The sequence below is a fragment of the Agarivorans aestuarii genome (genome assembly GCF_019670125.1).
Taxonomy (GTDB): Bacteria; Pseudomonadota; Gammaproteobacteria; order Enterobacterales; family Celerinatantimonadaceae; genus Agarivorans; species Agarivorans aestuarii.
In genome coordinates, this window is sequence record NZ_AP023033.1 from 57,672 (window position 1) to 114,727 (window position 57,056).

Consider the following 57,056-nt stretch of genomic DNA (forward strand, 5'->3'; position numbering starts at 1 on the left):
GGTCTTGTAGCCTACGCCGCCGCCGTATAAGACCACCCCATCTATATCAAGTTTGCTTAGTTGCTTTACAAGCCATAGGTCTTTTTCTTGAAAACTTTGCTCATCAGGGAGGTAGCCAATGGGCATGAATAGGCAGCTATATAATTGCGGATCTAGACTCGTTTGAATGCCTCGAATCACCTGTTGGTCGATGGTTTGAGACAAAGTTGGCAATATGATGGCAATGCGTTTTTTCATTCAGAACAATAGTTTTAGTCTTGATACTATTCAATGTAACAAGTGAAACTGAGATTGCTGTGATTTAGCTAGGAGAATTGTTAATAAATTGTATTTTTGTGGCAAAGAAGCATGCTTTTAATAGCAAAAAAGCATGCTTACTATGTTTAGCTGATAATTGGCATTACTCGGTTACGGCCTAGTCGCTTCGCTTCGTAAAGCTGGTTATCGGCTGCATCTACAATCGCCCGAGACTTACTCACCACGTTGTATTCGGCAACACCAAAGGAGCTCGTGATGTTGTCGATACGTTGGTTGGAGCGACGATCTTTAAGGCTTAGTTTTTCAATAGCTCGGCGCACCGATTCGGCTAAATGTCTGGCTGAACGCAGGTTAGATTTAGGGCAAATAATGGCAAACTCTTCGCCGCCAATACGGTAAGCCTTAGCGCCGTCACGGCAGGCTTCATTAATCCGTTTAGCAACAATTTTTAATACTTGGTCGCCAAGAACGTGGCCATAGTTGTCGTTAAACTCTTTAAAGTGATCGATGTCAGCGATGATAATGCATAAGCCTTCAGGGCTAGAATCGAATAGGTCTTTAAAATCTGCATCAAAGGCGCGTCTATTCAAGGCTCCAGTAAGTGCATCGTAGAGGGCTTCTTTCTCGGTTTCTTTAAGTTGACTCTTTAGGTTCTCGATTTCAGCTTGGGCTTTGCCTAACTGAGAGTTAAAAAAGTCGGTGCTTTGTCGAATATTTGCTGCATCGTCAATCAGATTGCGCACTAGGCCTAGTACTTGCTCGAGCGGAATGCCGTCTTCTTCAATGCGATTTAATTTGGCGAAGTTCTTATCTATGCTTGATTGAAAGGCATTGGTATCTGAGCCGGTATCGGTCATGGTTTGTGACAGCTCGGTGGCCATGGCTTCTAGGCTATGGCGCATGCTTTTCACATCTAATTCTTCTTGGCTAGCAATATGATTTTGATAAAGGATTTGGCTGCTAGTAGTGGGAACGGTGTCGTATTCACTAATGATTTCGTCAATGGCTGCATTTAGCTCAGGGTTTTGATCATCAACGTACAAATACCATAATGCATAGTTGCTAGGTGTAGCAGGAATTTGATGCTTCATCATCAAAGGCACTGCCTTTTTTAAATTTAAGGTCGCTTTTTTTAAAATTTTATCGCTCATATGAGCTCCATCGATACTCGTTGCTTAACGCCATTCGCAGCCTGCTTATTTGGCGTTGTAAACAATACGGCTTTTGTTAATCAATAATGAACCAACAGGAGCCGAGTAAGCTCCTTTATTCGAGGTTATCAAACTTACTATGAAGCCTCGGGACACTGGTAAACATGTGCGCTAACTAACTCTGGCTCTGCTGTGGTTAAAGGAATTAGTTGCACTGCATTACCTTTAAGACTAATAACCCGCTGGCTTAACTCTTGTTTGCCGCTATCGCTGTCTAAACTTTGCGGGTCTACGTTAAATACCCCTAGAATATTGCAATCAACCACATCGGTTGATTTTTCGGTAATCATCACACCTTGGTTTTGTTCAGGAGCAGAGCTTGAACAAGCTCCCAGTAAGGCAATGGCGCTGGCAACAATGAGAGTTTTTTTCATCGCGATTCCTACAATTTCAACGAATTAGTAAATAAAGGATATTTTTCTTATCAATAGCTTAGTAAATTTTGCTCAGCTATGAAAACAATTTGCTGCTTAATTGTTGTTTGTGTTGCCCAAGGGAGAAAATGGCCCAGTCTAAAATCCCAATTTGTAACTTGCTGAGCTAATGAAAAGCAAAAAAAAGCCCAGTTGAGTAACTGGGCTTTATCGATTTTAAACTTGCTTACTTGCCAATTAAGATGCGCAACATACGGCGTAGCGGTTCTGCTGCGCCCCATAGTAATTGGTCACCCACGGTGAAGGCCGAAATGTATTCCGGACCCATGGTGAGCTTACGAATACGACCAACCGGAACACTAAGTGTGCCAGTTACTTTGGTTGGAGTAAGTTCTTGCGCTGATAATTCGCGATCGTTTGGAATTACTTTTACCCAATCATTGTGAGCGGCTAAAATTTCTTCAATCTCGGCCACTGGAATGTCTTTTTTCAGCTTAATGGTAAGCGCTTGGCTGTGACAACGCATAGCGCCAATGCGCACACATATCCCGTCGATAGGGGTTTGTTGATCGCTGGTGCCAAGAATTTTGTTCGCTTCAACTTGCGCCTTCCATTCTTCTTTACTTTGACCACTGGCTAGTGGCACGTCAATCCAAGGGATTAAGCTGCCAGCTAACGGTACGCCAAATTGATCGGTAGGGAAGTCGTCACTACGCATTTTATCGGCCACTTTGCGGTCGATATCAAGTATGGCAGATGCTGGATCGGCTAACTCTGTGGCTACATCGTCACGAATCTCGCCCATCTGGCTAATTAATTCACGCATGTTACGCGCACCAGCGCCAGAAGCTGCTTGGTAGGTCATTGGGCTAACCCATTCGATAAGGTCTTTTTCGAACAATCCGCCAATGGCCATCAATAACAGTGAAACGGTACAGTTACCGCCTACATAGGTTTTTACACCCTTGCTCAAGGCTTGGTCAATCACGTCACGGTTCACTGGGTCTAGTACAATAACTGCATCATCTTCCATACGAAGTGCTGATGCTGCATCAATCCAGTATCCGTCCCAACCACTTTCGCGTAGTTTAGGGTAAACGTCTTTGGTGTAATCACCACCCTGACAGGTGATAATGGTGTCCATGGTTTTTAGGCTGTCGATATCGAAGGCATCTTGCAAGATGGTTTCGCCGGTGCCAACATCTGGACCTGCAATACCAACTTGAGAAGTACTAAAAAAAACCGGAGCTATGTGGGCAAAATCGCTCTCTTCGCGCATACGCTGCATTAACACGGAACCCACCATGCCGCGCCAACCAACCAAACCTACTTTCATGGTCCGTTTTACATCCTTTATTTTATGATCTTTGTGTTTGCTGTTTGGCTAAACAAGTGCGTTTAGCCAATCTTTGAGATTACCATTGGCAAGCCTTTAACACTAGCGCTTATCAAAGAAAATTGAGCGCTTTTCGACCACTATTTGCGAAGATGATTGCAGCGCTATTTAGCGTGGGCTAGTTGGAAAGTTAACCACCTTAGGAGATTGGCGCTGATCTTCGCTAATGTTTATATTGCGACTGCGGCGTTTTCCTTGGGAATAGCGGTCGTAGCAAGCGTCGGTAATACCCATTTCTTGGCAGAATTGCACGAAGCTCGCAAAGTCCTTGCCGCTAAAGGCGTTGTCGCTGCGAGTGAGTTGGCTGTCGATGTAGGCTTGGGTGCCGTTAAAGTTGATATTAGCGCAGGCATCATAGGGTTGGCCGTATTCACTTACTCGGATAGCGCGCACCATTTTTATTTCAAAAATCCAATCGCCAATTCTTAAACAACGTTGATCAAACTGTTCCATTTTGATTCCTTTAAGCTAAATAATTTGGCGAGATAATAAGAAGCCGCTCACCCTAAACCCTGTGAGCTACAGCACAAATTAAGCCAAATAATTAGCACTTAAAAATCAAAGTCTTAGTTATGGTAGTGGGAAAAGTTGTCGTCAATTAGCGACAGTAGCTGGAAAAATTGCGGTTTAAATCAAGTCTGCTAGCAACAGAAGTTTACACTTACACCTAAAATCAGTGACTTAGCTCGACTAATAATCATATGAAATAGCTGTCTCTGTTTGGCGACAGTGGGAATTTTGTGCATCTCTGGCATTATAGGCGGCTGTTTGGATTGTTGTTCCTCGCTAGGGATAGTTGTTTGATTAATTTTCGGGTGCTGGCTTCTATTCGTCGGCTTAGCTTTTGGGCCTTGGCTACCTTGGGTTTGCCTTTATTGCTTAGCTTATTGCTCGCCTCTTACTATTTGCAGCAAGTGTCTATGCAAGGCCAGCAAACCGCGTTTTTGTCGGCGCAAGTGGTGTCGGCAAGTAAGCGTTTAGATGAGTCTTTATTGGATTTAGAACGCAGCGCACGGCAATTTAGAGTATTAGCCGATGAAAATCGATTACAGCTTTATCAGCGCCAATGGCAACGTGTATCTAAAGGTTTGTTTGAACTGCGCACTGGCACTGAAGATAAAGAACTGTTGCAGATTGTTTATGAATTAGAGCAGCAACTGCAATCTTTAAGCGAGTTAATGGAGAGCCCTCAAGCCTTACAAAGAGTGGCCCTAAACATTCAATTTAAGCGCTTTGCTAGCTTAAGTTATCGCTTTGACCAACGCAGTCAAAGCTTAATTAATGAACTGGCTATGGCCTTACAACATACCACGCAACAGGCCCAGCAACGTTTGTTGTTTAGCATGGTTAGCCTGCCTTTTGCCTTAGCCGCGGCAGTATTGCTGGTATTGGTTATTACTCGGCCTTTGCAACAGTTAAGACCGCAAATTGCCCGTTTAAAGTCGGGCGAGTTTGAGCAAGCCATTAAAGTAAGTGGGGCTACCGAAGTGATGGCGATTGCTGATGCGCTGGATGATATGCGCTTGCGCCTATTGAGTTTAGAGCAGCAAAAAACCGCCTTTATTCGACATATCTCGCATGAGCTAAAAACCCCGCTAGCAGCGATTCGTGAAGGGAATGAACTGCTGTATGACAACAGCGCCGGGCCACTTAACGCCCAGCAGCAGGAGATTACCGAAATACTGCGCGATAGCAGCTTACGCTTGCAGCAGTTGATTGAAGCCTTGCTCGATTTTAATTTATTGTTGGATACTCCCGGTGAACAAGTTCATCATCCAGTGGATTTAAAACCACTGATTGAAAAAGTCTTGGCAAGTCATCGTTTAAGCCTGTCTAGCCGCGGTTTAAACCCTAAGATAGAGCTGGGAGAGAGCAAGGTGATGGCCAATCAAGAGCAGCTGCGGGTGATAGTCGACAACCTATTGTCGAACGCGATTAAGTTCTCGCCACAAGCAGGGGAGATCAAATTAGGCTCGTTTGCCACGGTAAACGGCATAAGTTTATACATTGATGACCAAGGCGAAGGCATTGAAGATGAGCTACAGCAGCGGATCTTCCAACCTTTCGTTCAAGGAAAAACCGCCAAAGATCCGCGTTTAAAAGGCAGTGGTTTAGGTTTAACTATTGCCAAAGAGTTAGTTGAGCGACAACACGCCAGTTTGCGTTATCAGCGCTTAGAACAAGGCAGTCGATTTGTCGTAGAAGGTTTACAAGGAAGCGAGTTAGATGAAAGTTAAATTGCACGTGGTGCTGCTTAGTATCGTAACGCTAATACTTAGCGGTTGTGAGTTAACACGCCCCAATCAACAAGTGGTGCCTGTTAGCGACGCTCAACAACTTGAGCTTGGTGAGTTTGACCCAGCGGCCTACTACTTAAACCTTGAGACCCTTAATGAAGACCAGATATTCAACGAGTTAGAGCTACTATTGCTGGACCCGCAACAGGGCGATAATGGCATTAAACTTGGCCTAATATATGCCTATAAAGACTCACCAGTGAAGAATCCGCACCGCGCTCATGCGCTGTTTAATAAGGCTTTAGCCAGCGAACAAGTATTTGCCCAGCGTGGCATGCTGGTGGCCTTAAACGACCAAATTGCGGATAGCTTGCGCTGGTTACATAAATACGAAGATCTCGCTTCTACCCAGCAGCAGCAGGAAGATTTACTGCAGCAGCAAATTGGGGCATTAAAAATGCAGCTAGATGAACTCACGCGAATTGAGCAACAACTAAATGAACGAAATTAATCATCAGGGCGGGAAACTACTGGTTGTCGATGACGACCCCAGCCTACTGCGCCTTATTAGCCTGCGATTACAATCTGCCGGATATGAAGTACGTGCTGTTGCTAGCGCTAAAGAAGCCTTGGCTGAATTGGAAAGTTATCCTGCTCAGCTGGTTATAAGCGATGTACGCATGGACGGTATGGACGGCCTCGCGCTGTTCAATGCGATAAAGCAGTTGTACCCTAGCTTGCCGGTAATGCTACTCACTGCTCATGGTAATATTCCCGACGCCATTGCCGCCACTCAACAGGGTGTATTTGGTTATTTAACCAAACCCTTCGACAGCCAAGAATTGCTGGCTAAAGTTGCTGATGCTTTACAGCTTCAGCCAAATCTTGCTGAAGGTGAAAGCCAACAGCCGCAAGCGAGCTGGCGCAGCGATATTATTAGCCGTAGCCCAATAATGGACGTGCTGATAAAGCAAATTCAGCAAGTTGCTCCCAGTGATGTAAACATCATGATTCAAGGTGAAAGTGGCTCAGGTAAAGAGTTGTTGGCTAAGGCTATTCACCAAGCCAGTCAGCGCCACCAAGGCCCATTTGTTGCGGTGAACTGTGCCGCTATTCCCGAAGGTTTGTTTGAGTCTGAGCTATTTGGTCATGCCAAAGGCGCTTTTAGTGGTGCGGCTAATGCTCACCCTGGCTTATTTCAAGCGGCCAATGGCGGAACCCTGTTTTTAGATGAAATTGCCGATACACCTTTAAGTGTGCAAGTTAAATTGCTGCGGGCACTGCAGGAGCGGGAAGTTCGTCCGGTGGGTTCAACCAAGAACATTCCAGTTGACGTGCGAATTGTTTCGGCTACCCATCAAGATCTATATCAAGCAGTGCAGCAACAAGAGTTCAGGGAAGATCTTTATTATCGCCTTAATGTGGTGGAGCTGGGCTTGCCGCCATTAGCCAAGCGCCGAGAAGATATTCCTTTATTGGTGCATCATTTTAGCCAGCAAATTGCCGATCGCCAAGGCAGTGCCTTAAAAACCTATTCGCCAGAAGCTATGTCGAGTTTGGTGTCGGCCCGTTGGCCTGGCAATGTGAGACAGCTTATGAATGTGGTTGAGCAAACCAATGCTTTATCTACTGGGCCACTGATTCCAGCGCAATTAGTTCAGCAAGCCTTACGTGAAAAGGCGAAGTTGGTGAGTTTTTCTCAGGCTAGAGATGAGTTTGAGCGAGGCTATTTAGCGCGCTTGTTACGCCTAACTCAAGGTAACGTGAGTCAGGCAGCGCGCTTAGCGATGCGTAATCGCACCGAGTTTTATAAACTACTGGAGCGCCATCATTTGCGCCCCGAATCGTTCCGTGCTTAAAGGTGCTTTTCGTTAAAACGATCAACAATCACGGCACAAGCTGCGTCACCAGTGATGTTTAACGAAGTACGGATCATGTCGAAGATACGGTCCAATGCAAATAATAGCGGTAGGCCTTCAATAGGAATGCCTGCTGCTAGCAATACCGCTACCACCAAAAATGACGGCCCAGGTACACCAGCTTGACCAATGGCACCTAAGGTTGCAGTGAAGATAATTGCTGCATAAGCCGCTAAGCCTAAATCTACTTGGAACATCTGCGCAAAGAACACCGCCACTAAACCGTAGTAAATAGCATTACCACTCATGTTAATGGTTGCCCCTAAAGGCAGTACAAAAGAGGCTGTCGCTTTAGATACTTTTAGTTCCTCTTCTACTACTTCCATGGTTACCGGCAGCGTCGCCATCGATGAAGAGGTAGACAGTGCAACCGCTTGAGGCTTTTTCATGGCGCTCATAAACTCGCGCACCGACATCTTAGAAAATAGCTTGATGGTGAGCGGGTAGAATACAAAGCCGTAGATAAGAATCGCCGCCACGTAAACCGCAAATAGCTTGGCCACTAAACCCAACATAGCAAAACCAAAGGTGCCTACCGATTCTGCCATAAGGCCAAATACGCCAAGCGGGGCAATTAGCATTACTATGTTAATCATCCAAATAAAGGCACGAATAATGGTGTCTAAGCCACTCATAATTGGTGCTGTTTTGTCACTAGGTTGTTTAGACAGCGCAATACCAAAGAACAAACAAAACACCATGATCTGCAGAATATTTGCATCCATTAACGAGGCAAAAATGTTTTCTGGGATCATGCCGATAACGGTTTCCATTACACCTGGTACGCCACCTTTATCGGCGTATTCGTTAGAAAACATATCGCTAGCTTGGCTTAAGTCGAGGCCGGTTCCTGGTTGGAATAGAGAACCCATAACTAAGGCGAGAGCCACTGCAACCGCAGAGGTTGCCATGAAAAAGCCAAAGGTAGAAATGCCAATTTTACCTGCTGCAGGGCTATTACCAAGGTTGGCTGCACCAGAAATAATCGACACGCCAATGAGTGGAATAACCAGCATTTTAATTAAATGGATGAAGATCGCGCCAAGTGGGGCAAATATAGCAGCTTGCTCACCCATTACTGCGCCAACTACCGTACCAATAATCATCGCTATGACTACTTGTACGCCAATATTTTTATAGAGGGGTTGTGCTGTGTCCATCAAGTTTCCTGTTGTGAATAGTGTTATCAGTGCAATTGATGGTCGCGAATTGTACTGCATAAAATCCATAATGTAATCATATATACCTATTTTTGGTTAATATTCAGTTTTATGTATTGCTTATGATGTTGGGGAACGGGCAGTTATGTGAGGTGTAATTGCGCTTCTATTGTTAAATAGTTCACTATCGTTTTTTCAACAGGCTATTATGTCGCACTTTTATCATTTAGTTTTCCTAGCATGCATACTTTAGAGCAACTTCGTTCCGGCCAACTACGCCAACACACTCGCATCAATATCAAAGATAACCTAGAGCAACTGCCAGAAGAGTTTGCAGAGTATTGCCCTCAGGTTGAGGTCTTGGATCTTAGTGATAACCAATTGCGGGCTTTGCCAGAGTCACTTAGCCAACTGCAAAACTTACGCATAGTGTTTGCTTCCAATAACCAGTTTGAAGTATTGCCAGAAGTGCTGGGGCGTTGCGCCAACATAGACATGATAGGCTTTAAGTCTAATCAGATCCGAGAAGTCTCTGCCGCGGCTTTGCCAGCAAAATTACGCTGGTTAATTCTTACCGACAATCAAATTGAAAGCCTGCCAGAACAATTGGGTGAGTGTAGTGAGCTACAAAAGTGTGCCTTAGCTGGCAACCGTCTTACAGCCTTGCCACAATCAATGGGACAATGTCGTAACTTAGAATTACTGCGTGTTTCTGCCAACTGTTTAAATAGCTTCCCAACTCAACTATTAGAGCTTCCTAGACTGGCTTGGTTAGCCTTTGCAGGTAATCCTTTTTGCCAAGCTTTTGAGCATGGCTCTGGTTTAACCAAGTTCTCGCTTAATGACTTTGTAGTCGACAAAATTTTGGGGCAAGGCGCTTCTGGGGTTATTTCTTTGGCTCACCCTAAATCTGGCGTGGACTTGCCCAGCAGTGTAGCAATCAAAGTGTTTAAGGGAGAGGTGACCAGCGACGGCTACCCCAGTGATGAGCTAGACGCCTGTTTGCATGTAGATCAGCATCCAGCCTTGGTTAACTTTATTGGTCAAATAGACCAAGCTGATTGCTCGGCCGTGGTGATGAAGTTGATTCCAGAGTACTTTAGCAACCTAGGCCAGCCACCAAGCTTAGCCAGCTGCACTCGAGATACCTTTTTGCCAGAGCAACAGCTTGGTATTAAAGCAATTGCCAAAATAGTCGAGCAAATGCAAAGCTTGCTCTCTCATCTAAGCGAGCACCATATGTGTCATGGTGACTTATATGCACACAATGTGCTGGTGGATGAGCAATACAACATCGTATTGGGCGATTTTGGTGCAGCCTCGCATTACGAGTATTTGCCGCAGGATGTGCAAGCTAAACTAATGCGCGTTGAGCAACGCGCATTTGCATTCTTTATCGAAGATATGCTGAGCATTTGCCAAGCGAGCGAGCAAGGCTCGAACACTTATCAGCAGCTAAGCGAAGTGGCTAGTAAGCTGTTTCAGGGCTAGATAATTGATTTCGGTATAACTCGCGACAATGGCTAATAAAGTCGTGAGTTTCAGCATCGTCTTTGGGGAAGCGCATCTCTAAACTTGATTCAATAAGCTGCGGCTCATTTTCATCAATTGCGATGCAATAGTGCTGGCCAGCATCTTCAGCAAAAACTGTCTGTGTATATAAGAAAGCTTGGTTGTCGTCGTAAACATCAAAGGTATTGCTGTTGCTAAAGCTCACTCTAAATACGGCATATTGATAAGCTGGGTTTTGCTCATCATCGAGCGGCGTTTCACCATCTAAACGTTGATTCAAGGTTATACCAACCTCTTCCACACCGTTGGCAATCAGTAGGCGTTTAAAGTTAACTACTTGCTCATCTGAAGTTTCTTCAGGGAAAGAGCTTTGCAAGGGGTAAAATGTTAAGAATACTTGGTTGAGCTGATCAGACTCTGGTGAGTCATTACAGGCCGTTAAACCCAAGGTTAGTAGTAGTGCGCTAAGTAATCGACAGGTCATGTGCTTTCCTATTTTTTGTTATTCACATCCTGTGGCTTGGCTTCCCTAATTAGCACCTCAAAGCTATGAGCTGCTAAAAATTCCTTATTCAGCTTTTTCTTCGACACCTTCATTTACTTGGCGACAAGCCAAAATAAATTCGTGAGCTTCTTTTTTGGTTTCAGCAATTTTGACCGGCGAATCTACCACCAATTCAAACTTGCTCATGTAGATGCTAGGCAGGCAAAGGTGGCGCTGGGTCATATCCGAAAAGATGTCGATGTTATACAAAAACTCACCGCCCTCAGAATATACATCCAGGGTGGTACTGCCTAAAAAGTCGACTAAAAAGGTGGCATTTTGAGTAGCGTCTTCGCCGTTAATTCTCGGCTGTTCACCATCGCGGCGTTGGTTAATGGTAATGCTTTGCGAAGGCGAACCACCGTCAGCTCTAAAGTGGCGAATTTGGGTAATGGTTTCGCTATCACCCGCAGAGCCAGGGAAAGAAGTAGCAGGGGGATAAAAAGTAATCGCAATTTGACTACGTGGCTGATCGTCTTCAACCGAACAGGCCACCAAAAAGGCAGAAAGCAGCGCAACAGCAGCAATACGCGGGGACAACATTAGAACTCCTAAGTAAGCAACAAGGCTAACCACCTTGTTAGCTATTATCATCCCTGAGTAATTACTGAGCTTTTTACAGAAAGCGTTTAACAGACGCAAGTGAAACTTTTAGTCGCGGGCTAACTTACGGTATTTATTTTAGTTTTTGCGAGATTAATAACACAAAGCTTACTAATTGCTAGGCTGTCAGGCCGCCAACGGTTGCCTAAAAATCTGTACATGATATTTTCGTTGCACGAATTGTTGAAGGATCTCAAGCCATGCCAAAGGCCAGTGAAATAAAAAAGAATGCCGCTATCGAACATAACGGCAAAGTGTATTTTGTAAAAGACATCGCCAAACTTACCCCAAGCGGACGTGCCGGAGCTAGCTTGTACCGCATGCGTTTATACGACGTAGCAACAGGCGCCAAAGCTGACGAAAGCTTTAAAGCCGACGAAATGATTAACCTAGCCGATGTAAGCCGCCACCAAGTGATGTTTTCTTACATCGATGGTGACGAGTACGTGTTTATGGATAACGAGGACTACACCCCTTACAACCTAAACAGCGAAACCATCGCCGATGAAATTCCTTTTATCACCGAAGATACTGCAGGTATGCAAGTGGTTACCGTAGACGGTGCCCCCGTAGCCGTGGAGCTGCCGGCTAGTGTTGAGTTAGTGATTGTAGAAACCGACCCTTCAATAAAAGGCGCGTCGGCCAGTGCTCGCACCAAGCCAGCCATCCTAAGCACCGGTTTGTCGGTACAAGTACCGGAATACATCGCCAGCGGCGAAAAGATTAAGGTTAGCACTACCGAGAAGAAATTTATGAGCCGTGCAGAGAAGTAACTTGCCCTGATGGAAGTTAGATGAAAAAAGCAGCTTTAGGGCTGCTTTTTTGTTTCAAGGAGTGAAATGTGAGCAGTGACTGGAGCTACTCTAGCTCAAGATCCTATCAGCTAAAAACAGCATCTATTGGTTTAGCCTTCTGGCTAGGCTTTAATTTACTAACGGGCTTTATTACCGATGATCGAAGCTTAGACGACAATTATTTCGTTTTGTTTCTGGTTATCGTTTATGTGGCCATTAAATGCAGTTACAAAGCGGTATTAGTAAATTTTTATCTTACTATTTCACGTTTTGGAATGGTCACCGCTTATGCAGACTTGTATAAGCTAGAAAAAGTTACTTCTAATAAAAAAGAGCTCAATTTGGTGACCAAAGATCGGGCGCGTTACAAGCTTAAGCTTTTCAAATTGCCCGAAAGCTCTCATGTTGATATTCGCAATTCAATCATACCGCTAACTGGTGAGAGACAACCTGTGCCTGCGGCAGTTGTGGATTTGAAAACAGATGATAAGCGGCAGCAAGTTATATCAGTTTTCGGAATGGCATTTGGTTTGATCTTAGTTTTGGAAAGTATTAGCTCCTTTAGTGATGTTCATTTGGGTTCAGAATCCTTTCGATTAGATGCTCAGCTAGCTACTTTGTTACATGGCCTTTTAGTGGCCAGTCTGTTGATAGGTAATGGGCTTAGTCAGTTTTATGGCAAAACAATCTATCAGCGTATTAAGAGAGCTAAAGCCAATACAGTTGTATTAATAGCATTCATCTTATTTGGAATTGCAGTAGGTCTGAATGAAAGCGGTGTGTTTAACCAGTTTGAAAACCCGCTGTTGGTTAATGTTATCGCTATTTCTCTTACTCTAACCTTTGTTGGGCTGTTGGTATTCGCCTATTTTTTAAAGAAAAGAGCTGAGAAGCAAGTTGGCTGAGGTGAGTAAAGCTAACTGCTGTAAAAGAAATCCCGTGCGCATACATTTTTTCTAGGAGCGAAATTTGAGCTTTGAGACATTACCATTACATGATGCTTTGCTAGGCCGGATAGAAATAGACTGGGACACTGCTTTGGTTAGGTTAGACTTGCAAGCATTTAGCGAAGTGTCGGAATCCGCATTACCTTACTGTTTGCTGTTTCGAGTCGTTACTGACTTCCGGTACTCTAGAATCAGCGAGTGGGGACCTTCTAATTCGATACTTGATGCAAAAATGCTTGGAGGCGAATACCACATACAAATGCAAAGCGGTGACAGCATTTTTATAAAGGCGAGTAGTTATGAGTTTCGGCAAAGTAGTATAAACAAGAACAACAATTTTCTGGCTCTTGGCAGTTAGGACTGTTAGTTAAATGAAGAAACTAAATAGAATAATTAAGTTTTTAGCAATTTGTCTTTGTGGTGGTTTCGTTTTGTATCAGCTATATAGTGCTGGTGTTTACGGAGAGCTTTCTGCTAGAGGAATAAATCCGACGATTAAATCAACTCCATTTAAGTTTTGGTTGGTCGTTTCTGTATATTCTCTGATTGTAGCTACAGCTCTCTTGTTACTTAGTTTGAGCATCGATAGGCATATTAGCAGTAGATTTCAAAAGTATGGTGGAAGCTATAATCTGAAAACCGTCCTGCATGTTTTTAGGGACTTTTTTAGTAAACATAAATAACAAGCCGTGAAGCGTAAATCGCTAGTATAGCGAGCTTGAAGTCGCTAGTGCTCAAACGGTTAAGGAACGTTAGCTCAGATTTCTATATAGGCTAATCCGAAATACTTTCGTGAAAGTTGAAAGCCTAAACTCATTTTGTTTAGAAATGAGTTTAAAGCTTATCAACTATACTGTTCTCTGCGATTTTCTAAATCATCATCCTACCTTGGCGCATCAGCTCTTCAATTTCGCCTAAGCTGGCTGGGTCGTCGATGGTGGACGGGATGGCGTATTCTTCGCCGTCGGCCAGTTGGCGCAGGGTGCGGCGGAGGATTTTGCCGGAGCGAGTTTTGGGCAGCCGCTGCACGATTATGGCTTGTTTAAAGCAGGCTAGTGGGCCTATTTCGTTGCGTACTTTTAGTACCAGCTCTTTGGATACCTCTTGCTCACTTTGTTGCACGCCGTCTTTAAGCACCACTAAGCCAAAGGGCACTTGGCCTTTTAGGTCGTCGTGGCTGCCAATAACCGCGCACTCGGCTACAGCGGGGTGAGCGCCAACCACTTCTTCCATTTCGCCGGTGGATAAGCGGTGGCCGGCCACGTTAATTACATCGTCGATACGTCCCATTACAAACAGGTAGTCATCTTCATCGATATAGCCGCCGTCGCCAGACACATAATAGCCGGGGAATTGTTTTAAGTAGGCGGATTCAAACCTCGCTTGGTCTCCCCAAACGGTAGGCAAGCAACCAGGTGGAAGCGGCAGTTTTATGGCGATAAAGCCTTGCGCCATTGGACCACGCTCGTCGCCCATTTCATCCAAAATAGTAACTTGGTAGCCGGGTAGGGCTTTGGTGGCGCTGCCGGCTTTTACTGGCATACGCTCTAAGCCAAGAGGGTTACCTGCAATGGCCCAGCCGGTTTCGGTTTGCCACCAGTGATCGGTCACTGGTTTGTCGGTTTTGTTGATGGTCCATTCCAATGTTGGTGGGTCCAAGCGTTCGCCGGCCATGAAGATGTCTTGCAGCTGGCTTAGGTCGTAATCTTTAACCAACGCACCATCGGGATCTTCTTTTTTAATCGCGCGAAAGGCAGTGGGGGCGGCAAACAATACTTTTACTTTGTGCTCGCTAGCAACCCGCCAAAATGCGCCAGCATCGGGAGTGCGCACTGGTTTGCCTTCGTACAAGATGGTGGTGCAACCGTAAATCAGCGGAGCGTAAACGATGTAAGAGTGACCCACTACCCAGCCTACATCGGAGGCCGCCCAAAATACATCACCGGGTTTTACGTTGTACACCGCTTGCATCGAGTAGTTCATGGCAACGGCGTGGCCGCCGTTGTCGCGTACCACACCTTTGGGTTTGCCGGTGGTGCCAGAGGTATACAAAATGTATAGCGGATCGGTGGCGTCTACTGGCACGCAATCAGCCGGCTCAGCTTGCTGTTGCAGTGCTTGCCAATCTAGATATTGCTGATTAAATTCAACCGCTTGCTGAGGGCGTTGCCATACTATTACTGGGGTAGTCATCTGTTGGCTTTGCTCTAAAGCTAGGCTTACCATGGGCATGTAGTTGATGACTTTGGCGCCTTCCAGCCCGCAGCTGGCGGTAAGAATTACTTTAGGTTGGGCATCGTCTATGCGAACCGCCAACTCTTGCGCAGCAAAGCCACCAAATACTACCGAGTGAATCGCTCCAAGGCGTGCACAAGCTAGCATGGCAATAGCAGCTTGAGGGATCATTGGCATATACAGCACCACTCGGTCGCCTTTAGTGACGCCTTGGGCCGCTAACATACCAGCGGTACTGGCTACTTCATCACGCAATTGTGCGTAAGTGAATTGTTGTTTTTGTTCGGCTACTGGCGAGTCATAAATAAGCGCGGTTTGCTCCGCTCGGCCATTTTCGCAATGGTAATCCAGCGCTAAATATGCGGTGTTCATGCTGCCGCCTTTAAACCAGCGATAATTGCCGTGTTCATCTTGGCTAAGTGCTTGTTCTGGCGGGCTATACCAAGCCAGTTGTTGGGCTTGCTCTAACCAAAACTGTTCGGGTTGCTGTTTGGCGTGGTCTGCTTGTTGCTGATAACTCATAATATGCTCCTCGTCCCTAAGCTGTTTACCACTTGGCAAGGGGAATTTTTTATTAGGTTTTTCTTCGGTTACCTTAGGTAACTTAAAAGCTGTTGCTGGGCACTCGTACCCAACCTTCCATTAGTATTCTGGCGCTGCGACTCATGCTTACTTTGGTCACTTGCCATTGCTGCTTATGTTGTTGTGCTTGTGCGCCAACTTTAAGGCTGCCCGAGGGGTGGCCAAAACGCACTACCTCGCGCTCGCCGCCGCCAGCAGCTTGATTTACCAAAGTGCCGGGAATAGCTGCCGCTGTGCCAATGGCTACTGCTGCGGTACCCATCATGGCGTGGTGTAACTTACCCATAGATAAAGCGCGTACACATAAATGATTGTCTTCTGCTTTAATCTGTTTGCCGCTGGAACTCTGATAGTTTTGCGACTTGGCAACAAAGGCGACTTTGGGTGTATGTTGGCGTTGAGCGGCTTGTTCCAGTGAGTCTATTAAGCCCATTTTGAGTGCACCATGGGCGCGAATACTTTCAAACATGGCTAAGGCTTTTTCATCATTATTAATGTCTTCTTGTAGTTCTACACCGCTGTAACCAAGCTGCTTGGCATCAACAAAAATTGTAGGGATGCCGGCGTTAATCATGGTGGCTTGCAGGCTACCAATTCCCGGAACCTCTAATTGTTCGCACAAGTTACCAGTAGGAAATAAGGCTCCTTCGCCATCGGCAGGGTCAATGAAGTCAATTTGTACTTCGGCAGCCGGGAAGGTCACGCCATCTAATTCAAAATCGCCACACTCCTGCACCTCGCCATTAAGCATAGGTACATGAGCAACAATGGTTTTTTGAATGTTGGCTTGCCAAATGCGGATGCTGGCAAGGCCATTCTGTGGCAGAGTAGCAGCATCTACCAAGCCTGCGTTTATTGCAAAAGCGCCCACTGCGGCGGTTAAGTTGCCGCAGTTGCCACTCCAATCTACAAAGGCCTTGTCGATAGCAACTTGCCCAAACAGGTAATCGACATGGTGATTAGGCTGCTGGCTTTTCGCTAGAATTACCGTTTTGCTGGTGCTTGACGTAGCACCGCCCATGCCATCAATTTGTTTGGTGTAGGGATCTGGGCTGCCAATAACCCGCAACAGCAGGTTATCTCGCGCAGTGCCGGGTTGCTGGGCAGCTTTGGGTAAGTCATCAAGCTTAAAAAACACCCCTTTACTGGTGCCGCCGCGCATATAGGTGGCAGCGATGCGTTGCTGTTTTACATGCTTCATCTCTGCCTCCTAGTGAGTGGCTGCGCTTTTGTTCTCAAGAAAGTCTTGAGCAAAGCGTTGCAATACTCCGCCCGCTTGGTAAACCGAGACTTCTTCAGCAGTATCTAAGCGGCATACCACGGGTAAATCTATGCGTTCGCCGCTGGTGCGGGTAATCACTAAGGTGAGTAACTCACCCGGCGCAGGTGTGCCGATAACATCAAAGGTTTCGCTGCCATCAATACGGTAACTATGACGGTTTTTACCCTTGGTAAATTCCAAAGGTAGTACTCCCATGCCCACCAAGTTTGTGCGGTGAATGCGCTCGAAGCCTTCTGCCACAATGACTTCTACACCAGCTAAGCGCACACCTTTTGCCGCCCAATCTCGTGATGAACCTTGGCCATAATCAGCACCCGCCACAATGATTAATGGCTGCTTACGCTGCATGTAAGTTTCTATGGCTTCCCACATGCGCATTACTTTGTCTTCGGGCTCTACTCTTGCCAGCGAGCCTTGTTTTACCTTGCCACTTTCTTTAACCATTTCGTTGAACAGTTTCGGGTTAGCAAAGGTGGCGCGTTGTGCAGTTAAATGGTCACCGCGGTGGGTGGCGTAGGAGTTAAAGTCTTCTTCGGGCAAACCCATTTTATCTAGATAAGCGCCAGCGGCGCTGTCTAACATAATTGCGTTCGACGGTGATAAATGGTCGGTGGTGATGTTATCCCCCAATACCGCCAATGGGCGCATGCCTCGTAAGCTTCGCTCTCCGGCTAAAGCGCCTTCCCAATAAGGTGGGCGGCGAATATAGGTGCTTTGCTGTCGCCATTCATATAGAGGAGAGCTGGCATTGCCGTAGTCCACTTTTAGATCGAACATCGGCTGGTAAACCTTGCGGAATTGCTCGGGTTTTACGCTTTGTTTTACTACCTCATCGATTTCTTCATCACTGGGCCAGATGTCTTTTAAGGTGATCGGATTACCTTGAGCATCGTGGCCTAAAGCGTCTTTTTCTATATCAAAGCGAATGGTGCCGGCAATTGCGTAGGCAACCACTAAGGGCGGTGAGGCCAAAAAGGCTTGTTTAGCATAGGGGTGAATGCGGCCATCAAAGTTACGATTACCCGATAGAACGGCAGTGGCGTAAAGGTCTCGCTCTATCACTTCTTGCTTAATGGTCGGGTCTAAGGCACCACTCATGCCGTTACAGGTAGTGCAAGCAAAGCCTACTATACCAAACCCCAATTGTTCTAAGTCGCCTAACAAATTAGCTTCTTCTAAATATAATTGCACTGCCTTAGAGCCGGGAGCCAAGGAGGTTTTAACCCAAGGTTTACGGCTTAAACCCAATTGCTTGGCTTTGCGAGCCAACAAGCCTGCAGCAATCACGTTGCGTGGGTTAGAGGTATTAGTACAACTGGTAATAGCGGCAATAATACAGGCGCCGTCGGGCATTAGGCCGTCAAGCTGTGGTACTGGTGAAGCGATGCCTTGGCTAGCTAAATCTTTGGTTGATACGCGGCGATGTGGATTAGAAGGGCCAGCAATGTTGCGGCCAACGCTAGATAAGTCGAAACGCAGTACGCGTTCGTATTCGGCGCTTTGTAGGTCGTCGGCCCAAAGACCAGTGGTTTTAGCGTAGTTCTCTACCAAGCTGACTTGTTCGGCTTCACGCCCAGTGAGCTTGAGGTAGTCGATGGTATTGTCATCGATATAAAACATCGCCGCAGTGGCGCCAAATTCGGGAGTCATATTGGAGATGGTAGCTCGGTCGCCCAAGGTGAGTTGGGCTGCGCCTTCACCATAGAATTCTAAGTAGCTAGATACCACACCTTGTTCGCGCAAAAATTCGGTAATAGCCAACACAATGTCGGTGGCGGTGATACCGGCTTGGCGTTTGCCCACTAGCTCTACGCCAATAATATCCGGTAGGCGCATATAAGAGGCGCGCCCTAACATTACGTTTTCTGCTTCTAAGCCGCCTACGCCAATGGCTATAACGCCCAAAGCATCAACGTGAGGGGTATGGCTATCGGTGCCCACTAGGGTATCGGGAAAGGCCACGCCATCACGTGCCTGAATCACTGGCGACATTTTCTCAAGGTTGATTTGATGCATGATGCCGTTGCCTGGAGGAATCACGTCCACGTTCTCAAAGGCGGTTTTACACCAATTGATGAAGTGAAAGCGGTCGTCGTTACGGCGATCTTCAATGGCGCGGTTTTTTTCAAAGGCATCGGCTTCAAAACCGGCGTGTTCCACTGCTAAAGAGTGATCAACAATTAGCTGGGTAGGCACAACTGGGTTTACTTTGGCGGGGTCGCCGCCTTGCTCGGCAATGGCATCACGTAGGCCGGCTAAATCCACTAAGGCGGTTTGGCCTAATATGTCGTGGCACACCACGCGAGCAGGATACCAAGGAAAATCTAGGTCGCGCTTGCGCTGAATAATTTGGCTAAGTGCCGCGTTAAGTTGCTCGGGTGGACAGCGGCGCACTAGGTTTTCGGCAAGCACTCGCGAAGTATAAGGTAAACCCGCATAAGCACCGGGCTGAATGGCTTCTATAGCGGCGCGGGTATCAAAATAATCCAACTGGCTATTGGCCAGCGGTTTACGGTATTGGCTATTCATAAGCGTTTCCACAGCAAAAAGGAAAAAGCAGTGGAGCCTGCGCTCCACTCACTGGCATGGTTAGTTGCGCTGCTCAATCGGCAGGTAACTGCGTGGCTCGCTGCCGGTGTAATCGGCGCTTGGTCGAATAATCCGGTTATTGGCGCGCTGTTCCATAATGTGCGCTGCCCAACCACTTACCCGCGAACAAACAAAAATGGGGGTAAACAGTGGGGTTGGAATATTCATGAAGTGGTAAGCACTGGCATGGAAGAAATCGGCATTACAAAACAGCTCTTTCTCACGCCACATTACTGCTTCTACACGTTCAGACACCGCGTATAAGTGTTTATCACCAGTGGCTTCACTAAGCTTTTTCGACCAGGCTTTGATCAATGCATTACGTGGGTCACTAGTGCGATAAATAGCATGACCAAAACCCATGATTTTGTCTTTGCGGGCTAACATCGCCATGATTTCGTTTTCGGCTTGTTCGGCGCTGGTCCAATTTTCAATCATCGCCATGGCAGCTTCGTTTGCGCCGCCATGCAGTGGCCCGCGCAGCGCGCCAATAGCACCGGATACCGCAGAGTGAATGTCGGAAAGGGTTGAAGCAATCACTCGGCCAGTAAAGGTTGAGGCATTAAATTCATGTTCGGCATATAAAATTAGCGAACATTGCATCACTTGCTCGTGTAATGGGTCTGCGGGTTTGTCATGTAATAGCTCTAGGAAATGGCCAGCAATAGAGTTGGCTGAGCTTTGGGTAGAAATACGCACACCATCATGGCTGAAGCGATACCAATAACAAATGATGCCCGGCAGGGTGGCAAGCAAGCGATCACTATGCTGTTGCTGCTGGCTAAAGTTGGCTTCGGTTTCTAGGTTGCCTAACATGGAAACGCCAGTGCGCATCACATCCATTGGGTGAGCATTTGCGGGGATTAGCTCTAATACCGCTTTTAGCGCTTCGGGTAATTCGCGTAAGTTATGTAGGGTATCGTGGTAGGCAGCCAGTTGTTCGCGATTAGGCAACTCACCGTGAAAAAGCAGATAGGCGACTTCTTCGAAGGTGGCTTGTTCTGCCAACTCACTAATATCGTAGCCGCAATACGTTAGGCCCGAACCACTTTGGCCAACGGTGCATAGTTTGGTTTCGCCTGCGCTTTGGCCGCGTAAGCCAGCGCCTCCTAGGACTTTTTGTACCATGGTATTCTCCTTCATTCCTTTGGCTTAAGCAGCGAGGCGTCTTTGCGCTAGTTTTCTGCTGCTTAAGTATGGCTCTACCGCTAAATCTTGGTTCGGCTGGCAGAGTCCGTTCACGTAGTTTGATTAATCTTGTTTAAATAATTGGTCGAGCTTTTGTTCGTAGTCGTGATAACCCAAGTAATCGTATAGCTCGGCGCGGGTTTGCATGCTGTCTACCACATCTCGCTGGTGGCCATTTTCGCGTAGGCTGCGATACACATTTACCGCTGCTTGGTTCATCGCTCTAAAGGCCGATAACGGGTAAAGCACCATGTCTACGCCAACACCAGCCAGCTCTTCGCCGCTAAATAAGGGGGTTTGGCCAAATTCAGTAATATTGGCCAAAATCGGCACTTTTACTGCTTCGGCAAACTGTTGGTATTGCTCTAAGGTGAGCATTGCTTCGGGGAAAATCATATCGGCGCCGGCTTCAACATATTGGCAAGCGCGCTCGATGGCGCCGCCCATTCCTTCGATTTGCAGGGCATCGGTACGCGCCATGACTACAAAGTCCGGATCGACTCGGGCATCTACCGCGGCTTTAATTCGGTCGACCATTTCTTGGCTCGACACAATGGCTTTATTGGGGCGATGTCCACAACGCTTCTGTGCGACTTGGTCTTCCATGTGCACTGCGGCGGCGTCGGAGCGGATCATTTCTTTTACGGTGCGAGCAATATTAAATGCGCCGCCAAAGCCTACATCTATGTCTACCAGTAGAGGTAAATCACAGGCAGCGGTAATTCGGCGAACGTCTTCTAATACATCGTTCATGGTGGTAATGCCTAAGTCGGGTAAACCGTAGGAAGCATTAGCAATACCACCACCAGAAAGGTAGATGGCTTTATGGCCTTCGCGCTGCGCCATCATTGCGCAGTAAGGGTTAATGGTGCCAACAATTTGCAGTGGATTTTGTTGGGCTACCGCTTGGCGAAAACGTGCGCCGGGCGAGAGTGGTGACGGTGTAGAGGCACTCATTTAATTCACTCCTTGGATTTGAGTAGCCGAAGCCTTGGCTTCAGAGCTTTGGTCGGTAAGTTGTTTGCTATGTTGTTGTTCTATGGCCTTGCGAGCACGCGCAATGTGACGACGCATTAGCATCTCGGCTAACTCGCCATCGCGATCGGCCAATGCTTGCCAAATAGCCCAATGTTCTTTTAGTGCTCGCTCGGGGCGCGAAACCTGTTTGGCCGCTTGGTAGCGATACATGCGCAGTAAGTGGTAGAGCTCGTCGCAAAGCAGGTTAACGAGGCGCTGATTAGCACTGCCTTTAATAATTAGGTAGTGAAAGTCGAAATCACCTTGTTGTTCAAAATAGGCTTTGCCTTGATGCTGCTGCAGATAGCTTTGGTGATGTTCCAGCAAGGCTTTAAGTTCTTCGAGTTGAATTGTCGACAATTGTTCTGCCGCTAAGCGACAAGCCATGCCTTCTAGTGCTTCACGCACCGAGTAGATATCTAGCAGCTGTTGGTGATTTAGCTGCACGACTCGCGCCCCAACATGAGGAACTCGCTCAACCAAACCCATGCCTTGTAGCTTTAACATAGCTTCACGCAGTGGGCCACGGCTAACCCCATAATGCCTTGCTAACTCTGGCTCGGAGATTTTCTCACCTTGGGCGATTTGTCCGCTCACTATGGCTTCGATTAAGGTGTCACTGAGATTCTGTGAGAGTAAGTTTTGTTTGTCGCTGAGCGATTTAGCGGGGCTAAGTTGAGACATATACTGGTTACACTCAGGTTGCTTGAATGTTGCACAGTGTAGATCGGATGTTGCGCATCGATCAAATAATTGTCGACAATTTATAGTTATACTTTAGTTTAATAGGCTTTGAAGGCCGTTATTAGCTAGGTTTTGTCAACAAAGTTTCGGTTTTGCTGAATATTGTCGACAATGTAGCCGCTTGGCATTTTAAGTTTGAGTAGCTTCTTTCTCGCTAGATGGGCTTAAAGGCTGAGTGCCTGCCGTTGCGAGTGCTGTTAAGTAAAGGGCTAGCTAATTCTCAATTGGGAAATAAGGCTAGCGGGCACATCTACTTGCCATTCTTTGAACTGGTTGAGGCTTTGTTCAATAGTACTTAGTTGCACAAACTTACAATTGTGTTTAGGTACTTCGGCATGTGCTTGCTGCTTAAGGTATTCAAGCATTCCAGAATCAGCTGCTAGATAAATGCAGTGACTAAGTTGGTTTTGTAAACACCAGCCAATTTGCTGCTGCATAATAGGGAGGCTTTCAGGAGTAAGAAATTGCCAATGGCGAATATCGTAAATGGCAGCCCAAGGTTTAGTGCCATATTGGCTCATTTCCCGTTGAACGTCGCTGCGGTATTCCTGGGTGGTGGTGACGTTCCAGCTATCATAAAGCTGGGCTAATAAAAAACCTTGCTCGGAGTGCAGTTGGTAATAGCCGTGGCTAGCTGGATGCATTTATACCTCTACTCATTATATTCACCAAAATCGTAGCTACGCACAATGCGTATGACAACGCTGCTTACTATTAAACTAGCAAACGCAGTTAACTGCAAATGCTAGCAAGGAGGGAGCGGATACGTCGCCAACGTGGTTTTTTTGTCTAAATTTATCATGTGTTTAGATAATTGTGCTGGCTGACAATTGGCATACAAAAAAGTCGGAAAATTGTTTATTACGCCGCTTGTGATTTGAGCAAACCCACGCTATGTTATGTGTTCAATCAATTACTGCAAAGTCGAGGCAACGATGACACATTGTTTATGTTCAGCATATCGCTCAGCCCGACGTCTGTCAGTCAGCTTGTCTCGCGTAGGTCATAATAAACCCGCGATGCGAAATGATAGGCCATGCAGCTAATTTAAGATTGAGTTACCTACCAATTTTACCCGAGCTGCGAAGTGTCGCAGTGAAGGAATTCCAAATTTAACCCTATCTTAACTGTGTCACTTCGCTCTCTATCAAGGAGAACGAGACATGATGTCACTTAAAATTCGCGTACTTAGCTTTACTGTAGAGTTGTTATTGCGCTATCAAGCACATTTAGAGGTCCAGCAATGGCTTAAGCAACAACGCCAACAAAGCTGGCGCGTAGAGGGAATTAACGCCCACACTGCCAAAGATATTGGTGCCGATCCCGATGGTCGATTTAGAGCTAAAGTTAAGCAAGCTGAGCCAGCCACTAAAGCTAAAGAGCTTAAGCAGCAAACTAGCCACAAAGCTTGGCGCACACGACAGAAAACTGTGAAAATAGAGACGTAAACTAAGCGCCCTGCGGGGCGCTTTTTGTTTATTCTTCCGTGTTTTTAAGAGTTCACCGAGGCTGAAGTCCTCATTTTTTTACAAAATCTATAAGCGATTTCTCGCAAGTGTTGGAGCATTAGCTCAGCTACAGTACACTAGCGACACACCGCATAAGTAGGAAGCAAACATGAGCGCTGAGCAAGACACTACCCATTTTGGTTATAAAACCGTAAATCGCGACGAAAAGGTAAACCTTGTCGCTGATGTATTTCATTCGGTTGCAGCTAAATACGACGTAATGAATGACCTTATGTCGGGTGGTATTCACCGTTTATGGAAGCGTTTTACCATTGATTGCAGCGGCGTTCGCCCCGGACAAAAAGTGTTGGATTTAGCCGGCGGAACTGGCGATTTAACCGCTAAGTTCTCGCGCATTGTGGGTAATAAAGGTGAGGTAGTACTGGCCGATATTAATGACTCAATGTTAAAAATGGGCCGCAGCAAATTGCGCGACAAAGGCATTGTTGGCAATGTTCGTTATGTGCAAGCCAATGCCGAAGCCCTGCCATTTCCAGACAATACTTTTGATGTGATCACCATTAGCTTTGGCTTGCGTAACGTTACCGATAAAGACGCTGCATTGCGCTCTATGTATCGCGTATTAAAACCCGGCGGACGCTTGTTAGTGCTTGAGTTTTCTAAGCCAGAGCTTGAAGCCGTGAGCAAAGTCTATGACGCCTATTCTTTCCATTTATTACCTAAAATGGGCCAACTGATTGCCAATGATGCCGAGAGCTATCAATACTTGGCTGAATCTATTCGCATGCATCCTGATCAAGAAACCCTCAAAGAGATGATGCAGCAAGCCGGTTTTGAAGGCGCCGAGTTTTACAATTTAACCGGTGGTGTTGTTGCGCTGCACCGCGGTTATAAGTTTTAAGAGGCCGCTATGCCCTTATCGTCTCTCATTAGTGCTGGCGTAGAAGCACTTAGTAACCAAGTTTTAGCGCTGGATGAAAACAGCCACGTTCGCCGCGGTCAACTTGCTGGCAAAGTATTGGCAATCAAAATTAGCCCGTTGCCGTGTTTTTATTTTGTGATTAGTGAGCAGCAGTTGGATGTGCTTAATCAATATGAGGCGGAGCCCGATTGCAGTTTAAGCATGTCGTTGTTTACCTTGGCTGAGTTAAAACAAGCCGACAAAATCCCTAGTTTAATTAAACAAGATAAGTTGCAGCTTGAAGGTGACATTAAACTTGCTCAACAGTTTGCCGATTTGTTTTTGCAGCTAGACCCAGATTTTGAAGAGAAACTATCGCAGCGCATTGGCGATGTGGCCGCTTACCAAGTGGTGTCTAAAAGTCGCACGGTGGCGCAAGCACTTAAAAGTGTATTGAATAAAACCCCAGAAAAGATAAATGAAATAGCCAGTGAAGAATGGGGATTGCTGGTGGGGCAATTGGAATACCAGAGCTGGCAGCAGCAAGTTCAAGCCATGAGTAAGGATATCGATAAACTGGCCTTGCGCATTGAGGGTTTGAGTAAATGACGCCCAAGGAGTTTGCGCGCTTTCGTCAAATAAACCGCACCCTTTGTCGTTATGGTATCGACCAACTGTTACCTAAGCGTTTTTGGCCTTGGCCGCTACGTTTACTGCGCAGTATGGTGTTTTGGTGGCGTAATCAGCATAAAAATGACTCTGCCGGTGCCCGTATTCGCATGGCGATGGAAGAGTTAGGGCCAGTATTCATAAAATTTGGCCAGATGATGTCGACCCGTCGCGACTTGTTACCGCCCGATATCGCCGATGAGCTCGCTTTGCTGCAAGACCAAGTGTCTCCGTTTTCAGGCGAGCTAGCTAAACAACAAATTGAGTTGGCTTTAGAGCGCCCTATCGACGAGCTGTTTGATGACTTTGATATGCAGCCCTTGGCATCGGCCTCTATTGCCCAAGTACATACCGCCACCTTAAAAGAAAATGGCCAAGAGGTGGTGCTTAAGGTAATTCGCCCTGGCATTGAGCAAACCATTCTCTCAGACATTGCCTTGATGCAGCGGGTTGCTGGCTTCTTTGCCCGATTTTTTGCTGATGGTCGCCGCTTACGTCCAAAAGAAGTGGTGGAAGAATACCGAAAAACCATTGTTGATGAATTAGATCTAGCGCGCGAAGCTTCTAACGCCATACAACTACGCCGTAATTTTACTGACGCAAAAGAGCTGTATGTTCCAGAGGTGTACAGTGATCATTGCCGCAAAACCTTGTTGGTTATGGAACGCATTTACGGTATCCCTGTTGCCAACATTGATGAGTTAGTAGCGCAAAACACCAATATGAAGCTATTGGCTGAGCGTGGTGTGGAAGTGTTCTTTACTCAGGTATTCAGAGACAGCTTTTTCCACGCGGATATGCATCCTGGGAATATTTTTGTGTCACGCGAGCACCCAGAAGACCCGCAATACATAGGTATTGACTGTGGCATTGTGGGCACCTTGAATAAGGAAGATCAGCGCTATTTGGCCGAAAACTTTCTGGCATTTTTTAATCGCGATTATCACAAGGTGGCCCAGTTACATGTAGATTCGGGTTGGGTACCGGCAGATACCAAAGTGGAAGAGTTTGAGGCTGCAATTCGCACCGTGTGTGAACCTATTTTTGCCAAGCCGCTGTCAGAGATTTCCTTTGGTCACGTACTATTGAATTTGTTTAATACTGCGCGTCGGTTCAATATGGAAGTTCAGCCGCAGTTGGTATTGTTACAAAAAACCTTGTTATATATAGAAGGTTTAGGGCGTCAGCTTTATCCGGAATTGGATTTGTGGGCAACCGCTAAACCCTTTTTAGAACGTTGGATGCGCAAACAAGTGGGGCCAGAGGCAGTATTTACCGCCTTTAAAGAAAAGGCGCCTTACTGGTTGGAAACGCTGCCGCATTTACCAGAGTTGGTTTATGATAACCTGCAATTGGCAAAGCAACAGCAGCTTAAGTTTCAACAGTTTACAGCACAGTATTTGCAGCAACAGAAGCAGCGCCAGCGTAGTTTAATTTTAGCCTTGGCAGCCGCTTCAAGTTTGATTTCGGCAGCTTTGCTTTACCCAAGTTTACCGATTGTATCGATAGCCTTGGCAATAAGTAGTGGGTTTGTTGGGTTAATGAGTTGGCGACAACTAAAATAGATATATAGCCATTGTGGCTAAGCAGAATAGGAAAAGGAAAAACAGATGGGTGGAATTAGTATTTGGCAACTGTTGATCGTAGCGGTAATTGTGGTGTTGCTATTTGGAACCAAAAAACTGCGTAACATGGGTGGAGACCTAGGTTCTGCAGTAAAAGGTTTTAAAAATGCCATGAACGACGATGAAAGCAAAACGGCTGAAAAATCTACACCAGAACAACTTGCTCAAAACAAAGAGCAAGCTGAAGAAACCGCTAAAAGCAAAGACCAACAGCAAGGCTAAGCATGTTTGATATTGGGTTTTGGGAGTTAATCCTTATCTCGGTGATGGGCTTAGTGATACTAGGCCCAGAACGCTTGCCAGGCGCTATTCGTAGTGTGTTGGCGGTGGTACGTAAGGTAAAGCAGTCGGTGTCTTCGGTAACTACTGAGCTTAAGCAGGAGCTTGAGCTAGACGAGCTTCACCAAAACCTTAAAAAAGCCGAGCAGCAAGGTCTTGAGTCGCTTAATGGTGATTTAAGTGAATCTTTCGAAACCTTAAAAGCCCGCGCCGAATCGGTGACTCGCCCCTATCAAAAGAGTGCACCAGAGCAAAATCAACACGAGGCCGACACGGTAACCATGCCCAGTGATCCGCCACCTGAATCCAGCCAAGAAGATAAAAAATAAGCTATGAGTGACGCCCCTGCGCAGCCCTTAATTGAGCATTTAGTTGAGTTACGCAATCGCTTGTTACGTGGAGTATTGGCTTGTTTGCTAATTTTTCTCTGCCTAGTGTATTTTGCTAACGACATTTACGCTTTGCTTGCCGAGCCTTTGTTAAGCGTAATGCCAGAAAACGCCAGCATGATTGCTACCGATGTTGCTGCGCCGTTTTTTACCCCGATAAAACTAACTTTGGTGGCCTCAGTATTTTTAGCCATGCCGTATTTGTTAGCGCAAGCTTGGGGCTTTATTGCGCCGGGTTTGTATCAACACGAGCGCAAATTGCTAATCCCCTTAGTATTTGGCTCAGGCTTGTTGTTTTACGCTGGCGTGGCGTTCGCCTTTTATGTGGTATTTCCACTGGCATTTGCTTTTTTCACTGCGGTTGCGCCCGAAGGCGTAACCATTGCTACCGACATTTCCAACTATTTGGATTTTGTACTTAAGCTGTTTTTTGCTTTTGGTTTAGCCTTTGAAATTCCCATCGCTACCATGTTGTTATGCTGGTCTGGTGCCACCACGCCTGAAAAGCTGCGCAGCAAGCGCCCTTACGTGATTGTGGGTGCTTTTGTAGTGGGTATGTTATTAACCCCGCCAGATATTATTTCGCAAACCCTGTTGGCCTTGCCAATGTGGTTGCTGTTTGAAGTGGGATTGTTCTTTGCGCGCTTTTATGTGCGTAAAGATGACGAAGAAGCGCAAGCTTAGCGCACCCATGTTTGATATTGCACTAAACCTTACTAGCTCGCAGTTTGATAAAGACCGTGATGAGGTGATCGCTCGCGCCCAACAAGCCGGGGTAAACGGTATGTTGCTGTTAGCCAGCGATATGCAAGAGAGCCAAGCAGTTAGTGAGCTGGCCTTAAAGTGGCCAAAAGTGTGTTATGCCACGGCAGGTGTGCACCCTCATGATGCAAAGTCGGTAACTATTGAGCAATTACAACAGCTTAAACCTTTGCTTGCACAACCACAGGTGCTGGCAGTAGGGGAATGTGGCTTAGATTTCAACCGTGACTTTTCGCCGCGCCCGCAGCAAGAAGCCATTTTTGAAGCCCAGCTAGCTTTAGCAGCCGAGTTGAACATGCCGGTGGTAATGCATGAGCGTGATGCGCATCAACGCTTTATCGATATTCTCACACCTTGGCGAGATAAGCTTCCCGGCGCAGTGTTGCACTGTTTTACCAGTGATAAAGCCGCACTTAAAGCGTGTTTAGATTTAGACTTATATATTGGTATCACCGGCTGGGTATGTGATGAACGCCGCGGTGAAGACCTGCAACAGCGCGTAACCGAGATCCCTAACGAACGCTTGTTGCTAGAAACCGATGCCCCTTATTTACTTCCTCGCGATTTGCGCCCTAAGCCCAAAAGTCGCCGTAACGAACCCTGCTACTTGCCACATATTTATCAGCGAGTGGCGGACCTGCGCGAGCAAAGCGTGGCGGAACTGCAACAACATACCCAGCAGAACGTTGAGCGTTTGCTCAACATCTAATCTGACTCAAGTCATTCAAATGTCATGTTTTTATAACTAAGCTTCAGTGTTGGTTTGGCTCTTGCTTGGCTTTATTCTTAAAAGCTTTCTATGCTTGAAAGATAAGTCTGAGACTTAACGAAAGCAATTGGCAGTTTTGCTATGAATAGCTGTTCAGGGAAGAGAAAAAACTTTGATTAAATTTTCAACGATATTGAGGCAATGGCGCTTTTTGTGTTGGTGCATACTGCTAGTAAGCCCCAGTAGTTTTTCCGCAATTGTTAACAACAATCACTTATATCAAAAAGCACAGTTTATTAGTCAGCAGTTGCAAGCCATTCGTGCCCAGCAAAAACTTGCTGAAGTGCAGCCAGAGCCGCAAATATTTGCTGACAAACTGGCTGTGCATTTGGTTTTTAAAACCCGCCAATTAAGTTCCTTAGCGGCTACCTTGCAAACCCAACAAGGCTTAAGTGCTAGCGAACTTGCACCCGCGGAATATCGGGTTATTCGCCCGCGCAGTGTCATGCCTTATCTCAAAGAGCTGGAGCAACAGCTGCTGCAAATAAGCAAAAAACTAGGTGTGTCAGCAGGCGAAGAAGTAGAACGTCCTTTGGGTAAATCAGTTAACGACGTTTATCAGCAATTAGTGATTATTGAGCACCTGTTTGAAGGTTTGATAGAGCGTCAGCCACAGCAGGTTTTAGCTAATAATGTCGCGCGGATTAAAGCTGATCTGCAGCAAATTAGCCAAGCGCGCGAGCTGCCTTTGCAGTTTGCTGGAGAAACCTCGGTAATTGGCCGAGAGACTACCGACGTAAATATTATTGCCCTGCAGTGTTTGTATCTATTGGAGAGGCTGTTTCGCCAATTGGAGATTGAGCCTAGTAAACCAGGCCGATTGCCTGCGGGAGAGTCTAAAGAGTATCAAGTGGTGGATACCAGTGTGAGTTTGCTCGCCGAGCTGCATCGCGCCAAAACTATCCTGCAAATTGAACATGATAGCCAAGCAAATCCAAGTTCTGCATTTGCCGACGCTAATCAAGCCTATGCGGCTTGGGTGAGTGTGCGTAGCGGCTTGTTGGTAATGGTAGGAGCGGCAGCCTTATGATGGACAAACTCAGCCTTAGTCAAAAAATCGCGCTTATTCCTTGTGGCATAGTGTTGCTGCTAGCCTTAATGCTATGGAATAGTCACTACTCTATAAGTGGGGTACAACAACAAGCGGTAGAGTTTTCTAGCACCGTAGAGCCTAGCGCCCGTTTGGCCGGAGAACTATCGGTAAATGCCTTGCAGCGTTTGGTATTACAGTCTCGCTATAGCCAAAGCGAAGATCCACGTTTGTTGCAGCAATATCAGCAGCTGGCTGAACAAGCTCAGAACTTGGCGCAAAGCCCGCATTTAGCTGGCTTTGAAAATGCTGAGCAAATAACGGGTAATAGCCAATTATTGGATCAACATTTTGTCGACGAACTGGTGCCACTGTTAGCGGAGGTAAGCGCCTTAGAAAACACCGTATTGCGCCAACTGGTACCACAAGCCTTGGCGAAAACTGCGGATATTCATGCCACCCTAGATTTGCTTAACTCCGGGCGTTTACCAGCCCTAACCGTAAGTTTAGCCAATCATATTCAAGCGGCATCCATTGCCCTGATGAGCCACCTCAATCGCCGAGACAGCCGCAGTAAAGACCAATTCTATTTAGAACTTTTTGGTGCCGAAAACGACCTTATTGATTTAACAAAGGGTCTAAATCGAGAGCACCACAAAGCATGGATTGCTGAAGTAGAACAATACGTTAAACAGCTTTCGCTAGCGGCTATTGGCATTTTTGAGCTCTTAGAAGAGCAAGAGCTATTAATGGAAGATTTGCTCAACCCCGCCGCTGAGCAAGTGGTGCAGGGCGCCGGCGATAGCCAGCAAACACAATGGCAAATTTTGGGAGAATCTAGCCAAGCCATTGCTCAGCAGCTGCACCAAACTGCGCGCACAAGCTTGGCTTTTGGTGTATCAATTGTATTTATTTCATTGTTGCTCGCATGGGTGATTACCCGATTTATTCGCCAACCTGTGGTTACCATGGTGCAAGCCATGCAGGCGATTGCCCAAGGAGATGGGGATTTAACCCAGCGTTTAAAAGTTAAAGGTAAAGATGAATTAGCCCAGCTGGCAGCGGCATTTAATCAATTTATTGAGTTGCTGCAGGGCACGGTTACAAGCATTAACCAGCATGTTGCCACCTTGAATGAAGCGGCCAATCAGCTAAACCAGTTGGCCCAGCAATCTAAGGGGCAAGTAGGTCAACAGCAACAAGTTGTTGCCGAAGTAAGCCAGCATATTGGCAGCTTGTCGCAAGGTTTTAATGAAGTGGCCAATCATGTACGTAATGCCGACCAGTCGGCAATTGCGATTGATGAAGCGTCGATGAAAGGAAATACCCTGACTCAATCGGCTACCAATGAAATTAAGCACTTGGTGAGTCAAGTAGATACAGCCTCGGTAGATATGCGTGAATTAGCGCAAAACAGTAAAGACGCCAGCAAAATCTTAGAAGTGATTAACGGCATTGCCGAACAAACTAACCTGCTGGCGCTTAATGCTGCGATTGAGTCTGCACGCGCTGGTGAGCATGGCCGTGGCTTTGCGGTAGTTGCCGATGAGGTTCGCAATTTAGCTAAGCAAACCCGTGGTTCAACCGATCAAATCGAACAGATGATGAGTGACTTAGTGAAAGGCGCCGAGAAAACCGAGGGGCAAATGCAACAAGGCAAAGTGCAAGCTAATACCAGTTTTGTACTAATGTCAGAAATGCAGCTTTCAGTAGAGAAAACCCATCAATTGGTAAGCGACATCACACGTTTGCTTGATGATGTAAGTGCCGCTTGTGATGCGCAATTATCAACCTCTGAAACAGTGGTTAGTGAGATGCAAGATATTGAGTCGGCAGCTCAAATGAGTTTAGAAGGCACCGAGCAAACCGCTGAGCAAGCTCATAAGGTTGGTCAATTGAGTAGCCTTATTCAAGCCAGTATTGCTAATTTCAAGGTATAACTAACCACAAGCCTTATTGGAATTTAAAGGGAAGCACTTGCTTCCCTTTAAGCTTTTCGTATTTCAGCGTCACATATAATTCTTATTTTTTATTTCCTACTTTATGAAAATGTTTTCGATTCATTTTGAAAACCTTTTCTGATCTTCTCGCTAGTTTAATCTTTCTCTTTTTGATCTTTAGGTGAGCTAAATTGCCCATTTGTTTGGCTTCTAATCTACTTGTAATTCATAGGCTTAATAAAACTGTCATTAATCGCAGCTAGCTTTCCCGCGGTATTTATTTCGATGTATCCGCAAGTTAATCAGTACTTATTGAGGAAATGTAATGCGTTTAGGGAAAGTATTAAAAGTAGTTGCAGGGGTGTCTATCGCCTCTGCTGTAGTCGGTTGTAATAGTGATACCGAATATGTGTATTTGGATCCACCCATCGCCGACAGTATTGATTTAGGGCCGTTTAAATGTAGCGGTGAAGAAATTGCTGCTGACGCCAACAAAGATTGTCGCTTGTATATCAAGGGCTCTATGAATAGCTGGTCTTCGCGCCCAGAAGCTCAGTTACACTACCAAGGCGACGGTGAATACATTGCCTTATTTAGCATGCAGCCAGGTGAGTACTCCTTCAAAATCTCTGACCCAAGCTGGAGTGCCGAGCGCGACTTAGCGATTGGTGAAGACGCCGATGCTGAAGTGGTATTTGATATCCCAATGGAACTGCAACGTAAGTACGACGACTTTGGTAACCAGAACATGGATATCACCGTTGCCGACGATGAAGATCAGGTATTTCGTTTTACTCTTGATGCTTCAGCTACCATCGACAATCCTACATTGTTGATTGAAAACATCACCGACAGTGATGTTGATAACTTAAGCCAAGCTATGTACCTAGTAGGCACCTTCAATGATTGGATCGCCGACGAAAGCAGCCAATTTAGCTATGCTGGTGCAGGTAACTATCAGCTACAAATGAACTTCGCAGAAGCCGGTACCATTAGCTTTAACTTACACCAAGGCATCGATTCACCATTAGTTTATGGCTCTTTAGATAATCAGCCAATTAGCTTAACCGAAGGTGAATCGTCACTGACAACTTACCCAGGCGGCAAAATGTCGGCACAGGTAGAAGCGGGCAGCTACGTATTTTCACTGTCTACTTTGGGTGATGGTCAGCAAGCTGTGCCACTTACCTTGGCAAAAGTACGTGCTGTGGTTGGTCACGACACCGTAACTGTGGCTAACTTGCCTACCAGCTTAACGGCAGACGGCAGTACCTTTGCGCAAAGTTACCACTGGGATACAGAAGGTGACATGAGCGTTGCCCTAACTGACGATGACAGCCAAACCATTAGCGACATTCGCAAACTGGCCAGTGCAGATGCCACAGGCCGTTACCAAGTAAACTTAACCACCAATCAAGGTTTAGCGACTCAAACCAGTTCTAGCCAAGAGATTGATGTCATTGATCTTGAATCAGCCAATAACATTGTAATGATGATTGGCGATGGTATGGGTTATGGGCAAATTGATATTACTCGCGCCTACATGGGTGAAGCCTTATTCCTAGAATCTGGTAAGCATCGCGGCGATATTAAAACTGCCAGTGCCGATACCTTAGGTTACGAGAACTTGGCAGAGCTAGGCATGAATTACTACACCGATTCTGCAGCGGCAGCCACGGCAATCTCTACTGGCCGTAAAGCGATTTCAGGCACTATTGCTCAAGCACGTCCGGGAGATGGTTCTGATTTAGAAACCATTTTGGAATATGCGCAAAAGCAGGGTAAATCGGTAGGTATTGTGGCAACGTCGCACTGTGTTCACGCAACACCTGCGGCCTTTGCTTCACATGGTCCAAATCGAAATGATTTTGTGACGCTTTCAAAAAGCATGTTTGGCGATGTAAAACCTAACGTAGCCTTATGTGGCAGTAAGCAAGTTGATGGCGTAGATGTGATTAGCCAGCAAGCTGACTTAGGTGGCTACACTATCGTGAAAAACAAAACCGATATGATTCCTGCGGTAGCGGCTTTACCTGCTAACGACCCAAATGCAGAAATTCTATTTGCTGGTATTTTTGGTGAAGATGAAATTCCTTACATATTGCCTTTGGGAGATCAAAAAAGTTACGAAGAACAAGACATTCCACAGTTGAATGAAATGACCCAAGTAGCGATTGATATCTTATCGAAAAATCCAAATGGCTTTGTATTGATGGTAGAAGGTTCACAAATCGACTTTGCTGGTCACCTCAACGATGAAGAGCGCTTAATTCACGAAACCATTGCTTTTGATAAGACAGTGGAAGAAGTGGTTAATTGGTCTGATTTACGCAGCGACAGCATGGTGATTGTAACTGCAGACCACGAAACCGGTGGTTTGGTGCTTGAGAAAACCAACGGTATCGGTGTTGTACCAGAGGTAAGTTGGAAGTGGGGAAGTCACACTAACGTAGATGTGCCTATTGCATCTTGGGGTCTAAATTCACACGCCTTTGTGGGTCGTACGGTAGACAATACGGCTATTTACAATGTTATGCGTGGCGCTTTAGACGCTAACTAAATCTCTATGCTAAGCCCGGCGCAAGTCGGGCTTAAAGGTCTTTTTATTTTGCGTATTATATATTTAAGTTTACTGATTTTGCTTAGCCCGAGTGTGTTGGCTGCGACGAACCCTTGGCAAACACTCATTCCTGAGTTAGAACGTGGCCAAATTGTACAGGCACCCATCAATCATGAGGTGCAGTTAGATGAACGTGCCCCACAAATTAAAACTGGTGGCTTAGTTCATGCTCTCGATGGGCAAAACATGCGTATGCCCGGTTTTATTGTGCCGTTAGAAAGTGATGGCAACAAAATCACCGAATTCTTTTTAGTGCCATTTTTTGGCGCGTGTTTGCATTTACCACCGCCACCACCTAATCAAATTATTCACGTTAGTCATCCCAAGGGAATAGATATGATAGAACCATGGGAAGTGGTTTGGATTAGCGGAGAAATGCAGGTAAAAGCTACCGATATAGAGGGCTTGGCTAGCGCAGGTTATGCCATGACCTTATCGAAAGAGCCCGAAATGTACACTCCATAATTGCCCAACTAAGGCTAGTGTAGCGCTCCCGTTCCGTGAGAGTATTTAGCAGAACAATAGGGAGCAACACTACGTGCATATACCAACGCATTTTAAGCAACAAGATTGGCATCAAGTATCTACACTAATTAGCGAATATCCTCTAGCCTGTATAAGTACCCTTAGTGAAGCGGGTCTAGTGGCCGATCACGTACCTCTACTACTGGCTAAAAATGCTGATGATAACTGGTGTTTGCAGGGGCATATTGCTCGTATTAATCCTTTAGCAAAGCGTTTACTTAAGCCCCTAGCTGCTTTGGCAGTATTTCAAGGGGAAGATGCTTATGTTTCTCCTAATTATTACCCTTCAAAACTAAGTAATCCAAAAGTGGTGCCTACCTGGAATTACCAAGCTGTGCATATTAATGGGACCATGACTAAACAAGATGATCTTGCTTGGAAGCTAAGTTTGTTGCAAAGGCTAACTGAGCAAAATGAGCAAGCCCAAAGTCAGCCTTGGCAAGTGAGCGATGCACCCGATAAGTTTATTGAACAGCTAAATAAAGCCATTGTTGGTTTTGAAATAAGCATTGATAGCTGGCAAGCGCAATTTAAACAGAGCCAAAATCATAGTGTCGAAAATCAGCTTGGCGTTGCTAAAGGACTCGCTAATACTAATCCGCTAATGGCAAAACAGATTGAGCGCTTTGCCCAAAATTTGGCGAGTAAAGGGCGAGGTGAAAATGGCTAAAGCAAAATTGGCCTCGTGGAACCGGGCTAAGGGTTTTGGCTTTCTCAGCTTGAATGGCGAGTCTAAGCAGTTGTTTGTGCACATAAGCAGCTTTACCGATAAAAAACTCGACCCAGAAAAGTTAGTTGGCCATTGGTTTAATTACACCTTAGCGAAGGATAAACAAGGCCGCCCCTGTGCTAAGCAGCTGCGTTTAATAGGTAGTAAGCCAGCATTTTCTAATAAGCCAAATGGTTTAGCCAAGCGGGCTGGCATGGTTGCTTTGGCTTTTTTTGTTTTATTGCTTAGTTTGGTGCTATTGCAAAAACTGCCACTGGCTTTGTTAGTGTTCTATGTTGTTATGAGTGTGGTTACTTTTGCATTATACGCCCTAGATAAATCGGCAGCGCAAGCGGGTCGCTGGCGCGTTCAAGAGCTCAAGCTACATGTGTTTGCGCTGATTGGTGGCTGGCCAGGTGCGATGCTCGCCCAACAAACGTTACGGCATAAAACTCAAAAGCAGTCTTTTCGCTGGGGTTATTATTGTACAGTGCTACTCAATATAGCGGCTTTGGCTTTTTTGCTTAGTCCCAATGGCGAACCAATGTTGCTAGATATTAATCAAGCCTTGTCGAGTTTATTGCCATGATGGTCACTATCACTGCTTACACCGATGAATACTGCCAAGCAGTGGCAGATTTGTTCACCCAAGCTGTGCATGCCATTGATGATGAACTTTATTCTAAGGAACAAAAAGCCGCGTGGGCGCCGCTAGATATAGACTATTCTCGCTGGCAACAGCGCTTGAAAAGCAAACACTGCTTTTTAGCCTTAGTTGATAAGCAGCTACTAGGATTTATAGAATTAGCAGCAGACTATATTGATTGCTTTTATGTTGCGCCAGAGCATCAAGGAAAAGCAGTAGGCCAAGCGCTTTATCAACATGTTGAAAGCATTGCTCGAGAGCAAAAGCTTGCTGGGCTACGGGTAGATGCCTCATTGGTGGCCAAAGAGTTTTTTGGCAAACAAGGCTTTGCTGTTGTGTCGCATAATCAGCTGGTTCGGCTGGGGGTACGTTTACAAAATATTAGTATGTACAAGGGTTTCTATTCTTAAGCAACCAGCTAAGCATTGACGAATCGACTTGCTGACAATTCTCATAAGGAGTTTGTTGAGAAAGTTACCTAATATAGTTGCTTAAGCGCAGTGTGAGGGAGAGTTTAGCAATGCGAAGTACCCTAATCATTCTTAGTTTACTTATAACCAGCGCTTGCAGCCAGCAGCAGGCCTATCATGCCATGCAGGGCAACCAGCAACGACAGTGTGACAAGCAAACTAATCATCAAGATTATTTAAGCTGTATGGATGAAGCCGACGTGAGTTATGAAGAATATCAGCGGCAGCGACAGGCTTTGTTAGATAAAAATAAATAGTGAAAAAAACCAAGCCTAAGCTTGGTTTTTTTATTGAGCAGCGGCTTATAAGGCAGCGCCATTTACTGACAGTTTTACATCAATATTGCCGCGAGTCGCGTTTGAATACGGGCAAACTTGGTGGGCCACTTTTACCAACTCTTCTGCTGCAGCCTGTTCTAATTCAAGCTCTACCGCAAGCGAAACGGTTAGCGCAAAGCCGCCGTCGTCGTTAGGACCAATACCTACGGTAGCGGTTGTAGGGGCAGATTTAATGGCCACTTTACCTTCTCGAGCCACATGTAAAATGGCATTAGAAAAACACGCTGCATAACCTGCGGCAAAAAGCTGTTCTGGATTAGTGGCTTCGCCGCTTCCGCCCATCTCTTTTGGATAGCTTAATGCTAAATCTAGTTTTTTATCGTCGGTACTTACTTGTCCATTGCGGCCGGCTAGTGCAGTTGCTGAAGTTGTGTATAGCGTTGTCATCATCGTTACCTTTTAATTTGAGTTGTGTGCAATTTAATTGTTTGCAACTTTAGTTGAGGCGAAAACGAAATGCAAGTATATTGTGCACAATTTATTTTTAGTGAAACATTAGGGTGCAGTGATGAGTAAACAGCAAAACCATGTAGCTAGCCTGAGTTTGGATAAGCAATTGTGCTTCTCTCTGTACAGTGCTTCGAACGCAATGGGACGGGCTTATCGTCCCCTGCTGGATAAGCTGGACCTTACTTATTTGCAGTACATTGTAATGATGGTGTTGTGGGAGCACGATAGCGTAAGTGTGAAGAGTTTGGGTGAACGCGTTCACTTGGATTCAGGCACTTTAACTCCGCTATTAAAGCGCTTAGAGGCTAAAGGTTTAGTGCTTAGAGCCAGATCTGAGCAAGATGAGCGAGTAAGAGTTATTAGCCTTACACCACAAGGTGTGGCACTGCGTGAGCCAGCCGAAGCAATCCCTCAAGCCATGTTATGCCAAGCTGATTTACCCCTAGAAGAGTTACAAGCACTTAAAGCGGGTTGTGATCGCTTGTTAGCGAAGTTAATGAAATAACATGCACAGCTTTTAAGGTTTATTGAGGCTTCGCTGCAAATTTAAGAAAAATAACAATTAAAGTGAAAATCGTAAGCTTATAAGTGCTTTAGCTGGTTACAATGTAGTGTTGCCCAACACCGGAGCCGAAGCATGCCGCAAGCCGCAGTAAATAAACTCAAATTGTTTAATTTGGCGTGGCCTATTTTAATTGAGCAGCTTACCAGCGGCATTGTTGTAATGGTCGATATTTACTTTCTTAGCCTGTTAGGGGAAGAGGCCGCCGCGACAGCGGGTTTATTGATGCCTTACCTATGGATTGGCTTTTTTGTACTGCCCATGCTCTCTACTGGCGGCACGGCTGCCGCCTCTCAGTATTACGGGGCGAATAAGCTTGATAAAGTCGTGCCGGTATTTATGACTAATGTGGTGTTGCTGGGCCTGGCTGGTCTAGCATTTAGTCTGTTTACCTACCTTAATTTCGACAATATAGCACTTTGGCTCAACTTCCCTGTGCAGATGCAAACTTACGCGGAAGAGTACTTAGCCATTATGGCCTTCACCTTTGGCTTCTTTGGGCTGCGTTGTGCTTATGGCTCGATTCTGGCGGCTAAAGCAATGACCAACTGGAACATGTTGGCCTCGCTGCTCACCAATGTGATGAATATATTTCTTAATGCGACGTTCTTCTTTGGTTGGTTTGGGCTTGAGCCCATGGGCTTAAAAGGTATCGCTTTGGGTACCGTGTTGTCTTATGCCTTTGCTTGTGTGGTTGTGATGCTGATTGTGCACATAAAAGCGCAAGTAAGCTTCGAGTTTACGTGGGCGATATTGCCGCGCATGCGAGCGGTGATAAAACCATTGATGAAAATTGCTATTCCCTCAGCAGCCGAGCCTGCTAACTACACTTTGCAACAAATCGTAGTGGCGGGAATATTGGCGAGTTTAGGCGTGCTTGCGGTATCTTCTTATACTTTTGTCCTGCGCTTTTTGTTTATTTCTATGGCGGTAAGTTGGTCTTTGGCGGCCGCTGGGCAAATCATCATGGCTCACCACATGGGAGCGCGAAAGCTGGATGAAGTAGACGCCACATACAATCGCTGTATTAAGCTCGCCATGCTGTTTGCTTTTGCCAATATGAGCTTGTTTGCGTGGTGTTACCAGCCCTTGATTAGCTTGTTTAGTGATGACCCACAAGTTGCATTCTATGCCAAATGGTTGCTGATTATTTGTATCGTGATGGAGCCGTTTCGGGCGATCAATATCGTTGCTGGAATGGGCTTAAAAGCGGTGGGCGATGGCAGGTTTGCCGCCACCGTTGGGGTTGCTTTTATTTGGGGCGTGGTGCCCATTATTTACCTTTGCTCTATCTCCTGGCAGCTTGGCATTATTGGCGCTTGGGCCTGTTTTGCTTTAGATGAAGTTATTCGTGGCATGATTAACCACTGGCGCTGGAAAACCTACCGTTGGCACAACATGGGAATAACCTAAGTCGCTGACAAAAATTAGCTCGAAAGATAAACAGCCCCTAGTGATGGATCACAAAGCGCGATACTTCTATTATCTTTTGTAGCGTAGTTTAGGCTACAACTAACACTTTACGTTGATCCTCGGTTTATTACTGGTGGCCAGTAATAAATGGAATTGCCGCAGTATTTGCAGCGGCAGACAGGGTTGTTTTATTCCTTTAGCAGCGAGAACAGTAATGAAATTAGAGTCTTTAGCACTTCATCATGGTTATCAATCGGAAGCTACCACTAAAGCGGCCGCGGTGCCTATCTATCAAACTACGTCTTACACTTTTGATGATACTCAGCATGGTGCCGATCTGTTTGATTTAAAGGTTCCGGGTAATATCTATACCCGTATTATGAACCCTACAACCGACGTGCTAGAGCAGCGGGTTGCAGCTATGGAAGGAGGCATTGCTGGCCTTGCCTTAGCTTCTGGCATGGCTGCCATTACCTACGCGATTCAATGTATCTGTGAAGTGGGAACCAATATCGTAAGCACTAGCCAATTGTATGGCGGTACCTATAATTTGTTTGCCCACAGCTTTCCTAAACAAGGCATTGATGTGCGCATGGTATCGGCAGACGATTACGCTGGGTTTGAAGCGGCTATTGATGAAAATACTCGCGCAATTTTCTGTGAGTCAATTGGTAACCCTGCTGGCAACGTAGTGGACTTGGTTAAGTTAGCCGAAATTGCCCACAAACACGGTCTACCTTTAATGGTCGACAATACTGTTGCTACGCCGTTTTTATGTCGGCCGATTGAACTGGGTGCCGACATCGTTATTCACTCATTAACTAAATACATTGGCGGACATGGCACCTCTATTGGCGGCATTATTGTTGATTCTGGCAAGTTTGACTGGGTGGCGAATAAAGAGCGCTTTAAAATCTTAAACGAGCCAGATCCGTCTTATCATGGTGTGGTGTATACCGAAGCGCTAGGCCCTGCGGCCTACATTGGCCGCTGTCGCGTAGTACCACTGCGTAACACTGGTGCGGCTATTTCACCGATGAACGCCTTCCAAATTTTACAAGGTTTGGAAACGCTGGGTTTACGAATGGAGCGTCACTGTGAAAATGCCGAAAACTTAGCGGCTTACCTTAAGCAACACCCTAAAGTGGAGTGGGTAAACTACGCTGCACTGCCTACCAGCCCTTACAATGAGCTGTGCGAAAAGATTGTTGGTGGTAAAGCCTCTGGCATTTTGAGCTTTGGTATTAAAGGTGGAAAAGAAGCTGGTGGTCGCTTTATTGATGCCCTAGAAATGATTCTGCGTTTGGTGAATATTGGTGACGCTAAATCGCTTGCTTGTCACCCAGCATCCACCACTCACCGTCAGTTAAATGATGAAGAGTTAGCAAAAGCAGGTGTAAGTGCCGATTTAATCCGTATCTCGGTTGGCATTGAAAACATCGGTGACATCATCAACGACGTTAGCCAAGCGCTCGATAAAGCTTAAGCTATAAACTGTTGATTGAAATGTCAAAAGCCACTTGTTAAAGTGGCTTTTTTTGTTAAGGAACAACGATTTGGGTAAGTTCACTTTGGGAATGTTGTTGCTTGGGTGTTTTTGCTCTCATGCTTCGGAACTATCAGAACCGTTATTCGGTATTGTGGTGACGGAGCATAACGAACGCTTTCTTAAATTAAGAAATCATTCATCGGATAGCCTGCATCTAGATATCTATGGGCAAGATATAAAGCTGGCACCCAAATCAGGTTCGCTCATCGACTGCCAAGCTTTCGCTGAACTAGAGATTAAATTTGTAGAATCTGAAACGGTGTTTTTTAGTGTGCCATGTAGCAGTTTAGTGGTTTTCAAAGAGGGCTTTGAGTTAGATGTCTATTAGTTGGCTAAATAAGTCCCTTTCAGTATTAGTAATATGCCCTTTATTGTTTGCTTGTTTAGACCAAGGTGGTGGAGACGATCCAAATACCTATTCATCATGTCGAATCACTGAATCAAAAGCTTTGCTTCCATGGATGAGAATCAATGCTGGAACGCAAATGGCAATGGCTATGAGGAATATGAAGACGCTGTTATTTGGTGTGAAAGGCAAGTTACTGAGTACCGGCAAGAAAAATATACTATTTTACCGTCAATGACTTACGGCATATATACGACAAGCTGCCCTGCCTTTTAGTTTTTAACTTGTAATTGATGTCGCTTTTTTATCTCTCGTAACGATTTTTCATATTCTTCAATTAGTTGAACTTGGCTTTAGTTTCTCTTTGTAGCGCTGCTTATAATCGCAATGTGGTTTCGCTAGCCTTAAAAGGACAGAGTCATGCGGCTTGTTTTATCAGTAATAGTTGCAACGGTTTTACTTAATTTGCTGGCCTGCAGTGCTGCAGGGGGCAAGCCCGATATGGCTCTCGAACAAGTTCAAGTCTACCAATCCGCTAAACCCTATGATGACAACTTGCGTCTGCGAGTTGATGGCCGTTTTATTGTTAATGGCAAGGGGGAAAAAGTTCGTTTAAAGGGCGTAGCCTTTGGCAATGAGGTATGGGCTAATACTCGTATTCCAAGCCAACATCACAACGAGCAAGATTATATTCGCCTAAAAGAAATGGGCTTTAATAGCATTCGTTTCTACCTAAATTATCAAACCTTTGAGAGCGACAGCGCGCCCTATAAATACCACCAGTCCGGTTGGGATTGGTTAGATAAAAATGTGCAATGGGCAGAAAAGCATGGCATTTATCTTGTGCTCAATATTCATGTTCCTCAAGGCGGTTTTCAATCTAATGGTGCGGGTGATGCCTTGTGGGATAAGCGTGAAAATCAGCTGCGACTAATTAGTCTGTGGCAAGCCATTGCCAAGCGTTACCAAGGCCACCCCAATGTAGCAGCCTTAGATTTACTTAACGAACCGGTCACTACTCGCAGTAAACAGCAGTGGGAAGATCTCGCTAACGAGTTAGTAACGGCGATTCGACAAGTTAACCAGCAACAAATGATTTTTGTAGAGCGCTTGTTGGCCGTGAAAAACCAATGGCAAATCGACGAGCAGCAAAACTTCTTTAAGTTAGCCGACCCCAACGTTGTCTACCAATATCACTTTTATGAACCAATGGCATTTAGCCATCAGCAAGCCTCCTGGTTACGCCAATACCAAGTTCCGACCTCTTATCCTGATCCCGATAGGCTGAAAGTGATTGGTTCACCCAGTTGGTATGGCGCCCAGTTTGATAACCCAACAATAAGTGCCGACAGCGACTGGCAATTTGTAGAAGGAAAGAAACTACAGCACCAAGACCCAAAAGTTGATTTGATTTATCCAGCCCTCGTATCGGCAAATAATGCTGGTGATAGCTTGTTCAAGCAGGTGGTGATTAATGAATATGCACCAGATGGTAAGGAGCTTCTGCGTGAAGTGAAAATTGACCTAAGCCAACACGCAGATTGGTACTTGTGGTCGGCTAATCAGCGTGGTCGTTCGCAACACCTTCGCCAGAGAGGTGAAGATATATTGCAGATTAGCGCGACAACCAGCGATGCTAATAATGGCAGCTCGCAACAGTTTGTTGTGCCTAAAGTTGCTCATTTCTATCAAATCTCTGGTTGGGTGAAAACCCGTGGAACCGGCGCTGCTAGCCGTGTGCAGTTGCGTTTAGATTTTCAAAATGGGCTTAAAGATATTGTTGCTTGGGACAAACAACTCATTGAGAAAATGATTGAGCCCATGGAGCGTTGGGGCGAGCAGCACCAAGTACCGCTTTATCTCGGTGAATTTGGCTGTATTCGCGGTTGTTTTGAACTGCAACGCGGTGGCTTACAATGGGTGAGTGACGTGTTAGACGTTGTTGATCAGTACCAAACCCATTTTAATTTTCATAGTTACCATGAAGATGCCTTCGCTCTATATTACGGCTATGGCAGCTTGCCAACCGAGAGCAATGCCAATCAACCGTTAATTCAACTGTTTAAGCAGCGGTTGAATGAGCCTTAATTAAGCTAGGTCAATAAATAAACAAATTTGTCAGTGTTGTGACTTGATTTGAGAAGTAATCAACTACACTAAAAAGTAGATTGTCAGTTATTACTTTCTTTTTAGATTAAGGAAATAGCATGCGAACTGTTTGTTTGATCATGCTAACACTCTGTTGTGGTTATTTGAGTGCTGAGCCTAGTTTACGTATCTCTACGATTGAAACTATCGCTGCTTTTCCAGAGGTGCGCGATACGGTAAGCGCTGCCTATGCAGAACTTGGTTATCAGGTGAACATCGTGCCTATGCCAGCCAAACGCTCCTTACATCACGCCAGAGACAATCATGACATTGATGCCGAATTGGCCAGAACCCGTTATGCCAGCAGTTACTTACCTAATCATATTTTGATCCCGGTGCCGGTAGGCCATATCACCATTGCTGCCTTTGTAAAAAAAGATAAGGCGCTAGTGAGCGATTGGCAAAGCTTACAGCAATACAGAGTAGCAGGGGTGCGGGGCCATTTGTTTCTAGAAGAAAAGATGCGTAAGCACAACAATACTCAGTTTTTTAATACCGCCCATCAAGCGCTAACTATGCTCGGCCGAGAGCGCGTTGATGTAGTGATATTGCCCCTGTCACTTGGTGAATACGTCATTAAAAAGTATTGGCATAAACAAATCACTGTGGTGAGTCCTGTGCTCGACTACGTCCCGCTGTACCACTTCCTTCATAACAAACATCAAGATAAAGCTAAGCAGTTAGCCGAAGTATTACAAAAACTCACTACCGAGCCACTCGCTCAACAGCAAGAGTAATCAGCCAAGCTCTAATAGAAGTAATTGATTAATCGTTTATTTTATTCTTATAAACGCTATCATTTGGGCAATGGCTAGGTACTTATTGCGCAGCTAGTCTCCGTTTTTTTTAAGATGAACAAAATGTAATGTTGTGGCCACCTTGCGGTAAGGGCGGTTTTAGTAATCTGCTCATGTCGATTACACAACGAGGATTAGCCAAATGAAACTTCCAATTAAATTATCAAAAAAAATCTGTGTTGCAGCTGCGGTTGCATTAACTTCTACCGCAGTAATGGCCGATGACGATGCACTGTCAGCACTAGCTATTAAAAAAGCAGGTTTTAGCCTAGAGCAAGCCATTGAAAAAGTGCACAACACATATCCAGGGCAAATAACCGAGCTAGAGTTAGATGATTACCGTGGCCAAGCTGTTTATGAAGTAGATGTGGTAAACCTTGCCCAAGAGCAAAAGCACAAACTAAAACTGAGCTTAGCCGATGGCGAAATGTTGAAAAATGAAAGCAGTAAACTAAGCATCTTAGGCGTTAGCAAGTTAGATGAAGATGAGCGTATAGCACTAGAGCAGTTAGCTGAATCAGAGCTGTCTTTACAGCAAACGGTAGCCATGTTGAACAGCAAGTACCAAGCGCAGGTTATTGAGTTTGAACTAGAAAACGAAAAAGGCATCACTTTTTACAAATTCAAGCTACTGGGTGAGCAAGGCAAGCAGCGAGTGATAGTTGATGTGGCGAGTGGCGAAACCATTCCGGTACTAAAACACTAAGCTGAGTGATAGAGGTAGCCAAGGGCTACCTCTTGGCATTTTTGAGGTAAGCAATGTGCGAATATTAATCGTAGAAGACGACCTGACTACCCAGCAATTTTTGCATCGGGCACTTAGTGAGCAAGGGTATCAAGTGGATGTGGCCAGTGATGGCCAGGAAGGTTTGTTTTTAGCCTTAGAGCATGACTACCAGCTGATTGTACTAGATCGCATGCTACCTAAGCTCGATGGTTTAACGGTGTTGTCTACCTTGCGTAATGCCAATAAACACTTGCCGGTGCTAATACTCAGTGCCCTAGACAGCGTTGATGAGCGGGTCAAGGGTTTGCGCGAAGGTGGCGATGATTACCTAGTAAAACCCTTTGCCTTAGCTGAACTTTTGGTGCGCATCGAAATACTGCTACAACGTCAACGTGGTAAAGCTGAGCCAAGTTTAAACAAGCTACAAGTTGCCGATTTAAGTATGGATCTATTAGCTAGGCGAGTATGGCGTGGCCAGCAAGAAATACTACTGCAGCCCAAGGAGTTTAAGTTATTACGCTACCTAATGGAGCACGCTGGCCAAGTAGTTACCCGGACCTTATTGTTTGAAGCTGTATGGAATTACGATTTTGATCCACAAACCAATGTTATTGATGTGCACGTGGCACGTTTACGAAAAAAGGTAGAGCTAGATGGCCATAGTGCCTTACTTGAAACCGTACGTGGCGTCGGTTACCGCATGGTGGAAAAATAAACGTCAAACTGGCTACATGTGGCGGTTAACCCGCAATAGTTCAATTTGGCGTTTAACTCGAATGTATACCGCACTACTGATGTTAGTAGTGGGGATTTTGCTGTGGGTGCTGTATCAGCTCAGCATTGGTCAATTAAGCCGTAGCCAAACCCAGCAGCTCGATCAATTGGTTCAACAGCAAACCCTATTGGCCGACGAGTTGAGCCCACAAGATTTCATCAATCAGTTTCTATTACAAGCTGAGCAGTCTCGCCAGTTTGTTCTGGCTTATGACGATGGAAGCAATACTTATGGACGCTTAGATACCATTCCTAAACGCTTGGCTCAGTGCCCTGCGCTAGCGCGCTTTCCGGTTTACAACTACAACAAAATTCGTCTTTATTCAGGCTGTGTGCAAACCTTGGATAGCGGCCGTTTGATGGTGGCGAGTGACGATGAAGCACTGTTTGATTTACGCGAGCAGTTTATTCAAGCGAGCATTATTGCACTGAGTTTGGCGCTAGCCTTAGGCCTAGTAACCGGCTGGTTTTTTTCGGCCCAAGTACTGCGACGGGTAAACGGCATTAATCAGATTGCTCAGCAAGTAGAAGCCGGGGAGCTAAGCGCCCGCGTCGCCTTAAGTCCGCGCAATGATGAGTTTGATCATATGGCGACTCACATTAACAAAATGCTGGCACAAGTAGAGCATTCTTTTGATGCCATTGCTGGGGTAACCGATGCGATTGCTCATGATCTCCGCACCCCTTTGGGCCGCTTGCGTTTGCGTTTAGAACAAGCCCTGCTCGATAGTGAGCAGCAAGCGGTGAGCCCGGAACAGCTGGCCAGTATGCTGCAGGAATTAGATGGAATATTGGCTACCTTTAGCTCCATGTTGGAGCTAACGCGCTTAGAGCATCAGCAGCAGTCTAAATTTAGCCAGTTACAACTGGAAAACATTGCCGAAGACGCCGTTGAATTAATTCAGCCACTTTGTGCAGAGCGCCAACAGGATATTTCATTAAAGCTTGAGCAGCCATGTAAGCTACAAGGTGATGCCACTTTATTGTTCCGCGCCATTTATAACTTACTGGAAAATGCCAGCAAATACGCAGGCGAGCAGGCGCAAATTCAATTAACTATTAAGGCCAATGGCTTTGAGCTAAGGGACACTGGCCCCGGCATTCCCGAGGCAGAGTTGGATAAGGTATTCCAGCGTTTGTACCGTTTAGAAAGCAGCCGCAATAGCCCCGGTTATGGTCTTGGCTTGCCATTGGTTCGGGCGATTGTTCGACTACATGGTGGCGAGATAAAGTTGCTTAATCAACAAAGCGGTTTACAGGTAATTGTGGTGTTTAGCTAAGCGGGTAAAAAGTAAAAACCAGCCTTGCAAGCAAGGCTGGTTTTTAAGGTCTTATCAATTCTGGCAACAGATAATACAGAGAAGGCCTGTGTTACAAAGAGCAATTTATGAATGTACTTTTGCCTTCTTTAGCTTGTTAGCTTTTCGTGCAAAGTAGTTTACGTAATAAGTAAAATAAAACTGTTCCATAGTATTCCCCACCATCCAATGTTAATCACTGATGCGTCAGGCAAACGGCCTAATCGCACGCACAACCGGCCTAAACCAAGGTTGCAAGGTGCGAGCAAATTGCTCTACATCTAAAACTTAACACTGCACAAATTTGTTTACAGAGTGAGCAACTAGAACTGTGACAAATATTGATAAGTTGTTGTAATTGTGTATTTAAGATGTGAGCGCTTCGAGCTTATGAAAATTACTTTTCCTTTTGCTAATTAAGCTATTAATTTAAAGAATGTTTAGTTTTCTGGATAAATGTCAGTTTATCAAAGTAGCTTTTCCACCTTATTGAGAGATGGAGTCGCTTTCGCTTTTTGCATATGGAGTAAGGCCAGTGCTAAGCAGCTAAAAGTCATAGCGAGCAGCCATAGATGAGTAAAGTGAGCTTGTATTTCACTAAAGCTAGCGCCCATTTGGTTGATCTTTAACATGGCTAAGACCATGGGTTTGGCCGGTATTAGGTCGGCCAAAATATTAATGGCTGGTGGAATAGAGCTCAGCGGCCAGATAAAACCACACACAAACACGGTCGGTAATGAAGTCATTAAACCAACAATGGTAGCGTAATCGCGTTTAGGTAATAACACCGCTATGCACTGGGCTAAGCCGGCAGTCGCGATTAAAAAGGGTAGCAGCAAATGGCATATCTGAGAAACACTCGCCCAGTGATGCACTCCATAATAATTAAGCACTACGCCAAAATAAAAGCTGCTCATTACACTGTACATAACAGCAAAAATCACAACACGGCATAGCACTAGCTGCCACGGGGCAGCATAGCGCAAGAGCTTAGCTTGTGAGCCCGATGCTGCCGGCGCAGCGTGTAAACCGACAGCAATAAGCAGCGTTTGGTGCAAAATCACCACAAATACTGCCGGAATAACATAGTCCAAGTAACCCTGGTGGGCGTTAAAGGCCGCATTAGCACTTAGCTGGATTGGCGAATGCAAGGTGCTAGCAAGTGCTAGCGGGATGCCATCGGCTACCATTTTTGCTACTTTTACTTGGGCGGCTAAGGTACCAGAGGTGCTGGCTAAACCTTGCACAATAGTGCCATAAACCAAAAAGTATGAGGCGTCTCCAGCGTAAGACAGAGTAGGCGATCTACCCATTAATACATCGCGATAAAAATGTTCGGGGATAACTAACAAACCACCCACTTTTCTTTCGATTAACTGCTGTTGAGCTTGCTCGATACTGGCGACTTGGCTGGTCACTTGCAATAAGGGGCTAGCGTCGACCATGCGAATCAATTGCCGACTTAGTTGACTGCCATCGGCATTAATCACTGCGATGGGTTGCTGAAGTGGCGTTTGGTTTAAATAAGGTTGGGGGTACAAAAATGCGTAAAGCAGCAACCCGCCAAACACCGTTAATAGCAGGGCGCGATTGCCCATTATTCGGCGAAGTTCCAAGCGCATGACTAGGGCTGTTTTCATGTGTTATGCCCTAGTTGTGCTGGCTTAGCGAAGCGGATTTTAACTAGCAATGCTGCGCTAATAAAGGCAAGCCCAAATACCAATAAGGCTGATAAGTTGGGCAATGACTGCGCTATGCCTGCTCCATAGTTAGCTTGGGTTATTTGTACTTCAATGTAATGGGTTATTGGGATGAGTTGGCGCCAAAATTGAGCAAACCAAGGCATCTCACTCACTGGGAAGGTCACTCCCATAAAGGCAAAGCTGGGTGCGGTAAGTGCTCCAGCAAAACTGAGTGCTCGGGCGACGTCTTGAAACAGCAGCATAAAGATTAATGCTATCGCTTGTGAAGCTAGCACGCACAGCAGCAAGGCTAGCAGTAATACACTCCAAGAACCTCGCATTGGCCAGTCAAAGCCGTGGAACATCAGCGTACATAGCAGTATGCCTTGCAGCCATAATAAGCCTCCAAAAAAGCTGAGTTTTACCATCAATTTTTGCCATGCTTGGCTTGCTAACCAGTCTTTAAAGCTATTGTTTTTTAGCTCTGCACCTAGCGCCAAGATCATTACCGCCATGATCAAAATTTGCCAAAAAGCCGGTAAGGCAGCAGACACAATAAACTGGGCGTAGTTGCTATTTCCGTTATATAAAGCGCTGATTTGATTGCGAATAGGGACCGCATCGCCCAAGGCTTGTAAGGTTTGGGTATTGCCATGGCTAAGCGCTTTTGCCACCGCAACTTTGGCACTAAAAGTACCGTGAGCTTGCTGCAGTGCAGAGTTGATTTGCTTGCCAATCACCATGAATTGGCTGTTGTAGTAGGCTGCAACCGTAGGTGTTTGTGCCAGCTTAGTGTGCTTTTCTAGATCGGCAGGAATAATCACTAGCGCAGACACATCGCCTGTACGTAGCAGCGATCGAGCTTGCGGTTCACTATAAACGCTGCGCACTTGCAGTGTTGGGCTGGCGTCATAGTGGCCAATTAGGCTACGCGATAACTGGCTGTGGTCATGGTCGACCACCGCAATCGGTAGCTCGCGGGTTAAGCCCGACGAAAATACCCACCACACGGCTAAAAAGGCCAGCAGTGGCAACCAAGTGAGCATAGCCATTAACCAAGCGTTATCGCGCAGTAGTAAGCACTGTTGCATAAACAGTTGCCTTAAGCCGAGCGACGGTTCGCGGGTGGCATTCATTTTAAGGCTGCTCAAGCTCAACAATCGCGCTCATGCCTACACGTAATTGCTCAATTTGTTGCAAAGGGCGTGCTTCTACTTCAAAGGTGCGTAAATCAAAGCCAGTGCGGCTATCGGTGGCGCGCCAAGTGGCAAAATCGCCCATCACTGCCACATGGGCTACTTCAAACTTAAAGCTTTGATTATCTAGCGCAGGCAGCTTGGCACTAAACTGCTGCCCTTTTTGAAATTGGCTTAGTTGGTCTTCACGAACATGCAATACCAACCAGGCATCTTGCATATCAATAATCGACACCACTGGGAAGCCGGTGGGAGCCAGTTCACCGCTTTGTAACAGTAGTTGGCTTACCTCGCCCGAGTGCCAGCTTGTCACTAAGGTGTCGCTGGTAAATGCTTCAACTTCTGCCACTACGCCAGCTGCCGCGCGGGCCTGTTCAGAGGCTGCACGTTTGGTTTCATCTCGTGCACCTTCTTTGGCCAGTTGATACATTTGTGATGCAGCGTTTTCGGTGTAACGGGCTGCTTGCCATTGGGTATAGGCTTCGTCGCGTTTTTGTTCGGCTACAACGCCATCTTTATACAGATTATCCACTCGCTGATAGGTCTTTTCGGCTAAGTTGGCGGCGGCTAGGGCTTTTTGCCATTGGTCTTTGGCGGCGGCAATTTCTTGCGTTCGGGCACCATTTTCGGCTTGTTCTGCCATGGCGGATGCCGCTTGTTGACCGGCTTTGGCTTGCTCTAATTTGGCATCTAATTCAGGGCTAGTGATGGAAAAGATTAGTTGCCCAGGCTCTACTTGGTCGCCTTTTCTCACTAATACCTGGTCGATCCGCCCAGCTACTTTGGATGAAATGTTGTATTGCTGAGCCTCTATCTGGCCTTGCAATGTGTAAGGCTGAGGCTGGTAAGCTTGCCAAAATGAATAGCCAACCCAAGCAATAATCGCCAGCAAGGGCAAAATGGGTAACACGGCAGAAAATTTACGCATAATAGACCCTAGTTAAATCGGTAGTATTGGGAAAAATTAGCCATTTCACCACTTAAGGCGGTGAGTTTAGCCAGTGCGATTACATGGCTATACGCAGCAGATTGGCGCTGAGTTTTTACGCTAGCTTGGTACATCTCGGCATCCACAACATCTAAAGAGGTTGCCAAACCTTGGCTAAAAGCCTTAAGTCGAATACGTAAATTCTCTTTGGCCAACGCAAGGGTAGATTCTAATCCTTGATATTCTTCTAAGGCTAACTCGGCTTCTCGGTAGGTTTTTTCTACCAGCAATCCTAAATCTCGCTCGGCTTGGGCGCGTATATAAGAGATTTGCACCACCGTGCTATTGGCTGCATTAACTTTGCCGGAGCGGCCAGAGTTATCAATAATTGGCACCGACACACCAACGCCCACCATCCAGTCGGGCGCGTATTTAGCGGCTAAGCTGTCGCCTTTGTAGATGTCATAGTTACCAAACATGTATACCTCTGGCATGTAACCGCCTTTGGCTATGGTCACCATCTTTTTAGCTTGTTCTGATTTACTGTCCAATATCGCTAAACCCGGATAACTGTTTAGGGTTTGCGACATATAGCTTTCTAGCTCGGGGATGTCTGCTTGAGTGAATAAGCTAGTAGTGGGTTGGATAGCCTGTTGGGCATGCAGCAATTCTTTTAAGGCTAACTGGGCAATTTCATAATTTCGCAGGGCTTTTCTGGTATCAACTTTGGCCTTGTCGTAAGAGGCATCTGCTTGCAATCGTTCTACAAAGGCGATTTGTCCTTGCTGCTCTAGTTTTACCGCATTACGTTGATGTTTCTTAAGCCCATCTTCCACCTCTTTATAGGTTTCTGCTACTTGTGCAGCCAGCACCACCCCAAAGTAAACTTTGGCGAGGTCTTCAAATTTAGCCTGCTGCTGCATAGCGAGTACTTTACCAGCTTCAATATTTTGCTCACGTGCGATATCGATGGCAGCGCCACGGCGGCCACCTGTATACAGGGGCCAAATTGCCCGAATGGAGCTAGTGGTAATGTCTTGCTCAGTGAAGTTAGTTACCGTTGGTAAGTTTAAAAGCGGCGCTAAAATTTGTCCTAGCGCGGGGTCTAAGCCACTTAAATCGAGTGATGCCAAAGGCTCTAAGTCTTTTAAATCAAGCGAAACTGGTTTTTCTAAACGGGTGTAATTACCGGTTAAATCTATTTTGGGGTAGTAGAGATCTTTTGCAGCGTCGCGCAGTGCTTCGCTGCGGGCTACGCTTTCTTTGTTGGCTGCTAGGCTTTGGTTTTTCTCTAGTACTTCTTGCCAAGCTTGTTCAAAGCTAATGGCATTAGCCGTTACTGGCTGCAATAGGCTAAGCAAACAGCTCAGGCTAGCTACCTTTAAACTCCAAAAGTGTCTTATCACTTTCCCACAGTCCTTATTAAATTAGAGTAAATACTCTACAGTATGCTGGCAGTATTATTCAAGTGCTTTGCAGTGAGCATTTTTAGTATTTGTTAAGCCTAGAACAGTTTGCTGCAAGATGTAGTGTTTCCCAGTAATTCCCCAGTTAAATAGACTGTTGAAGCAGCGATATTGGTTTTTAGATAGGCTTTGCTGGTTAATTGTGCACAACTCAGCAAATTGCGTTTAAATACTTAGGAATTTTCCGGGAAGAGCTCAAGGTATTCGAGTTTAACGCGATATAGTATTACAGCTTTTTTTCGTCTCTTTGAGCTCAGTGAATACTGAAAATATTGCACTGGGCAAGCCTTTATAGATGGATGCCTTAAGGACTAAGCCATTATGAAAGAAGTACCCTTTAGAACCATAGACCGACTGTTTATTAAAATGTCGATTAGCGACAAATTTTGGCTAGTGTTTATCGGCTTTGTACTGTGCGTAGGTTTAGGCAGTAGCGCTAGCTACCAAAGTAAGCTAGCCCTTATTGAAGCCGGTTCTCAGCAGGCGGTAGAACAGCAGTTGCAAGCCAAGCTATCGGCTTTAAATACAGCGCCAGATATACAAGCTACTCAACTAGGCCTAAGCAAAGCGAATCGCCAATCTGCCAGTATTCGCAAGGGCGATAGTGTGACCGTTTACGGTAAAGCTCAAGGACAAAACTATTCGCTCACTGAAAATGTCAAAAGCTGGGAACAAGAGCCTCGCAGTAGCGCACGCACTACTTTAATTGTTGCCTGGTTAACGATGTTGCCCTTTGCTTTACTTTGTTATTGGTTGGCCAGCCATTTGGGCGGTGCTTTATGGGTGATGCATCAAGCGGCACAACGCATAGCCAGTGGCGATTTAACTTCACGTTTGGGTTTTCATGTTGGACGTGATGAGTTTGGCAGTATTGGTTTTGAACTAGACCGCGCCATGGACACCATGAATGATCTAGTAGTGGTAGTGAAGCAAAGCTCCACCAGTTTAAACCATGCCGCTAGTACCTTTGATAAGGACGCCCGCGCAACCGAAAGCCAAATTTCCCAGCAGCATAAGTCTCTAGATTCGGTGGCGACAGCCATGGAAGAGATGACCGCAGCAGCCGGTGAGGTATCAAATATTGCTAACCAAGCCTCCGATAAGGCGCAGCAAGATGCCAAACAAGTAGAGCAAAGTGAGCACAAAGTTCAAGATGCGGTGAGCGCGATTAATCAGCTTTCGGATCTAATTGGCAATACTTCACAATCTATCGGCACGCTTAATGACAATGCTACGCAAATTAATGTGGTTATTACCACGATTAACGGCATTTCAGAGCAAACCAACTTGTTGGCACTTAATGCGGCCATTGAAGCGGCGCGAGCTGGTGAGCAGGGGCGTGGCTTTGCGGTGGTGGCTGATGAAGTGCGCAACTTGGCACAGCGTACCCAAGACGCCACGGTAGAAATTCAAACCATGATTGAAGGTTTGCAATCGGGAACTAAGCAGTTATCAGGGCTGACCGAAAAAACCGTGCAGCAGGCTGAAACCAGTGAACGATTGATGGGTGAAATTGGCCAAGATGTAAATACCATTTCTCAATCGGCGCAGTTGTTTATTGAAATGAATGCCCAAATTGCTGCGTCGGCCGATGAGCAAAGCTCTGTGGCTAATAGCGTGGCCACTGAACTTAGCGATTTACGCATGCAATCTGATGCTATTAAAGAGGCCAACGCCTCGGCTGTGCAAGCAGTTGAAGAACTGAGTGAAGCGTCGTCGATATTAGCATCAACCTTGAAAGACTACCGCACCGAAGGCGGTAGTGGCGCAGTCAACAGCTAGCCTACGCTTACCTAGCTCGGGATGAGCTAGGTAATAGTTAAGCACTTAAACTAGCTTATTAATCTCGCAGTGATTTATATCATAGTTTCTTTTATAACAATGGCTTAACTTGATTTTGTGCTGGCGCAATTTGCGCCAGCGTTGGATTGGTTTAGTAAAAAAATATAAGGAATAAAATGGAATACTTTATTGGCGCATTAAAAAAATACGCAGATTTTTCAGGACGAGCACGTAGAAAAGAGTACTGGATGTTCATCTTGTTCTACTTCATTTTTGGCATAGTTGCCAACGTCATCGATGCTATTATCGGCCTACCGCTACTTTCACTAGTACTAACAATAGGTCTATTTATTCCTAGCTTGAGTATTGCTGCAAGACGTTTGCACGATACTGGGCGCACTGGTTGGTGGCAGCTTATTGCGCTTATCCCACTCGTAGGCATTATTATCTTATTGATTTTCTTAGCTTCAGACAGTCACGACGATAATAACTACGGTGCAAACCCTAAAGCTGAAGGTGTAATGGCTTAGCCTTTGCTTTGATGAGTTGGGCTAGTAGATCGGCCCAACCTCTTCTATTTGAGTCAGATAAACCCGCATGTCAAATTCTAGTTGGTGATAGTTGGGCAACATGTGCTGGCAAAGCTGGTAAAAAGCTTTGTTATGTTGTTTTTCTTTTAAGTGAGCCAGTTCGTGCACCACAATCATATTTAAGAACTCTTCCGGCACTTTTTGAAACAAACTGCTGATTCTTATCTCATTTTTACTTTTAAGTTTGCTTCCCTGCACCCTCGACACATAGCTGTGTAATCCTAGGGCATGATTCACCACATGGATCTTCTTGTCGTAAATCACTTTACTGAGAGGGGCCGATTTACGCATATATTGGTTTTTAAGGGCTAAGCAATAGTCGCGTAGTGCTTTATCGTTGTATATCTCATGGGTAGTTGGGTATTTGTTCAACATAAACTCGGCTAAACGCTGCTGCTCGAGCAGACTTTCAATTTTGCTAGTGAGTGTTTCAGGGTAAGCGGTGAGATATTTAAGTGTTGTCATGAGAGTAACAGTGGTAAGCAGATGCGGCAGTGTAACCTGAGAGTAAAACGAGGCATAGCCTTAGGCCATGCCTCGTTTGGCTTATTTCTTGTTTAACAGGGTAACGGCTACCACTACTAGGCCAATACCAATCACTTGTAGCAAACCAATGCTGTCGCCAAGTATCCAAGCCGCCATGATTAAGGTAAACACTGGGCCGGCGCTGCCACTTATCGCAGTGCGTTGTGAGCCGATACGATTGATTGCCTCACTAAACAGAAATGAGGGGATCACCGTAGAAAACAACGCTATGTAGCCAGCATACCAATAAACTGGCGTTGGATAAGAAGCCAAAGAGACAAAATCTCCTTGTAAGGCGAAATGGATGAAGATGGCTAGGCTGGCTGCAATCATCGCGATAAGCGTAAAGGCTTGGCTGCCAATTTTGGCCACAATGTTTTTGCTAAATACCAAGTAAAAAGCAAAACTGAATGCACTCGCAATAACCAAGCTTGTTCCCCACAGGAGTTGCTGACTTTTTTGCTGCTGGCCCATTTCACTCCACATCATTAAGCTTACTCCCATCCAGCTTAGGGGAAGGGCCAGCACAACAATCAACTGCGGCTTTTGACGATATACCCACCACGCCAACAAAATGGTAAATCCAGGGTAGGCGTACAATACCACTCGCTCAAGCGGCGCTGAGATGTACTGCAAACCGCTTAAATCCAAGAAACTCGCGAGGTAGTATCCCGTTATGCCAACAATTGCAGCCGGTAAAATTTTGCCCTTTAGCTTTTGGTGTTCAAGGCGGCCTTGCTTCCACCAAAACATCGCCAGCAATAAGTAAATCGGCAGGCTAAAGGCCATTCGCAGGGTCATTAAGCTGGCGGGGTCGATACCAAACTGGTAGGCAAGCTTGATCCAAATACCTTTGAGAGAAAACAGCGCAGTAGCTATTAGCGCTAAACTGAGCCCTTTGGCTGCTTCAGAAAAGTGGGGCATAGACGCGATGAAGCGAGAACCAGATTTACTAATATTCATATCCTTGCGTGCCTTGTATTAAGAGTTGGAGAAGGCTACGAAGGGCAAAAGAGTCTGGCTGCGCTTCGCAGCCAGTGAAATGTATAATTAATCTTCACCGCTGCAAATAATAAGCAGCAGCCACAGC

General features: G+C 45.8%; 56 protein-coding genes (1 of these 56 only partly in view). 34 read left to right on the forward strand and 22 right to left on the reverse strand.

Features of this window, described 5'->3' with window-relative positions:
- The 5 genes from K5609_RS00270 to K5609_RS00290 form a co-directional block, all read right to left on the reverse strand.
- Positions 1 to 237, reverse strand: partial view of a substrate-binding domain-containing protein gene (locus K5609_RS00270; RefSeq protein ID WP_221075479.1) — the beginning only. It extends 1,878 nt beyond the left edge of the window; the window shows 237 of its 2,115 coding nt (coding positions 1-237); it begins with the start codon at positions 235 to 237; its stop codon lies off the left edge, out of view.
- 146 nt (positions 238 to 383) lie between these two features.
- Complete coding sequence (locus K5609_RS00275) at positions 384 to 1,409, reverse strand: GGDEF domain-containing protein (RefSeq protein ID WP_221075480.1); 1,026 nt, start codon at positions 1,407 to 1,409, stop codon at positions 384 to 386.
- A gap of 137 nt (positions 1,410 to 1,546) precedes the next feature.
- Positions 1,547 to 1,843, reverse strand: coding sequence for a putative periplasmic lipoprotein (locus K5609_RS00280; protein WP_221075481.1), 297 nt, complete (start codon positions 1,841 to 1,843; stop codon positions 1,547 to 1,549).
- 226 nt (positions 1,844 to 2,069) lie between these two features.
- Positions 2,070 to 3,179, reverse strand: coding sequence for an aspartate-semialdehyde dehydrogenase (gene asd / locus K5609_RS00285; RefSeq protein ID WP_152783978.1), 1,110 nt, complete (start codon positions 3,177 to 3,179; stop codon positions 2,070 to 2,072).
- 168 nt (positions 3,180 to 3,347) lie between these two features.
- Positions 3,348 to 3,692 (reverse strand): hypothetical protein, encoded by a 345-nt coding sequence (locus K5609_RS00290; protein WP_016403829.1) that lies wholly within the window; start codon positions 3,690 to 3,692, stop codon positions 3,348 to 3,350.
- 347 nt (positions 3,693 to 4,039) lie between these two features.
- On the opposite strand from K5609_RS00290, the gene K5609_RS00295 reads away from it, so the two are divergent.
- From K5609_RS00295 to K5609_RS00305, 3 genes are read left to right on the forward strand one after another with little or no spacing between them, the layout of a single operon-like run.
- The gene (locus tag K5609_RS00295; RefSeq protein WP_221075482.1) at positions 4,040 to 5,476 is read left to right on the forward strand and encodes a HAMP domain-containing sensor histidine kinase; all 1,437 of its coding nucleotides are present in this window, start codon (positions 4,040 to 4,042) and stop codon (positions 5,474 to 5,476) included.
- On the forward strand, positions 5,466 to 5,987 hold the full coding sequence (locus tag K5609_RS00300) for a hypothetical protein (protein ID WP_221075483.1): 522 nt from the start codon (positions 5,466 to 5,468) through the stop codon (positions 5,985 to 5,987). The genes K5609_RS00295 and K5609_RS00300 overlap by 11 nt, the downstream gene beginning before the upstream one ends.
- On the forward strand, positions 5,974 to 7,335 hold the full coding sequence (locus tag K5609_RS00305) for a sigma 54-interacting transcriptional regulator (protein WP_281423334.1): 1,362 nt from the start codon (positions 5,974 to 5,976) through the stop codon (positions 7,333 to 7,335). The genes K5609_RS00300 and K5609_RS00305 overlap by 14 nt, the downstream gene beginning before the upstream one ends.
- On the opposite strand, the gene K5609_RS00310 is transcribed toward K5609_RS00305, so the two are convergent.
- Positions 7,332 to 8,555, reverse strand: a complete 1,224-nt coding sequence (locus tag K5609_RS00310) for a dicarboxylate/amino acid:cation symporter (protein ID WP_221075484.1) — start codon at positions 8,553 to 8,555, stop codon at positions 7,332 to 7,334. The two genes, K5609_RS00305 and K5609_RS00310, sit on opposite strands and share 4 nt — an antisense overlap.
- 240 nt (positions 8,556 to 8,795) lie before the next feature.
- Here K5609_RS00310 and K5609_RS00315 point away from each other — a divergent pair, with 240 nt between their 5' ends.
- Positions 8,796 to 10,046 carry a leucine-rich repeat-containing protein kinase family protein gene (locus K5609_RS00315; RefSeq protein WP_221075485.1) on the forward strand — a complete coding sequence of 417 codons (1,251 nt, stop codon included), beginning with the start codon at positions 8,796 to 8,798 and terminating at the stop codon, positions 10,044 to 10,046.
- On the opposite strand, the gene K5609_RS00320 is transcribed toward K5609_RS00315, so the two are convergent.
- Both K5609_RS00320 and K5609_RS00325 read right to left on the reverse strand, forming a co-directional pair.
- Positions 10,024 to 10,551, reverse strand: coding sequence for a hypothetical protein (locus K5609_RS00320; protein WP_221075486.1), 528 nt, complete (start codon positions 10,549 to 10,551; stop codon positions 10,024 to 10,026). The two genes, K5609_RS00315 and K5609_RS00320, sit on opposite strands and share 23 nt — an antisense overlap.
- A gap of 84 nt (positions 10,552 to 10,635) precedes the next feature.
- Positions 10,636 to 11,154: a hypothetical protein gene (locus K5609_RS00325; protein WP_221075487.1), complete on the reverse strand. Its 519-nt coding sequence runs from the start codon at positions 11,152 to 11,154 to the stop codon at positions 10,636 to 10,638.
- Between the two features lie 260 nt (positions 11,155 to 11,414).
- On the opposite strand from K5609_RS00325, the gene efpL reads away from it, so the two are divergent.
- From efpL to K5609_RS00340, 3 genes are all read left to right on the forward strand, one after another.
- On the forward strand, positions 11,415 to 11,987 hold the full coding sequence (gene efpL / locus K5609_RS00330) for an elongation factor P-like protein EfpL (protein ID WP_163133747.1): 573 nt from the start codon (positions 11,415 to 11,417) through the stop codon (positions 11,985 to 11,987).
- Positions 11,988 to 12,055: 68 nt separating this feature from the next.
- A complete protein-coding gene (locus K5609_RS00335; protein ID WP_221075488.1) occupies positions 12,056 to 12,913 on the forward strand; it encodes a hypothetical protein in 858 nt (285 codons plus the stop codon).
- A 413-nt stretch (positions 12,914 to 13,326) separates the two neighbouring features.
- On the forward strand, positions 13,327 to 13,638 hold the full coding sequence (locus K5609_RS00340) for a hypothetical protein (protein ID WP_221075489.1): 312 nt from the start codon (positions 13,327 to 13,329) through the stop codon (positions 13,636 to 13,638).
- Between the two features lie 187 nt (positions 13,639 to 13,825).
- On the opposite strand, the gene K5609_RS00345 is transcribed toward K5609_RS00340, so the two are convergent.
- The 7 genes from K5609_RS00345 to K5609_RS00375 all read right to left on the reverse strand — a co-directional run bounded on the left by K5609_RS00345 (position 13,826) and on the right by K5609_RS00375 (position 23,236).
- Positions 13,826 to 15,712 (reverse strand): propionyl-CoA synthetase, encoded by a 1,887-nt coding sequence (locus tag K5609_RS00345; protein WP_221075490.1) that lies wholly within the window; start codon positions 15,710 to 15,712, stop codon positions 13,826 to 13,828.
- Positions 15,713 to 15,794: 82 nt separating this feature from the next.
- Entirely contained in the window at positions 15,795 to 16,973 is a 1,179-nt protein-coding gene (gene prpF, locus K5609_RS00350) for a 2-methylaconitate cis-trans isomerase PrpF (RefSeq protein ID WP_221075491.1), read from the reverse strand.
- 9 nt (positions 16,974 to 16,982) lie between these two features.
- The gene (acnD, locus tag K5609_RS00355) at positions 16,983 to 19,583 is read right to left on the reverse strand and encodes a Fe/S-dependent 2-methylisocitrate dehydratase AcnD (RefSeq protein WP_221075492.1); all 2,601 of its coding nucleotides are present in this window, start codon (positions 19,581 to 19,583) and stop codon (positions 16,983 to 16,985) included.
- A 60-nt stretch (positions 19,584 to 19,643) separates the two neighbouring features.
- On the reverse strand, positions 19,644 to 20,771 hold the full coding sequence (gene prpC, locus K5609_RS00360) for a bifunctional 2-methylcitrate synthase/citrate synthase (protein WP_221075493.1): 1,128 nt from the start codon (positions 20,769 to 20,771) through the stop codon (positions 19,644 to 19,646).
- 123 nt (positions 20,772 to 20,894) lie between these two features.
- Positions 20,895 to 21,788: a methylisocitrate lyase gene (gene prpB, locus K5609_RS00365; protein ID WP_221075494.1), complete on the reverse strand. Its 894-nt coding sequence runs from the start codon at positions 21,786 to 21,788 to the stop codon at positions 20,895 to 20,897.
- Complete coding sequence (locus tag K5609_RS00370) at positions 21,789 to 22,532, reverse strand: GntR family transcriptional regulator (protein WP_221075495.1); 744 nt, start codon at positions 22,530 to 22,532, stop codon at positions 21,789 to 21,791. It lies immediately after the preceding gene.
- 269 nt (positions 22,533 to 22,801) lie between these two features.
- Complete coding sequence (locus K5609_RS00375) at positions 22,802 to 23,236, reverse strand: hypothetical protein (protein WP_221075496.1); 435 nt, start codon at positions 23,234 to 23,236, stop codon at positions 22,802 to 22,804.
- A 519-nt stretch (positions 23,237 to 23,755) separates the two neighbouring features.
- On the opposite strand from K5609_RS00375, the gene K5609_RS00380 reads away from it, so the two are divergent.
- From K5609_RS00380 to K5609_RS00455, 16 genes are all read left to right on the forward strand, one after another.
- Complete coding sequence (locus tag K5609_RS00380) at positions 23,756 to 24,040, forward strand: hypothetical protein (RefSeq protein WP_221075497.1); 285 nt, start codon at positions 23,756 to 23,758, stop codon at positions 24,038 to 24,040.
- A 169-nt stretch (positions 24,041 to 24,209) separates the two neighbouring features.
- Positions 24,210 to 24,962 (forward strand): bifunctional demethylmenaquinone methyltransferase/2-methoxy-6-polyprenyl-1,4-benzoquinol methylase UbiE, encoded by a 753-nt coding sequence (ubiE, locus tag K5609_RS00385; protein WP_221075498.1) that lies wholly within the window; start codon positions 24,210 to 24,212, stop codon positions 24,960 to 24,962.
- 9 nt (positions 24,963 to 24,971) lie between these two features.
- Positions 24,972 to 25,571: a ubiquinone biosynthesis accessory factor UbiJ gene (locus tag K5609_RS00390; protein WP_221075499.1), complete on the forward strand. Its 600-nt coding sequence runs from the start codon at positions 24,972 to 24,974 to the stop codon at positions 25,569 to 25,571.
- A complete protein-coding gene (gene ubiB, locus K5609_RS00395; RefSeq protein ID WP_221075500.1) occupies positions 25,568 to 27,196 on the forward strand; it encodes a ubiquinone biosynthesis regulatory protein kinase UbiB in 1,629 nt (542 codons plus the stop codon). The genes K5609_RS00390 and ubiB overlap by 4 nt, the downstream gene beginning before the upstream one ends.
- Before the next feature lie 45 nt (positions 27,197 to 27,241).
- Positions 27,242 to 27,478, forward strand: a complete 237-nt coding sequence (gene tatA, locus K5609_RS00400; protein ID WP_016400025.1) for a Sec-independent protein translocase subunit TatA — start codon at positions 27,242 to 27,244, stop codon at positions 27,476 to 27,478.
- A gap of 2 nt (positions 27,479 to 27,480) precedes the next feature.
- Entirely contained in the window at positions 27,481 to 27,864 is a 384-nt protein-coding gene (tatB, locus tag K5609_RS00405) for a Sec-independent protein translocase protein TatB (RefSeq protein ID WP_220719566.1), read from the forward strand.
- A gap of 3 nt (positions 27,865 to 27,867) precedes the next feature.
- Complete coding sequence (gene tatC / locus K5609_RS00410) at positions 27,868 to 28,608, forward strand: twin-arginine translocase subunit TatC (RefSeq protein WP_221075501.1); 741 nt, start codon at positions 27,868 to 27,870, stop codon at positions 28,606 to 28,608.
- Entirely contained in the window at positions 28,586 to 29,395 is an 810-nt protein-coding gene (locus K5609_RS00415; protein ID WP_246611918.1) for a TatD family hydrolase, read from the forward strand. Before tatC ends, K5609_RS00415 begins: the two co-directional genes overlap by 23 nt.
- A gap of 172 nt (positions 29,396 to 29,567) precedes the next feature.
- Complete coding sequence (locus tag K5609_RS00420; protein WP_221075502.1) at positions 29,568 to 30,485, forward strand: hypothetical protein; 918 nt, start codon at positions 29,568 to 29,570, stop codon at positions 30,483 to 30,485.
- A complete protein-coding gene (locus K5609_RS00425) occupies positions 30,482 to 32,425 on the forward strand; it encodes a methyl-accepting chemotaxis protein (RefSeq protein WP_221075503.1) in 1,944 nt (647 codons plus the stop codon). Before K5609_RS00420 ends, K5609_RS00425 begins: the two co-directional genes overlap by 4 nt.
- 325 nt (positions 32,426 to 32,750) lie before the next feature.
- Entirely contained in the window at positions 32,751 to 34,985 is a 2,235-nt protein-coding gene (locus K5609_RS00430) for an alkaline phosphatase (RefSeq protein WP_221075504.1), read from the forward strand.
- 48 nt (positions 34,986 to 35,033) lie between these two features.
- Entirely contained in the window at positions 35,034 to 35,510 is a 477-nt protein-coding gene (locus K5609_RS00435) for a DUF3299 domain-containing protein (protein ID WP_221075505.1), read from the forward strand.
- Positions 35,511 to 35,583: 73 nt separating this feature from the next.
- The gene (locus K5609_RS00440) at positions 35,584 to 36,240 is read left to right on the forward strand and encodes an FMN-binding negative transcriptional regulator (protein WP_221075506.1); all 657 of its coding nucleotides are present in this window, start codon (positions 35,584 to 35,586) and stop codon (positions 36,238 to 36,240) included.
- The gene (locus K5609_RS00445; RefSeq protein ID WP_221075507.1) at positions 36,233 to 36,868 is read left to right on the forward strand and encodes a cold shock and DUF1294 domain-containing protein; all 636 of its coding nucleotides are present in this window, start codon (positions 36,233 to 36,235) and stop codon (positions 36,866 to 36,868) included. The genes K5609_RS00440 and K5609_RS00445 overlap by 8 nt, the downstream gene beginning before the upstream one ends.
- Positions 36,865 to 37,335, forward strand: a complete 471-nt coding sequence (locus tag K5609_RS00450; protein WP_221075508.1) for a GNAT family N-acetyltransferase — start codon at positions 36,865 to 36,867, stop codon at positions 37,333 to 37,335. The genes K5609_RS00445 and K5609_RS00450 overlap by 4 nt, the downstream gene beginning before the upstream one ends.
- 110 nt (positions 37,336 to 37,445) lie before the next feature.
- Positions 37,446 to 37,652, forward strand: a complete 207-nt coding sequence (locus K5609_RS00455; protein ID WP_221075509.1) for a hypothetical protein — start codon at positions 37,446 to 37,448, stop codon at positions 37,650 to 37,652.
- A 45-nt stretch (positions 37,653 to 37,697) separates the two neighbouring features.
- Here K5609_RS00455 and ohr read toward each other — a convergent pair whose 3' ends face one another.
- Complete coding sequence (gene ohr / locus K5609_RS00460; RefSeq protein ID WP_221077170.1) at positions 37,698 to 38,120, reverse strand: organic hydroperoxide reductase Ohr; 423 nt, start codon at positions 38,118 to 38,120, stop codon at positions 37,698 to 37,700.
- Positions 38,121 to 38,241: 121 nt separating this feature from the next.
- Here ohr and ohrR point away from each other — a divergent pair, with 121 nt between their 5' ends.
- From ohrR to K5609_RS00505, 9 genes are all read left to right on the forward strand, one after another.
- Positions 38,242 to 38,688, forward strand: a complete 447-nt coding sequence (ohrR, locus tag K5609_RS00465; RefSeq protein ID WP_016400011.1) for a transcriptional regulator OhrR — start codon at positions 38,242 to 38,244, stop codon at positions 38,686 to 38,688.
- A gap of 132 nt (positions 38,689 to 38,820) precedes the next feature.
- Positions 38,821 to 40,158: an MATE family efflux transporter gene (locus K5609_RS00470; protein WP_221075510.1), complete on the forward strand. Its 1,338-nt coding sequence runs from the start codon at positions 38,821 to 38,823 to the stop codon at positions 40,156 to 40,158.
- 214 nt (positions 40,159 to 40,372) lie between these two features.
- The gene (locus K5609_RS00475) at positions 40,373 to 41,644 is read left to right on the forward strand and encodes an O-acetylhomoserine aminocarboxypropyltransferase/cysteine synthase family protein (protein WP_220719547.1); all 1,272 of its coding nucleotides are present in this window, start codon (positions 40,373 to 40,375) and stop codon (positions 41,642 to 41,644) included.
- Positions 41,645 to 41,714: 70 nt separating this feature from the next.
- A complete protein-coding gene (locus K5609_RS00480) occupies positions 41,715 to 42,035 on the forward strand; it encodes a hypothetical protein (RefSeq protein WP_221075511.1) in 321 nt (106 codons plus the stop codon).
- Between the two features lie 438 nt (positions 42,036 to 42,473).
- A complete protein-coding gene (locus K5609_RS00485) occupies positions 42,474 to 44,141 on the forward strand; it encodes a glycoside hydrolase family 5 protein (protein WP_221075512.1) in 1,668 nt (555 codons plus the stop codon).
- Between the two features lie 119 nt (positions 44,142 to 44,260).
- Positions 44,261 to 44,938 (forward strand): substrate-binding periplasmic protein, encoded by a 678-nt coding sequence (locus K5609_RS00490; RefSeq protein ID WP_221075513.1) that lies wholly within the window; start codon positions 44,261 to 44,263, stop codon positions 44,936 to 44,938.
- A gap of 202 nt (positions 44,939 to 45,140) precedes the next feature.
- The gene (locus K5609_RS00495) at positions 45,141 to 45,704 is read left to right on the forward strand and encodes a PepSY domain-containing protein (protein ID WP_152783910.1); all 564 of its coding nucleotides are present in this window, start codon (positions 45,141 to 45,143) and stop codon (positions 45,702 to 45,704) included.
- 55 nt (positions 45,705 to 45,759) lie between these two features.
- Positions 45,760 to 46,440, forward strand: a complete 681-nt coding sequence (locus K5609_RS00500) for a winged helix-turn-helix domain-containing protein (protein WP_221075514.1) — start codon at positions 45,760 to 45,762, stop codon at positions 46,438 to 46,440.
- Positions 46,379 to 47,779, forward strand: a complete 1,401-nt coding sequence (locus K5609_RS00505; protein WP_246611919.1) for a sensor histidine kinase — start codon at positions 46,379 to 46,381, stop codon at positions 47,777 to 47,779. The genes K5609_RS00500 and K5609_RS00505 overlap by 62 nt, the downstream gene beginning before the upstream one ends.
- A 485-nt stretch (positions 47,780 to 48,264) precedes the next feature.
- On the opposite strand, the gene K5609_RS00510 is transcribed toward K5609_RS00505, so the two are convergent.
- The 4 genes from K5609_RS00510 to K5609_RS00525 are packed head-to-tail and all read right to left on the reverse strand — an operon-like array spanning position 48,265 to position 53,009.
- Positions 48,265 to 49,437, reverse strand: coding sequence for an ABC transporter permease (locus K5609_RS00510; protein ID WP_221075515.1), 1,173 nt, complete (start codon positions 49,435 to 49,437; stop codon positions 48,265 to 48,267).
- Positions 49,434 to 50,570 (reverse strand): ABC transporter permease, encoded by a 1,137-nt coding sequence (locus tag K5609_RS00515; RefSeq protein ID WP_221075516.1) that lies wholly within the window; start codon positions 50,568 to 50,570, stop codon positions 49,434 to 49,436. Before K5609_RS00515 ends, K5609_RS00510 begins: the two co-directional genes overlap by 4 nt.
- A 46-nt stretch (positions 50,571 to 50,616) precedes the next feature.
- On the reverse strand, positions 50,617 to 51,603 hold the full coding sequence (locus K5609_RS00520) for an HlyD family secretion protein (protein ID WP_221075517.1): 987 nt from the start codon (positions 51,601 to 51,603) through the stop codon (positions 50,617 to 50,619).
- Positions 51,604 to 51,611: 8 nt separating this feature from the next.
- The gene (locus K5609_RS00525) at positions 51,612 to 53,009 is read right to left on the reverse strand and encodes a TolC family protein (RefSeq protein WP_221075518.1); all 1,398 of its coding nucleotides are present in this window, start codon (positions 53,007 to 53,009) and stop codon (positions 51,612 to 51,614) included.
- Between the two features lie 381 nt (positions 53,010 to 53,390).
- Here K5609_RS00525 and K5609_RS00530 point away from each other — a divergent pair, with 381 nt between their 5' ends.
- On the forward strand, positions 53,391 to 54,851 hold the full coding sequence (locus tag K5609_RS00530) for a methyl-accepting chemotaxis protein (protein WP_221075519.1): 1,461 nt from the start codon (positions 53,391 to 53,393) through the stop codon (positions 54,849 to 54,851).
- A 176-nt stretch (positions 54,852 to 55,027) separates the two neighbouring features.
- A complete protein-coding gene (locus K5609_RS00535) occupies positions 55,028 to 55,381 on the forward strand; it encodes a DUF805 domain-containing protein (RefSeq protein WP_221075520.1) in 354 nt (117 codons plus the stop codon).
- A gap of 21 nt (positions 55,382 to 55,402) precedes the next feature.
- On the opposite strand, the gene K5609_RS00540 is transcribed toward K5609_RS00535, so the two are convergent.
- Together K5609_RS00540 and K5609_RS00545 are read right to left on the reverse strand one after the other, a co-directional pair.
- Positions 55,403 to 55,906 (reverse strand): M48 family metallopeptidase, encoded by a 504-nt coding sequence (locus tag K5609_RS00540; RefSeq protein WP_221075521.1) that lies wholly within the window; start codon positions 55,904 to 55,906, stop codon positions 55,403 to 55,405.
- 81 nt (positions 55,907 to 55,987) lie between these two features.
- Positions 55,988 to 56,929 carry a DMT family transporter gene (locus K5609_RS00545; protein ID WP_221075522.1) on the reverse strand — a complete coding sequence of 314 codons (942 nt, stop codon included), beginning with the start codon at positions 56,927 to 56,929 and terminating at the stop codon, positions 55,988 to 55,990.
- Positions 56,930 to 57,056: the final 127 nt, after the last annotated feature.

What these genes read in the sequence shown, in the direction of transcription:
- K5609_RS00275 (WP_221075480.1), bottom strand. Translation starts at nt 1,409, where the DNA reads ATGAGCGATAAAATTTTAAAAAAAGCGACCTTAAATTTAAAAAAGGCA.
- K5609_RS00280 (WP_221075481.1), bottom strand. Translation starts at nt 1,843, where the DNA reads ATGAAAAAAACTCTCATTGTTGCCAGCGCCATTGCCTTACTGGGAGCT.
- asd (WP_152783978.1), bottom strand. Translation starts at nt 3,179, where the DNA reads ATGAAAGTAGGTTTGGTTGGTTGGCGCGGCATGGTGGGTTCCGTGTTA.
- K5609_RS00290 (WP_016403829.1), bottom strand. Translation starts at nt 3,692, where the DNA reads ATGGAACAGTTTGATCAACGTTGTTTAAGAATTGGCGATTGGATTTTT.
- K5609_RS00300 (WP_221075483.1), top strand. Translation starts at nt 5,466, where the DNA reads ATGAAAGTTAAATTGCACGTGGTGCTGCTTAGTATCGTAACGCTAATA.
- K5609_RS00305 (WP_281423334.1), top strand. Translation starts at nt 5,974, where the DNA reads ATGAACGAAATTAATCATCAGGGCGGGAAACTACTGGTTGTCGATGAC.
- K5609_RS00310 (WP_221075484.1), bottom strand. Translation starts at nt 8,555, where the DNA reads ATGGACACAGCACAACCCCTCTATAAAAATATTGGCGTACAAGTAGTC.
- K5609_RS00315 (WP_221075485.1), top strand. Translation starts at nt 8,796, where the DNA reads ATGCATACTTTAGAGCAACTTCGTTCCGGCCAACTACGCCAACACACT.
- K5609_RS00320 (WP_221075486.1), bottom strand. Translation starts at nt 10,551, where the DNA reads ATGACCTGTCGATTACTTAGCGCACTACTACTAACCTTGGGTTTAACG.
- K5609_RS00325 (WP_221075487.1), bottom strand. Translation starts at nt 11,154, where the DNA reads ATGTTGTCCCCGCGTATTGCTGCTGTTGCGCTGCTTTCTGCCTTTTTG.
- efpL (WP_163133747.1), top strand. Translation starts at nt 11,415, where the DNA reads ATGCCAAAGGCCAGTGAAATAAAAAAGAATGCCGCTATCGAACATAAC.
- K5609_RS00340 (WP_221075489.1), top strand. Translation starts at nt 13,327, where the DNA reads ATGAAGAAACTAAATAGAATAATTAAGTTTTTAGCAATTTGTCTTTGT.
- K5609_RS00345 (WP_221075490.1), bottom strand. Translation starts at nt 15,712, where the DNA reads ATGAGTTATCAGCAACAAGCAGACCACGCCAAACAGCAACCCGAACAG.
- prpF (WP_221075491.1), bottom strand. Translation starts at nt 16,973, where the DNA reads ATGAAGCATGTAAAACAGCAACGCATCGCTGCCACCTATATGCGCGGC.
- acnD (WP_221075492.1), bottom strand. Translation starts at nt 19,583, where the DNA reads ATGAATAGCCAATACCGTAAACCGCTGGCCAATAGCCAGTTGGATTAT.
- prpC (WP_221075493.1), bottom strand. Translation starts at nt 20,771, where the DNA reads ATGGTACAAAAAGTCCTAGGAGGCGCTGGCTTACGCGGCCAAAGCGCA.
- prpB (WP_221075494.1), bottom strand. Translation starts at nt 21,788, where the DNA reads ATGAGTGCCTCTACACCGTCACCACTCTCGCCCGGCGCACGTTTTCGC.
- K5609_RS00370 (WP_221075495.1), bottom strand. Translation starts at nt 22,532, where the DNA reads ATGTCTCAACTTAGCCCCGCTAAATCGCTCAGCGACAAACAAAACTTA.
- K5609_RS00375 (WP_221075496.1), bottom strand. Translation starts at nt 23,236, where the DNA reads ATGCATCCAGCTAGCCACGGCTATTACCAACTGCACTCCGAGCAAGGT.
- K5609_RS00380 (WP_221075497.1), top strand. Translation starts at nt 23,756, where the DNA reads ATGATGTCACTTAAAATTCGCGTACTTAGCTTTACTGTAGAGTTGTTA.
- ubiE (WP_221075498.1), top strand. Translation starts at nt 24,210, where the DNA reads ATGAGCGCTGAGCAAGACACTACCCATTTTGGTTATAAAACCGTAAAT.
- K5609_RS00390 (WP_221075499.1), top strand. Translation starts at nt 24,972, where the DNA reads ATGCCCTTATCGTCTCTCATTAGTGCTGGCGTAGAAGCACTTAGTAAC.
- ubiB (WP_221075500.1), top strand. Translation starts at nt 25,568, where the DNA reads ATGACGCCCAAGGAGTTTGCGCGCTTTCGTCAAATAAACCGCACCCTT.
- tatA (WP_016400025.1), top strand. Translation starts at nt 27,242, where the DNA reads ATGGGTGGAATTAGTATTTGGCAACTGTTGATCGTAGCGGTAATTGTG.
- tatB (WP_220719566.1), top strand. Translation starts at nt 27,481, where the DNA reads ATGTTTGATATTGGGTTTTGGGAGTTAATCCTTATCTCGGTGATGGGC.
- tatC (WP_221075501.1), top strand. Translation starts at nt 27,868, where the DNA reads ATGAGTGACGCCCCTGCGCAGCCCTTAATTGAGCATTTAGTTGAGTTA.
- K5609_RS00415 (WP_246611918.1), top strand. Translation starts at nt 28,586, where the DNA reads ATGACGAAGAAGCGCAAGCTTAGCGCACCCATGTTTGATATTGCACTA.
- K5609_RS00425 (WP_221075503.1), top strand. Translation starts at nt 30,482, where the DNA reads ATGATGGACAAACTCAGCCTTAGTCAAAAAATCGCGCTTATTCCTTGT.
- K5609_RS00430 (WP_221075504.1), top strand. Translation starts at nt 32,751, where the DNA reads ATGCGTTTAGGGAAAGTATTAAAAGTAGTTGCAGGGGTGTCTATCGCC.
- K5609_RS00445 (WP_221075507.1), top strand. Translation starts at nt 36,233, where the DNA reads ATGGCTAAAGCAAAATTGGCCTCGTGGAACCGGGCTAAGGGTTTTGGC.
- K5609_RS00450 (WP_221075508.1), top strand. Translation starts at nt 36,865, where the DNA reads ATGATGGTCACTATCACTGCTTACACCGATGAATACTGCCAAGCAGTG.
- K5609_RS00455 (WP_221075509.1), top strand. Translation starts at nt 37,446, where the DNA reads ATGCGAAGTACCCTAATCATTCTTAGTTTACTTATAACCAGCGCTTGC.
- ohr (WP_221077170.1), bottom strand. Translation starts at nt 38,120, where the DNA reads ATGACAACGCTATACACAACTTCAGCAACTGCACTAGCCGGCCGCAAT.
- ohrR (WP_016400011.1), top strand. Translation starts at nt 38,242, where the DNA reads ATGAGTAAACAGCAAAACCATGTAGCTAGCCTGAGTTTGGATAAGCAA.
- K5609_RS00470 (WP_221075510.1), top strand. Translation starts at nt 38,821, where the DNA reads ATGCCGCAAGCCGCAGTAAATAAACTCAAATTGTTTAATTTGGCGTGG.
- K5609_RS00475 (WP_220719547.1), top strand. Translation starts at nt 40,373, where the DNA reads ATGAAATTAGAGTCTTTAGCACTTCATCATGGTTATCAATCGGAAGCT.
- K5609_RS00485 (WP_221075512.1), top strand. Translation starts at nt 42,474, where the DNA reads ATGCGGCTTGTTTTATCAGTAATAGTTGCAACGGTTTTACTTAATTTG.
- K5609_RS00490 (WP_221075513.1), top strand. Translation starts at nt 44,261, where the DNA reads ATGCGAACTGTTTGTTTGATCATGCTAACACTCTGTTGTGGTTATTTG.
- K5609_RS00495 (WP_152783910.1), top strand. Translation starts at nt 45,141, where the DNA reads ATGAAACTTCCAATTAAATTATCAAAAAAAATCTGTGTTGCAGCTGCG.
- K5609_RS00505 (WP_246611919.1), top strand. Translation starts at nt 46,379, where the DNA reads ATGGCCATAGTGCCTTACTTGAAACCGTACGTGGCGTCGGTTACCGCA.
- K5609_RS00510 (WP_221075515.1), bottom strand. Translation starts at nt 49,437, where the DNA reads ATGAAAACAGCCCTAGTCATGCGCTTGGAACTTCGCCGAATAATGGGC.
- K5609_RS00515 (WP_221075516.1), bottom strand. Translation starts at nt 50,570, where the DNA reads ATGCAACAGTGCTTACTACTGCGCGATAACGCTTGGTTAATGGCTATG.
- K5609_RS00520 (WP_221075517.1), bottom strand. Translation starts at nt 51,603, where the DNA reads ATGCGTAAATTTTCTGCCGTGTTACCCATTTTGCCCTTGCTGGCGATT.
- K5609_RS00530 (WP_221075519.1), top strand. Translation starts at nt 53,391, where the DNA reads ATGAAAGAAGTACCCTTTAGAACCATAGACCGACTGTTTATTAAAATG.
- K5609_RS00535 (WP_221075520.1), top strand. Translation starts at nt 55,028, where the DNA reads ATGGAATACTTTATTGGCGCATTAAAAAAATACGCAGATTTTTCAGGA.
- K5609_RS00540 (WP_221075521.1), bottom strand. Translation starts at nt 55,906, where the DNA reads ATGACAACACTTAAATATCTCACCGCTTACCCTGAAACACTCACTAGC.
- K5609_RS00545 (WP_221075522.1), bottom strand. Translation starts at nt 56,929, where the DNA reads ATGAATATTAGTAAATCTGGTTCTCGCTTCATCGCGTCTATGCCCCAC.